This window comes from Bradyrhizobium sp. SRS-191 (genome assembly GCF_024586915.1).
Classification (GTDB): Bacteria; Pseudomonadota; Alphaproteobacteria; order Rhizobiales; family Xanthobacteraceae; genus Bradyrhizobium.
In genome coordinates, this window is the sequence record NZ_JANBVS010000018.1 from 1 (window position 1) to 57,671 (window position 57,671).

Annotated in this window: 45 protein-coding genes and 1 tRNA gene (1 of these 46 running past the window's edge); 24 read left to right on the top strand and 22 right to left on the bottom strand. The window is 65.9% G+C overall.

The window, feature by feature from the left end; translation table 11 throughout:
* Window positions 1-227: 227 nt before the first annotated feature.
* The gene (locus NLR35_RS26435) at window positions 228-785 is read right to left on the bottom strand and encodes a MarR family transcriptional regulator (RefSeq protein WP_257169469.1); all 558 of its coding nucleotides are present in this window, start codon (window positions 783-785) and stop codon (window positions 228-230) included.
* Between the two features lie 159 nt (window positions 786-944).
* Between NLR35_RS26435 and NLR35_RS26440 the strand changes: the two genes are divergently transcribed.
* From NLR35_RS26440 to fahA, 5 genes are all read left to right on the top strand, one after another.
* Window positions 945-2,576: an FAD-dependent oxidoreductase gene (locus NLR35_RS26440; protein ID WP_257169470.1), complete on the top strand. Its 1,632-nt coding sequence runs from the start codon at window positions 945-947 to the stop codon at window positions 2,574-2,576.
* A gap of 11 nt (window positions 2,577-2,587) precedes the next feature.
* Window positions 2,588-2,815 (top strand): DUF2783 domain-containing protein, encoded by a 228-nt coding sequence (locus NLR35_RS26445; RefSeq protein WP_035639586.1) that lies wholly within the window; start codon window positions 2,588-2,590, stop codon window positions 2,813-2,815.
* Window positions 2,816-2,838: 23 nt separating this feature from the next.
* Window positions 2,839-3,795 (top strand): MBL fold metallo-hydrolase, encoded by a 957-nt coding sequence (locus NLR35_RS26450; protein WP_257169471.1) that lies wholly within the window; start codon window positions 2,839-2,841, stop codon window positions 3,793-3,795.
* Window positions 3,795-5,141, top strand: coding sequence for a homogentisate 1,2-dioxygenase (hmgA, locus tag NLR35_RS26455; RefSeq protein WP_257169472.1), 1,347 nt, complete (start codon window positions 3,795-3,797; stop codon window positions 5,139-5,141). The genes NLR35_RS26450 and hmgA overlap by 1 nt, the downstream gene beginning before the upstream one ends.
* A gap of 121 nt (window positions 5,142-5,262) precedes the next feature.
* The gene (gene fahA, locus NLR35_RS26460) at window positions 5,263-6,531 is read left to right on the top strand and encodes a fumarylacetoacetase (protein WP_257169473.1); all 1,269 of its coding nucleotides are present in this window, start codon (window positions 5,263-5,265) and stop codon (window positions 6,529-6,531) included.
* Between the two features lie 30 nt (window positions 6,532-6,561).
* Here fahA and NLR35_RS26465 read toward each other — a convergent pair whose 3' ends face one another.
* Both NLR35_RS26465 and NLR35_RS26470 read right to left on the bottom strand, forming a co-directional pair.
* Window positions 6,562-6,873, bottom strand: coding sequence for a DUF1272 domain-containing protein (locus tag NLR35_RS26465; protein WP_257169474.1), 312 nt, complete (start codon window positions 6,871-6,873; stop codon window positions 6,562-6,564).
* A gap of 90 nt (window positions 6,874-6,963) precedes the next feature.
* A complete protein-coding gene (locus NLR35_RS26470; protein ID WP_257169475.1) occupies window positions 6,964-7,443 on the bottom strand; it encodes an Lrp/AsnC family transcriptional regulator in 480 nt (159 codons plus the stop codon).
* 118 nt (window positions 7,444-7,561) lie between these two features.
* Here NLR35_RS26470 and hppD point away from each other — a divergent pair, with 118 nt between their 5' ends.
* Window positions 7,562-8,680 carry a 4-hydroxyphenylpyruvate dioxygenase gene (gene hppD / locus NLR35_RS26475; protein WP_257169476.1) on the top strand — a complete coding sequence of 373 codons (1,119 nt, stop codon included), beginning with the start codon at window positions 7,562-7,564 and terminating at the stop codon, window positions 8,678-8,680.
* Between the two features lie 18 nt (window positions 8,681-8,698).
* Here hppD and NLR35_RS26480 read toward each other — a convergent pair whose 3' ends face one another.
* The 4 genes from NLR35_RS26480 to NLR35_RS26495 form a co-directional block, all read right to left on the bottom strand.
* Window positions 8,699-9,811, bottom strand: a complete 1,113-nt coding sequence (locus tag NLR35_RS26480; RefSeq protein ID WP_257169477.1) for a CaiB/BaiF CoA-transferase family protein — start codon at window positions 9,809-9,811, stop codon at window positions 8,699-8,701.
* 173 nt (window positions 9,812-9,984) lie between these two features.
* On the bottom strand, window positions 9,985-10,785 hold the full coding sequence (locus NLR35_RS26485) for a xanthine dehydrogenase family protein subunit M (RefSeq protein WP_257169478.1): 801 nt from the start codon (window positions 10,783-10,785) through the stop codon (window positions 9,985-9,987).
* A 19-nt stretch (window positions 10,786-10,804) separates the two neighbouring features.
* On the bottom strand, window positions 10,805-13,150 hold the full coding sequence (locus tag NLR35_RS26490) for a xanthine dehydrogenase family protein molybdopterin-binding subunit (RefSeq protein ID WP_257169479.1): 2,346 nt from the start codon (window positions 13,148-13,150) through the stop codon (window positions 10,805-10,807).
* A 105-nt stretch (window positions 13,151-13,255) separates the two neighbouring features.
* Entirely contained in the window at window positions 13,256-13,741 is a 486-nt protein-coding gene (locus NLR35_RS26495; protein WP_172132422.1) for a (2Fe-2S)-binding protein, read from the bottom strand.
* A gap of 357 nt (window positions 13,742-14,098) precedes the next feature.
* On the opposite strand from NLR35_RS26495, the gene NLR35_RS26500 reads away from it, so the two are divergent.
* From NLR35_RS26500 to NLR35_RS26515, 4 genes are all read left to right on the top strand, one after another.
* Complete coding sequence (locus tag NLR35_RS26500; RefSeq protein WP_257169480.1) at window positions 14,099-16,138, top strand: methyl-accepting chemotaxis protein; 2,040 nt, start codon at window positions 14,099-14,101, stop codon at window positions 16,136-16,138.
* Between the two features lie 413 nt (window positions 16,139-16,551).
* Window positions 16,552-18,066, top strand: coding sequence for an MFS transporter (locus tag NLR35_RS26505; protein ID WP_257169481.1), 1,515 nt, complete (start codon window positions 16,552-16,554; stop codon window positions 18,064-18,066).
* A gap of 3 nt (window positions 18,067-18,069) precedes the next feature.
* The gene (gene otsB / locus NLR35_RS26510; protein WP_374940864.1) at window positions 18,070-18,894 is read left to right on the top strand and encodes a trehalose-phosphatase; all 825 of its coding nucleotides are present in this window, start codon (window positions 18,070-18,072) and stop codon (window positions 18,892-18,894) included.
* 212 nt (window positions 18,895-19,106) lie between these two features.
* On the top strand, window positions 19,107-20,570 hold the full coding sequence (locus NLR35_RS26515) for a trehalose-6-phosphate synthase (RefSeq protein WP_257169483.1): 1,464 nt from the start codon (window positions 19,107-19,109) through the stop codon (window positions 20,568-20,570).
* 41 nt (window positions 20,571-20,611) lie between these two features.
* On the opposite strand, the gene NLR35_RS26520 is transcribed toward NLR35_RS26515, so the two are convergent.
* Entirely contained in the window at window positions 20,612-20,971 is a 360-nt protein-coding gene (locus tag NLR35_RS26520) for a hypothetical protein (protein WP_257169484.1), read from the bottom strand.
* A 225-nt stretch (window positions 20,972-21,196) separates the two neighbouring features.
* Here NLR35_RS26520 and NLR35_RS26525 point away from each other — a divergent pair.
* Window positions 21,197-21,286, top strand: a tRNA-Ser gene (locus tag NLR35_RS26525).
* A 177-nt stretch (window positions 21,287-21,463) separates the two neighbouring features.
* Here the strand turns inward: NLR35_RS26525 and NLR35_RS26530 are convergent.
* Both NLR35_RS26530 and NLR35_RS26535 read right to left on the bottom strand, forming a co-directional pair.
* Entirely contained in the window at window positions 21,464-22,402 is a 939-nt protein-coding gene (locus tag NLR35_RS26530; protein WP_257169485.1) for a serine protease, read from the bottom strand.
* A 158-nt stretch (window positions 22,403-22,560) separates the two neighbouring features.
* Complete coding sequence (locus tag NLR35_RS26535) at window positions 22,561-25,416, bottom strand: phospholipase D-like domain-containing protein (protein ID WP_257169486.1); 2,856 nt, start codon at window positions 25,414-25,416, stop codon at window positions 22,561-22,563.
* Between the two features lie 669 nt (window positions 25,417-26,085).
* Here NLR35_RS26535 and NLR35_RS26540 point away from each other — a divergent pair.
* Window positions 26,086-26,859, top strand: a complete 774-nt coding sequence (locus NLR35_RS26540) for an EAL domain-containing protein (protein ID WP_257169487.1) — start codon at window positions 26,086-26,088, stop codon at window positions 26,857-26,859.
* A 9-nt stretch (window positions 26,860-26,868) separates the two neighbouring features.
* Here NLR35_RS26540 and NLR35_RS26545 read toward each other — a convergent pair whose 3' ends face one another.
* Window positions 26,869-27,927 (bottom strand): SDR family oxidoreductase, encoded by a 1,059-nt coding sequence (locus NLR35_RS26545; protein ID WP_257169488.1) that lies wholly within the window; start codon window positions 27,925-27,927, stop codon window positions 26,869-26,871.
* A gap of 233 nt (window positions 27,928-28,160) precedes the next feature.
* Between NLR35_RS26545 and NLR35_RS26550 the strand changes: the two genes are divergently transcribed.
* On the top strand, window positions 28,161-29,375 hold the full coding sequence (locus NLR35_RS26550; protein WP_257169489.1) for an MFS transporter: 1,215 nt from the start codon (window positions 28,161-28,163) through the stop codon (window positions 29,373-29,375).
* 822 nt (window positions 29,376-30,197) lie between these two features.
* The gene (locus NLR35_RS26555; RefSeq protein WP_257169490.1) at window positions 30,198-31,895 is read left to right on the top strand and encodes a methyl-accepting chemotaxis protein; all 1,698 of its coding nucleotides are present in this window, start codon (window positions 30,198-30,200) and stop codon (window positions 31,893-31,895) included.
* Window positions 31,896-31,919: 24 nt separating this feature from the next.
* On the opposite strand, the gene NLR35_RS26560 is transcribed toward NLR35_RS26555, so the two are convergent.
* Together NLR35_RS26560 and NLR35_RS26565 are read right to left on the bottom strand one after the other, a co-directional pair.
* Window positions 31,920-32,381 (bottom strand): NUDIX domain-containing protein, encoded by a 462-nt coding sequence (locus NLR35_RS26560; protein ID WP_257169491.1) that lies wholly within the window; start codon window positions 32,379-32,381, stop codon window positions 31,920-31,922.
* A 4-nt stretch (window positions 32,382-32,385) separates the two neighbouring features.
* Window positions 32,386-33,633 (bottom strand): DUF763 domain-containing protein, encoded by a 1,248-nt coding sequence (locus NLR35_RS26565; RefSeq protein ID WP_257169492.1) that lies wholly within the window; start codon window positions 33,631-33,633, stop codon window positions 32,386-32,388.
* A 104-nt stretch (window positions 33,634-33,737) separates the two neighbouring features.
* Between NLR35_RS26565 and putA the strand changes: the two genes are divergently transcribed.
* Window positions 33,738-36,833 (top strand): bifunctional proline dehydrogenase/L-glutamate gamma-semialdehyde dehydrogenase PutA, encoded by a 3,096-nt coding sequence (putA, locus tag NLR35_RS26570; protein WP_257169493.1) that lies wholly within the window; start codon window positions 33,738-33,740, stop codon window positions 36,831-36,833.
* A 12-nt stretch (window positions 36,834-36,845) separates the two neighbouring features.
* Here the strand turns inward: putA and NLR35_RS26575 are convergent, their stop codons facing one another.
* The 3 genes from NLR35_RS26575 to NLR35_RS26585 all read right to left on the bottom strand — a co-directional run bounded on the left by NLR35_RS26575 (window position 36,846) and on the right by NLR35_RS26585 (window position 40,243).
* A complete protein-coding gene (locus NLR35_RS26575) occupies window positions 36,846-37,823 on the bottom strand; it encodes a homoserine O-succinyltransferase (protein ID WP_257169494.1) in 978 nt (325 codons plus the stop codon).
* Between the two features lie 12 nt (window positions 37,824-37,835).
* Window positions 37,836-39,134, bottom strand: a complete 1,299-nt coding sequence (locus tag NLR35_RS26580; protein ID WP_257169495.1) for an O-acetylhomoserine aminocarboxypropyltransferase/cysteine synthase family protein — start codon at window positions 39,132-39,134, stop codon at window positions 37,836-37,838.
* A gap of 149 nt (window positions 39,135-39,283) precedes the next feature.
* Window positions 39,284-40,243 (bottom strand): alpha/beta hydrolase, encoded by a 960-nt coding sequence (locus tag NLR35_RS26585; protein ID WP_257169496.1) that lies wholly within the window; start codon window positions 40,241-40,243, stop codon window positions 39,284-39,286.
* A 140-nt stretch (window positions 40,244-40,383) separates the two neighbouring features.
* Here NLR35_RS26585 and NLR35_RS26590 point away from each other — a divergent pair, with 140 nt between their 5' ends.
* On the top strand, window positions 40,384-41,271 hold the full coding sequence (locus NLR35_RS26590; RefSeq protein WP_257169497.1) for a branched-chain amino acid aminotransferase: 888 nt from the start codon (window positions 40,384-40,386) through the stop codon (window positions 41,269-41,271).
* Window position 41,272: 1 nt separating this feature from the next.
* Here NLR35_RS26590 and NLR35_RS26595 read toward each other — a convergent pair whose 3' ends face one another.
* The 3 genes from NLR35_RS26595 to NLR35_RS26605 are packed head-to-tail and all read right to left on the bottom strand — an operon-like array spanning window position 41,273 to window position 44,423.
* The gene (locus tag NLR35_RS26595; RefSeq protein ID WP_257169498.1) at window positions 41,273-42,157 is read right to left on the bottom strand and encodes an acyl-CoA acyltransferase; all 885 of its coding nucleotides are present in this window, start codon (window positions 42,155-42,157) and stop codon (window positions 41,273-41,275) included.
* A gap of 33 nt (window positions 42,158-42,190) precedes the next feature.
* Window positions 42,191-43,153 (bottom strand): amino acid--[acyl-carrier-protein] ligase, encoded by a 963-nt coding sequence (locus NLR35_RS26600; RefSeq protein WP_257169499.1) that lies wholly within the window; start codon window positions 43,151-43,153, stop codon window positions 42,191-42,193.
* Window positions 43,154-43,196: 43 nt separating this feature from the next.
* The gene (locus NLR35_RS26605; RefSeq protein ID WP_257169500.1) at window positions 43,197-44,423 is read right to left on the bottom strand and encodes an acyl-CoA dehydrogenase family protein; all 1,227 of its coding nucleotides are present in this window, start codon (window positions 44,421-44,423) and stop codon (window positions 43,197-43,199) included.
* Between the two features lie 331 nt (window positions 44,424-44,754).
* On the opposite strand from NLR35_RS26605, the gene NLR35_RS26610 reads away from it, so the two are divergent.
* From NLR35_RS26610 to mtnA, 3 genes are all read left to right on the top strand, one after another.
* A complete protein-coding gene (locus NLR35_RS26610) occupies window positions 44,755-45,027 on the top strand; it encodes a phosphopantetheine-binding protein (RefSeq protein WP_257169501.1) in 273 nt (90 codons plus the stop codon).
* Between the two features lie 90 nt (window positions 45,028-45,117).
* A complete protein-coding gene (locus NLR35_RS26615) occupies window positions 45,118-45,993 on the top strand; it encodes an S-methyl-5'-thioadenosine phosphorylase (RefSeq protein WP_257169502.1) in 876 nt (291 codons plus the stop codon).
* 14 nt (window positions 45,994-46,007) lie between these two features.
* Window positions 46,008-47,114, top strand: a complete 1,107-nt coding sequence (gene mtnA / locus NLR35_RS26620; RefSeq protein ID WP_257169503.1) for an S-methyl-5-thioribose-1-phosphate isomerase — start codon at window positions 46,008-46,010, stop codon at window positions 47,112-47,114.
* A gap of 74 nt (window positions 47,115-47,188) precedes the next feature.
* Here mtnA and NLR35_RS26625 read toward each other — a convergent pair whose 3' ends face one another.
* Window positions 47,189-47,827 (bottom strand): HAD-IA family hydrolase, encoded by a 639-nt coding sequence (locus tag NLR35_RS26625; RefSeq protein ID WP_257169504.1) that lies wholly within the window; start codon window positions 47,825-47,827, stop codon window positions 47,189-47,191.
* A gap of 113 nt (window positions 47,828-47,940) precedes the next feature.
* Here NLR35_RS26625 and NLR35_RS26630 point away from each other — a divergent pair, with 113 nt between their 5' ends.
* Window positions 47,941-48,708, top strand: a complete 768-nt coding sequence (locus NLR35_RS26630; protein WP_257169505.1) for a trypsin-like serine protease — start codon at window positions 47,941-47,943, stop codon at window positions 48,706-48,708.
* A gap of 107 nt (window positions 48,709-48,815) precedes the next feature.
* The gene (locus NLR35_RS26635) at window positions 48,816-50,318 is read left to right on the top strand and encodes an NAD(P)/FAD-dependent oxidoreductase (RefSeq protein WP_257169506.1); all 1,503 of its coding nucleotides are present in this window, start codon (window positions 48,816-48,818) and stop codon (window positions 50,316-50,318) included.
* 218 nt (window positions 50,319-50,536) lie between these two features.
* Here the strand turns inward: NLR35_RS26635 and NLR35_RS26640 are convergent, their stop codons facing one another.
* Both NLR35_RS26640 and NLR35_RS26645 read right to left on the bottom strand, forming a co-directional pair.
* Window positions 50,537-51,454 carry a response regulator transcription factor gene (locus tag NLR35_RS26640; protein ID WP_257169507.1) on the bottom strand — a complete coding sequence of 306 codons (918 nt, stop codon included), beginning with the start codon at window positions 51,452-51,454 and terminating at the stop codon, window positions 50,537-50,539.
* Window positions 51,444-54,818 carry an ATP-binding protein gene (locus NLR35_RS26645; protein WP_257169508.1) on the bottom strand — a complete coding sequence of 1,125 codons (3,375 nt, stop codon included), beginning with the start codon at window positions 54,816-54,818 and terminating at the stop codon, window positions 51,444-51,446. Before NLR35_RS26645 ends, NLR35_RS26640 begins: the two co-directional genes overlap by 11 nt.
* Before the next feature lie 183 nt (window positions 54,819-55,001).
* Here NLR35_RS26645 and urtA point away from each other — a divergent pair, with 183 nt between their 5' ends.
* The 3 genes from urtA to urtC form a co-directional block, all read left to right on the top strand.
* Window positions 55,002-56,264, top strand: coding sequence for an urea ABC transporter substrate-binding protein (gene urtA / locus NLR35_RS26650; protein ID WP_257169509.1), 1,263 nt, complete (start codon window positions 55,002-55,004; stop codon window positions 56,262-56,264).
* A gap of 235 nt (window positions 56,265-56,499) precedes the next feature.
* Window positions 56,500-57,426: an urea ABC transporter permease subunit UrtB gene (gene urtB / locus NLR35_RS26655; RefSeq protein ID WP_257169510.1), complete on the top strand. Its 927-nt coding sequence runs from the start codon at window positions 56,500-56,502 to the stop codon at window positions 57,424-57,426.
* A gap of 34 nt (window positions 57,427-57,460) precedes the next feature.
* A protein-coding gene (gene urtC / locus NLR35_RS26660; RefSeq protein ID WP_257169511.1) for an urea ABC transporter permease subunit UrtC crosses the window boundary here: on the top strand, window positions 57,461-57,671 show its 5' end (the start). The gene runs 926 nt beyond the window's last position; 211 of the gene's 1,137 nt are visible here — the first part of the coding sequence; the start codon lies at window positions 57,461-57,463; its stop codon lies beyond the right edge, outside the window.

Sequence of the window (57,671 nt, forward strand, 5' to 3'; positions counted from 1 at the left end):
AACCGCAGGCGGGGATGGGCCGGCGATGCCCTCTCCCGCAAGGGGAGAGGGCGCTGCATTTAGCAGCGCGCAGATCCTAGCATTCGGCCGTAGGGTGGGCAAAGGCGCCTGGGAGGTGTTCGTTGCGGCCCGCGCTGTCGCGCGCCGTGCCCACCGCCGTCGTTCGGCGAGGAACGGTGAGCACGCATCGCCTCCGGCGCCGCTTTGCCCATCCTACGCCTGCGCAACTAATACGCCTGCTTCGCGTCCGCCTCTTCGCTCGTCTGGATCAGATCCAAACTCGTCTCGATCTTGCCGATCAGGCGGTCGAACAGCTTGCGCTCCTCCGCCGACAGGCAGCCCATGATCTCGCGCTCGCGCTGCTGCAGCCGGGGGATCAGCTCCTCATACAGCGTCTTTCCCTTCCGCGTCAGCCGCAGCCGGAATTCGCGGCGGTCGTCGGCATTCTCGACGCGTTCGATCAGCCGCCGCTCCAGGAGCGACGTCACCGCGCGGCTGATGGTCGATTTGTGCGTGCGGGTGCACGCCGCGACATATTGCGCGCTGCAGGCCTCGCGGCGGAAGCCGAGCGTCGCGAGCACGCGCCATTCCGGAATGTCGAGGCGATAGCGCTCGCGATACTCGCTGGCGAGCGCGGCGCTGACCTCGGCAGCCAGACGGTTGAGCCTGAACGGCGCGAACTTGAACAAATCGAGCCGCTCGGCCTCCTGCGGCGCTGCGGCATTCTGACCGCCATTGGCCCCCTTCGCCGGACGCCGGGACTCCGCAGGTGAAGGGTTCGCCACGCTCGCGCTCCGATTTTTGAGTTGACGCCCACGAGGTCGTCCGGTGTAGAATAGTTGCAAGTGAGACTATCTGGCAAGATGGCCCGTTGGTCCCGCCCGAGGAAATGTCAAAGATCGAACGATCAACCCAAGCGACGCAACGAGCAGGGTAGACGCGCCATGGTGCAAGCCAATCCGGGGCAGGGCACGAGCCAAGCAAAAGTTCAGTTCGGCTATCATCGCCACCGCGATCAGGATCATGCCGCATCGGCCGAACATCCGGTCGTGGTCGTCGGCGCGGGTCCGGTCGGGCTGTCGTTCGCGATCGATCTCGCGCAGCGCGGCCATGCCGTCGTCGTGCTCGACGACGCCGACCGCATCGGCGAGGGCTCGCGCGCGATCTGCTTCTCCAAGCGTTCGCTGGATTATTGGGATCGCCTGGGCGTCGGCGACCGCATGGTCGAGAAGGGCGTGGTGTGGAACGTCGGCCGCATCTTCCACGGACCATCCGAGCTCTATCAGTTCAACCTGCTGCCGGAGCCGGGCCACAAGCGGCCGGCCTTCATCAACCTGCAGCAGTTCTATGCCGAGGCCTATCTGGTCGACCGCGTCAACGAGCTGCCGAGCATTTCGCTGCGCTGGCGCAACAAGGTGACGGCGCTGGAGCAGCGCAACGACCGCGCGGTGCTGACGATCGAGACGCCGGAGGGACCCTATCGCCTGTCGGCGCAGTATGTGATCGCCTGCGATGGCGCGCGCTCGTCGCTGCGCCAGATGGTCGGCGCCGGCTTCTCCGGAAAAGTGTTCGAGGATCAGTTCCTGATCGCCGACGTCAAGATGACCGCGGAGTTTCCGACCGAGCGCTGGTTCTGGTTCGATCCGCCGTTCCATGCGGGACGCTCGGCGCTGCTGCATCGCCAGCCCGACGACGTCTGGCGCATCGACCTGCAGCTGACGCCGGACTGCGATCCCCAGGTCGAGAAGAAGCCGGAGAACGTGCGGCCGCGCATCGCGCGCATGCTCGGCCACGACAAGTTCGAGTTCGAGTGGATCTCGCTGTACAAGTTCCAGTGCCGCCGCATGGAGCGCTTCATCCATGGCCGCGTGATCTTCGCCGGCGATTCCGCGCACCAGGTGTCGCCGTTCGGCGCGCGCGGCGCCAATTCGGGACTCGAGGACGCGGAGAACCTGGCGTGGAAGCTCGATCGCGTGCTGCGCGGCACCTCGCCGTCGGATCTGCTCGAAACCTATCACATCGAACGTAGCGCGGCGGCTGACGAGAACATCCGCGAATCGACGAGAGCCACCGACTTCATGGCGCCGGTCAGCGCCCAGGAGGCGCGGCTGCGCAAGGCGGTTCTGTCGCTTGCCAAGGAGACCGAGTTCGGCAAGCGCATGGTCAATGGCGGCCGGCTGTCGGTGCCCTCGGTGTATGAGACGCCGCTGTCGACGGTCGATGCCGAGGCGTGGGCGAGCGGACCGTGTCCGGGCACCTCGATGCTGGATGCGCCGCTCGCGACAGCCGAGGGACGGCACCTTCACCTCACCGATGCGTTCAACACCCAGGGCCGGCGCTTCACCCTGCTGTCGTTCGCCAATGGCGAGGCGATCGACGCGCCCGACGATATCGGCGTGATCAGGATCGGCGGCGACGGTTTTGCGGATGCAGAAGGCTTTGCCGGCAAACGCTATGGCGCGGAGCCGGGCACATCCTATCTGCTTCGTCCTGATGGTTACGTCGCCGCCCGCTTCCGGCATCCGACACGTCACGCAATTGCGGCCGCCATGGCGCGCGCGGCCGGGCTGAATTGAGGAAGCTGACGATGGCCCTCTCGACCGCATCCAACTTCGCCAAGCCCGATGACGCCTTTCGCGCCATCGTCGAGGCGCATCGCGGCCTCTCGGAGAAGGACAGCGCCGATCTCGACGCGGCGCTGGTCCTGATCCTCGCCAATCACATCGGCGACATCACCGTGTTGCGCGAGGCGATCACGCTCGCCAAGCGGCGCATGATCGATACGAGCCAGCAACAGCAACAACAGCAGCAATAGCTGCCGACACGGGGAATGAATTGATGGCGAAAGGTTTCGCATCCACCACTGATATGGCCGAGAAGAAGGTCACCTTCTCCGAGATCGGCCCCGATCTCTACGCCTTCACCGCGGAGGGCGATCCGAACTCGGCGGTGATCGTCGGCGACGACGGCTGCATCGTGTTCGATGCGCAGGCGACGCCGGCGATGGCGGGCAAGGTGATCGAGCGGGTCAAGACCGTGACCGACAAGCCGATCAAATATGTCGTGCTGTCGCATTATCACGCCGTGCGCGTGCTCGGCGCCTCGGCCTATCATGCGCAAGGCATCGTCGCCTCGCAGGAGACGCATCGGCTGATCGTCGAGCGCGGGCAGCAGGACTGGGATTCCGAGTATGGCCGCTTCCCGCGGCTGTTCCAGGACGCCGAGAGCATTCCCGGCCTGACCTGGCCGACGCTCACTTTCGAGGGCGAGATGACGATCCATCTCGGCAAGCGCGAGGTGCAGCTGATTCAGCTCGGCGCCGGCCACACCTCCGGCGACATCGTCGCCTGGGTGCCGGATGCCGAGGTGATGTTCTCCGGCGACCTCATCGAGTACCACTCGGCCTGCTATTGCGGCGATGCCTATTTGCGCGAATGGCCGTCGACCCTGAACGAGATCCGCGACTTCAATCCGAAGGCGATCGCGCCCGGCCGCGGCGACGCGCTGAAGGGCGAGGCGACGGTGCGCGAGGCGATCGCGATGACCCGCGATTTCGTCAGCTCGTTGTATGGCGCTGCCGAGATGTCGGTCGCCAAGGGGCGCAGCCTCAAGGAGTCGATGGCGGCGACGCGCGAGGTCATGGACCCCAAATTCTCAAGCTTCGCGATCTACGAGCACTGCCTGCCGTTCAACGTGTCGCGCGCCTATGACGAGGCCAGCGGCATCGACGATCCCGTGATCTGGACCGCCGAGCGCGACCGCGAGATGTGGGCCCGCCTGCAAGGAGAAGGATGATGAACGTCAACACATCGCCTGACCAGCTCAGCCGCGCGACCGGGCAGGTCACGCCCGGCTACATGTCCGGCTTCGGCAATTCGTTCGAGACCGAAGCGCTCCCCGGCGCACTGCCCATCGGCCGCAACTCGCCGCAGCGCTGCGCCTACGGCCTCTACGCCGAGCAGCTCTCCGGTTCACCGTTCACCGCGCCGCGTGGCTCCAACGAGCGCTCCTGGCTGTATCGCATCCGCCCCTCGGTGAAGCATTCCGGCCGCTTCACGAAGGTCGATGCCGGGCTGTGGCGCACGGCGCCGTGCCACGAGCAGGAGATCACGGTGCAGCAGCTGCGCTGGGATCCGACGCCGATGCCCTCGGGCGAGGTGACGTTCCTGCAGGGCGTGCAGACCATGACGACCGCCGGCGACGCTGCCACGCAGGCGGGCATGGCGACGCATGTCTATGTCATCACCAAGTCGATGGTCGACCAGCACTTCTACGATGCCGACGGCGAGCTGATGTTCGTGCTGCAGCAGGGCCGCCTGCTGTTCGTCACCGAGTTCGGCCGCATCGATGCGGAGCCCGGCGAGATCGTCGTGATTCCCCGCGGCGTCAAGTTCCGGGTCGAGATCCCTGCGGGGCCGGCGCGCGGCTATCTCTGCGAGAATTACGGCGGTGCGTTCACCTTGCCGGAGCGCGGCCCGATCGGCGCCAACTGCCTGGCCAACGCCCGCGACTTCCTGACGCCGGTGGCGTCCTACGAGGACAAGGACACGCCGACCGAGCTCTACGTGAAGTGGGGCGGCGCGCTGTTCAAGACCGAGCTCAAGCACTCGCCGATCGACGTCGTCGCCTGGCACGGCAACTACGCGCCCTACAAATACGACCTGCGCACCTTCTCGCCGGTCGGCGCCATCGGCTTCGATCATCCCGATCCGTCGATCTTCACGGTGCTGACATCGCCGTCGGAAACCGCCGGCACCGCCAACATCGACTTCGTGATCTTCCCCGAGCGCTGGATGGTGGCCGACAACACCTTCCGCCCGCCCTGGTATCACATGAACATCATGTCGGAGTTCATGGGCCTGATCTACGGGATCTATGACGCCAAGCCGCAAGGCTTCGTGCCCGGCGGCATGTCGCTGCACAACTGCATGCTGCCGCATGGCCCCGATCGCGAGGCGTTCGATCACGCCAGCAATGGTGAGCTGAAGCCGGTGAAGCTCACGGGCACCATGGCGTTCATGTTCGAGACCCGCTTCCCGCAGCGGATCACCAGGCACGCAGCGGAGTCCGGCACCTTGCAGCCTGACTATGCCGATTGCTGGAACGGACTGGAGAAGCGGTTCGATCCGAACAGGCCTTAGCGCGAACTATGTCAACGCCGTCATGGCCGGGCTTGACCCGGCCATCCACGTCTATCGTCCCGCCGGCTAGATGGATGCCCGGGTCAAGCCCGGGCATGACGACCCGGTTTGGAGAAGCATTTTGACCCACCCCAACGACCCCTCACTCCGCTCCTTCATTCCGGTCGATCCGGCCTCCGACTTCCCCATCCAGAACCTGCCTTACGGCGTGTTCTCCGCCGCCGACTCCCCGAAGCCCCGCGTCGGCGTCGCCATCGGCGACTACGTGCTCGACCTCGCCGTGCTCGAAGACGAAGGCCTGCTCGATCTCTCCCCAGCCTACGAGGTGTTCGCACAGCCCTCGCTGAACGCCTTCATGGCGCTCGGCCCTGCCGTGTGGTCGAAGACCCGCGCCGCGATCAGCGCGGTGTTGCGCGACGACAATCCGCGGCTGCGCGACGACAAGCCGCTGCGCAGCCGGGCGCTGCTGCCGCGGAAGAATGTCACGCTGCACCTGCCGTTCCACGTCGCCGGCTATACCGACTTCTACTCGTCGAAGGAGCATGCCACCAATGTCGGCGTGATGTTCCGCGGCAAGGACAATGCGCTGCAGCCGAACTGGCTGCACATGCCGATCGGCTACAACGGCCGCGCCTCGACGGTGGCCGTGTCGGGCACCAAAGTGCGCCGTCCCCGCGGTCAACTGAAGCCGCCCAGCGCCGACGTGCCGAGCTTCGGCCCGTGCAAGCGGCTCGACTTCGAGCTGGAGATGGGCGTCGTCATCGGCCAGTCCTCGCCGCTCGGCGAGATGCTGACGGAGACGCAGGCGGAAGCGATGATCTTCGGCTTCGTGCTGCTCAACGATTGGAGCGCGCGCGACATCCAGCAATGGGAATACGTCCCGCTCGGCCCGTTCCAGTCGAAGGCGTTCGTGACCTCGATCAGCCCGTGGGTCGTGACGCGAGACGCGCTGGAGCCGTTCCGCGTGGCCGGCCCGGTGCAGGATCCGACACCGCTGCCCTACCTGCAGCAGAAGGCCGCGCAGAACTACGACCTCGCGCTCGAGGTCTCGCTAAGCGCGGGCGCGGCCGCACAGACGATCTCGCAGACCAACTTCAAATACATGTACTGGTCGAGCGTGCAGCAGCTGATGCACCACGCCTCGAGCGGCTGCGCCATGAGCGTCGGCGATCTGCTGGGCAGCGGCACCATCTCCGGTCCCGAGACGCATCAGCGCGGCAGTCTGCTCGAGATCAGCTGGAACGGCACCGAGCCGGTGGAGCTTGCCGGCGGCGTGAAGCGCTCGTTCCTGGAGGATGGCGATTCGCTGGTGATCCGCGGCTGGTGCCAAGGCAACGGCTATCGCATCGGCTTCGGCGAGGTGGAGGGCACCATCGTTGCAGCCGGGTAGTCACCCGCCCCGGAATGACGAGGAGAGATCTCAGCGGTCCTGCGGTGCGATGCTTTTCACGCCCGCCACGAACCTCGAGACCTCCTCGGCCGCATATTTCAGATGCACGCGCTTATCCGAGGGCACTTGTTTCACTGTGCAGACCCCAGGCCGCCACTCCTGCGCCGGCCGGATCGGCCGCGGCGCGAAGCCGCCGCCGCAGTTCGGGCAGACGTTGAACAGCTTCGTCTCCACGCAGTCGGCGCAGAAGGTGCATTCGTACGAGCAGATCCGCGCATCCGATGCGGACGGCGGCAGGTCCTTGTCGCAATACTCGCAGTTCGGCCGAAGCTGCAGTGCCATGATCATCTCGCAGGTCTGGGAGCACGGTGATTGTTGCAGAAGCCTCGGCGAGGGGGAACGGCGCAATTCCCTCCTTTCGCGCCACGTCGGTCAGCCCGGCGACAGCGACGCCAGCGGCAGCTTGGCGCTCTCCTTGAGCCGGTCGAGCACGATCGAGGACCGCACATGGGCGACACTCTGATGCGGCATCAGCACGTTGTTGACGATGTCGGACAGGCTCTTGAGGTCGCGCAGCACCACCTTGAGCAGATAGTCGGAGTCGCCCGTCAGCGCATAGGCTTCCTGGATATCGTCGACGCGGTTGACCAGCGCGCGAAACCTCTGCGCGTTGTCGGGCGAATGCGTCGCCAAGGTGATCTGGATGAAGGCGATCAGCTCGAAGCCGAGCGCCTGGCTGGCGAGCTGGGCGCGGTAGCCGGCGATGACGCCGTCCTCCTCCAGCCGCATGCGGCGCCGCGAGCATTGCGAGGCGGAGAGGCCGGCGAGATCGGCCAGCTCCTGGTTGGTCAGCCGCCCGTCGTCCTGGAGGGCCGCCAAGATGCGGAGATCGAAGCTGTCGACAGAGATCATGCGTTATTCTCCAGGATTGTGCACGGATCGTGCATATCCCGGCGAAAATGACAATGGTTTGCATGCTCCATGCGCCCATTTGGGGAGATCATAGCCTCAATCAGCCAAGGAGCTTCCCATGGGTCCGTTTCCGCACGATGCGCCGCCTGCCACCATCTCCGCCGACAACCCGATGGGCACCGACGGCTTCGAGTTCGTCGAGTATGCGCATCCCGACGCCGGCGAGCTGCACGCGCTGTTCAAGCTGATGGGGTTTGCCGCGGTCGCCCGCCACAAGACCAAGGCGATCACGCTGTATCGCCAGGGCGACATCAACTATCTCGTCAACGAGGAGCCCGGCAGCCACGGCCACGACTTCGTCGCCGCGCACGGCCCCTGCGCGCCGTCGATGGCGTTCCGAGTCGTCGATGCCAGGAAGGCCTATGCCCGGGCGATCGCGCTCGGTGCCGAGCCGGCCGATCTGCCGCCGGAGCAGAAGACGCTCGACGTACCCGCGCTCAAGGGCATCGGTGGCAGCCTGTTGTATCTGGTCGATCGCTACGGCGCCAAGGGTTCGGCCTATGATCTCGAATTCGACTGGATCGGCGCCCGCGATCCGCGGCCCGCGGGCTCCGGCCTCTACTACATCGATCACCTGACCCACAACGTGCATCGCGGTCGCATGAACGTGTGGGCGGGGTTCTATGAGAAGCTGTTCAATTTCCGCCAGATCCGCTTCTTCGACATCGAGGGCCGCGCCTCCGGCCTGTTCTCGCGCGCGCTGACCAGCCCCGACGGCAAGATCCGGATTCCGATCAACGAAGACGCCGGCGATGCCGGCCAGATCGAGGAATATCTGAAGACCTATCGCGGCGAGGGCATTCAGCACATCGCCTGCGGCGCGCGCGACATCTACGCGACCGTCGAGGGCCTGCGCAGCGCCGGCCTGCCATTCATGCCGTCGCCGCCCGAGACCTATTTCGAGCGGATCGATTCCAGGCTGCCGCAGCACGGCGAGGATATCGCCCGGCTGAAGCGCAACGGCATCCTGATCGACGGCGAGGGCGTCGTCGACGGCGGCCAGACCAAGGTGCTGCTGCAGATCTTCTCGGCCAATGCCATCGGCCCGATCTTCTTCGAGTTCATCCAGCGCAAGGGCGACGACGGCTTCGGCGAAGGCAACTTCAAGGCGCTGTTCGAATCCATCGAGGAAGACCAGATCCGCCGCGGCGTGCTGAAGGTGGAGGCGGCGGAGTAGGGCGGTTTGATCGAAAGCCTACCGTCCTGCCTTCCACGCATTCACCAGCGCGCCGATCTCCGCGGCCTCCGGCTCCCTGATATTCGACGGCGTCCGCGAGAAACGCGGCGCTGGCGCCGGCTGCGTGATGCCGTGGCGCTCGACGAACACGCCGCGGGCGGCCATGTGGGCGTGCTTCGGCGCTTCCGACATGGTGAGCACCGGCGCGAAGCAGATGTCGGTGCCTTCCATGATCGTGCACCACTCTTCGCGGGTCTTGCTCTTGAACACCGCGACCAGCTTCTCCTTCAGCGCCGGCCAGGCGCGCGGGTCCATCTGGGCCTCGAAGGCCGGATCGGAGAGGTCGGCGTGCTGGCGCAGCAGCGCGTAGAACTGCGGCTCGATCGAGCCGATCGAGATGAAGTTGCCGCAGGCGCATTCGTAGACGCCGTAGAAATGCGCGCCGCCGTCGAGGAAGTTGCGCTCGCGTCCTTCGGTCCAGCGGCCCATCGCGGTGAGGTCGAAGAACATCGCCAGCAGTGAGGCGGCGCCGTCGCACATCGCCGTGTCCACCACCTGGCCCTTGCCGGACTTCGAGGCTTCCAACAACGCCGCGAGCACGCCGACCACGAGATACAGCGCGCCGCCGCCGAAATCGCCGACCAGGTTGAGCGGCGGCACCGGCCGCTCCTTCGGGCCGATCGCGGCGAGCGCGCCGGTGATCGAAATGTAGTTGATGTCGTGGCCCGCGGCCTGCGCCAGCGGTCCTTCCTGGCCCCAGCCGGTCATGCGGCCATAGACCAGCTTCGGATTGCGCGCCAGCACGACGTCGGGGCCGAGCCCGAGCCGTTCCATCACGCCGGGACGGAAGCCTTCGATCAGCGCGTCGGCGCCGGCGAGCAGGTCGAGCACTTCGGCAATGATAGCCTTGTCCTTGAGGTCGAGCTCGATCACCTTGCGGCCTCGGCCGGCTACGGACTTCATGGTCTTGCGCGCGCCGACACGATCCAGCGTCACCACTTCCGCGCCCATGTCGGCCAGCAGCATGCAGGCGAACGGCCCCGGCCCGATCCCGGCGAATTCGACGATGCGAAATCCTGCGAGCGGGCCGGTGGCGCGGGTCTGGCTATCGGGGGCGGTCTTGTCGAGCACGTCGTTGTGTCCTTGGCTTCGCGCGTCTTGTCGCTTGCGTTTCCTGATCCGCAATTGTCCCGCGTGCATCAGGCCAACGCAAGCGCGCCGTATGCCGCAAAGCAAAACGGCGCGCATCGCTGCGCGCCGTGGAATTTGTTGTGCCGTTTCGCGGAATGATCCGCGTCGCGAACTTAGCCTGCGGCCTGCACCGCGCGCTGCGCCATGACCTTCACAAGATTGGCGCGGTAATCGGCCGAGCCGTGGATGTCGCTCAGCAGGCCACTTGCCGACACGCTGACACCGTCGAGCGCCGAGGCCGACCAGTTCGCCTTCAGCGCCGCCTCGATCGCCGGGACCCGCATCACGCCGCTCTGCGAGGCGCCCGTCGCCGCGACGCGGACATCGCCCGCCTTGGTCTTGGTGACGAACACGCCGGTCAGCGCGAAGCGCGACGCCGGGTGGCGCATCTTGGCGTAACCCGCCTTCTCGGGCACCGGGAACGCCACCTCGGTGATGATCTCGCCATCCTCGAGCGCCGTGGTGAACAGGCCCTTGAAGAAATCATCCGCCGAGATCGACCGCTTGTTGGTCTTCACGGTCGCGCCGAGCGAAATCAGCGCCGCCGGGAAGTCCGCCGCCGGATCGTTGTTGGCGATCGAGCCGCCGATGGTGCCGCGCGAGCGCACGGCGGGATCGCCGAGCACCGAGGTGAGATGGGCGATCGCGGGGATCGCCTTCTTCACATCGGCATTGGTCATGATGTCGTAATAGGTCGTCGCCGCCTTGATGACGAGCGTGTCGCCCGAGAGCTGCACGCCGATCAGGTCCTTGATCTTGCCGATGTCGATGACATCGGACGGCGAGGCAAGGCGCTGCTTCATGACCGGGATCAGGGTGTGACCGCCAGCCAGGAACTTGGCCTCGCTGCCCTTGGAGAACAATGCTGCTGCCTCGTCGACCGAGGAGGCGCGATGATAGGTCGTCTCGTACATGGTTGCTCCTCCCGTTCGATCAGGCGTTGCCGTGGATCGCGTGCCAGACGCGGTCCGGGGTCGCCGGCATTTCCAGCTTGTTGTTGCCGATCGCATCGGTGATCGCATTGATCACGGCTGCAGATGCGCCGATCGCACCGGCCTCGCCGCAGCCCTTCACGCCGAGCGGATTGCCCGGGCAAAGCGTCGTGGTGTGGCTGAGCTTGAACGACGGCACGTCGTCGGCCCTGGGCATCGCGTAGTCCATGAACGACGCGGTGACCGGCTGGCCGTTGCCGTCATAGACGGCGTGCTCCAGCAGCGCCTGGCCGATGCCCTGGACGAGGCCGCCATGGACCTGGCCCTCGACGATCATCGGGTTGATCAGCCGGCCGAAATCGTCCGCCGCCACGAAGTTGACGAACGACGTCTTGCCGGTGGCCTGATCGACCTCGAGCTCGCAGATGTAGGTGCCGGCCGGGAAGGTGAAGTTGGTCGGATCGTAGAAGGCGCTCTCCTTCAATCCGGGCTCCATCCCGTCAGGCAGGTTGTGCGCGGTGTAGGCCGCCAGCGCGACCATCGGCAATGCGATGGACTTGTCGGTGCCGGTCACCTTGAACTCGCCGTTCTCGATGACGATGTCGCCCTCGGAAGCCTCGAGCGCGTGCGCCGCGATCTTCTTGGCCTTGGCCTCGACCTTCTCCATCGCCTTCAGGATCGCGGTGAGACCGACGGCCGCCGAGCGCGAGCCGTAAGTGCCCATCCCGAACTGCACCTTGTCGGTGTCGCCATGGACGATCGATACCTGGCTGATCGGCACGCCCAGGCGGTCGGCGATCAGCTGGCAGAAGGTGGTCTCGTGGCCCTGGCCGTGGCTGTGCGAGCCGGTGAGCACCTCGATGGTGCCGACCGGGTTGACGCGGATCTCCGCCGATTCCCACAGGCCGACGCCGGCCCCTAAGCTGCCGACCGCCTTCGACGGCGCAATGCCGCAGGCCTCGATGTAGCAGGACAGGCCGATGCCGCGCAGCTTGCCCTGCGCCTTGGCAGCTTCCTTGCGGGCCGGGAAGCCGGCATAGTCGATCGCCTTCATCGCCGCGTCGAGCGAGGCGTTGAAGTCGCCGGTGTCGTAGGCCATGATCACCGGGGTCTGGTGCGGGAACTGGGTGATGAAGTTCTTCCGCCGCAGCTCGGCCGGATCCATCTTGAACTGCCGCGCCGCGGTTTCGACCAGACGCTCCAGAAGATAGCTGGCTTCAGGACGGCCCGCGCCGCGATAGGCATCGACCGGCGTGGTGTTGGTGTAGACGCCCATCACCTCGGCATAGATCGCCGGGATGTTGTACTGGCCCGACAGCAGGGTCGCGTACAGATAGGTCGGCACCGACGACGAGAACAGCGACATGTAGGCGCCGAAATTGGCGTGGGTCTTGACCCGCAGGCCGAGCATCTTGTGGTCGGCGTCGAACGCCATCTCGGCCTTGGAGATGTGGTCGCGGCCGTGCGCGTCGGTCAGGAACGCCTCGGTGCGGTCGCCGGTCCACTTCACAGGACGGCCGACCTTCTTGGAGGCCCACAGCGCCACCATCTCTTCCGGATAGATGAAGATCTTGGAGCCGAAACCGCCGCCGACGTCGGGCGCGATCACGCGCAGCTTGTGCTCGGGCGCGATGTTGTAGAACGCCGACAGCACCAGGCGGGCGACGTGCGGGTTCTGCGAGGTCGTGTAGAGCGTGAAATGCTCCTCGGCGGCATCGTAATCGGCGATCGCCGCGCGCGGCTCCATCGCGTTCGGCGCCAGCCGGTTGTTGGTGAGCTCCAGGCTGACCACATGAGCGGCCTTGGAGAAGGCGGCACCGACCGCGGCCTCGTCGCCGATATGCCAGTCATAGACGACGTTGCCGGGGGCTTCCGGATGCAGCTGTGGCGCGCCGGGCTTCAGCGCGGAGGGCATGTCGGCGACCGCCGGCAGCTCCTCGTATTCGACGACGACGGCCTCGGCCGCGTCACGCGCCAGGTTCTTGCTGTCGGCGATCACGACCGCGACCGCCTGTCCGACAAAGCGCACGGTCTCCGGCGCCATCGCCGGCCATGCGCCCATCTTCATCGGTGAGCCGTCCTTGGAGGTGATGGCCCAGCCGCAGATCAGATTGCCGACCTTGTCGTCGACGATCTGCTTGCCGGTCAGCACCGCGACCACGCCCGGCATCGCCTCGGCGGCCGAGGAGTCGATGCTCTTGACCTTGGCGTGGGCGTGGGGGCTGCGGATGAAATGGGCATAGGTCATGCCCAGAAGCTTGATGTCGTCGACATACCGGCCCTTGCCGGTGATGAAACGCTTGTCCTCCTTGCGGACGACGCTTGCGCCAATGCCTTCCATACCCATGCGAATCTCTCCCCTACCGGAGTTTGTTGTCCCGCCGCGGGCCATCGCGCGCAGCGGTCGTGGTCTCGGTATTTTTCGAAAGACGTCGAAGTCCGACGGCAGCCTTTATTCGGCGGCCTGGGCGACCTTCATCCGGCCCGCGGCGTCGAGCACGGCCTTGACGATGTTGTGATAGCCGGTGCAGCGGCAGATGTTGCCTTCCAGCTCCTCACGTACCGTGGCCTCGTCGAGCTCGCCTCCGTGGCGGTGCACAATATCGATGGCCGACATGATCATGCCCGGGGTGCAATAGCCGCATTGCAGGCCATGATTATCGCGGAAGGCGGCCTGCATCGGGTGCAGCTCGTCGCCCCTGGCGATGCCTTCGATGGTGGTGACGTTGGCGCCGGCGGCCTGGCCGGCCAGCACGGTGCAGGACTTCACGGCCCGGCCGTCGATATGGACGACGCAGGCGCCGCATTGGCTGGTGTCACAGCCGACATGGGTGCCGGTGAGATTCAGATGATCCCGCAACAGGTGCACGAGCAGGGTGCGATCCTCGACCTCAGCCGAGACCGCCTTGCCGTTCACCGTCAATTTGACTGTCGACACGAGTAACCTCCCGATGAATTATTCTTATTCTGATTAGAAACAGCGCCCTCAAAACTTTGCAACTCGAATTTTCGTCTGAGATGTCATTGCGGCGTCGTGCGCGCGGCAGCGGCGATTCGGTCGCATCTGTCCTGCCGCTGACAGCGGCAACCCTCTGCCGGCAGCACCGGGCTGCGACCTCCGGCGCAGCTCCGCTGCGGCCTCGGGCGCAGCTCTCCTGCGACCTGCAGGCTGTATGCCAGTGCCCATCATTTACCGCGCCTTAGCCATTGTGACGTAGTTTTGATCACGCTTCGGTGCGTGCCGCCGGGCGGCTGTGCTGGGCTAATATTAAAGAACGTCGAGTCGGGGGTGGGAATGTCTGCGCAATTTGCGCTGCAGTCGCGGCGTGCCAATTTTCTGACCCTGCGCTTTCGTGGCAAGATCGTGCTCGGCTTTGCCGTCGTGCTGGCGATCTCGGCTGCCAGCATCGGCTTCTCCTATCTCGGCTTCGAGCGGGTCGCCGGGGCGGTGGCGACATATCGCAGCAGCGTTGCGGAAGCCGATGCCGCCCGCAACATCGACCGCGAGCTGATGTCATACCAGGCGCTCGCGCGCTATTTTGCGCTGACCGGAAAGCCGGAGGACGAGGCCGCCGCCACCGCAGCTCAGCAGTCGCTGCAGGCGGCCATCGACAAGTCGATGGCGGCGACCAGCGCGGCTGATCGCCGCGCGCAGCTCGGCAAATTGCAGGCGCAGTTTCAGACCTTCGCGAAGATCTTCTCCGACGTCCTCGCTTTGACCCGGGAGAATGCCAAGCTGGCGACCGACCAGATCGGAATCATCGGCAACAAGATCCGCTTCAAATTCGATGATCTGGCCGATACCGCCGCGCTGGCCGGTCTTCCGTCCGTACAGACCACGGCCAAGGACCTGACCGGCCAGTATCTGACCGCCTCGGCTCTGATCGGCACCTTCCTCGCCAAGCCGGATCCGAAGACGGCCGACGGCGCCATTGCCCGCACGCGCTTTCTCGAGACGTCGCTGGTCACGATCTACGCCAATGACGAGAAGATCACGCAGCGCGTCACCGAGCTCGGCGACCTCATCAAGCAGTACCGCGCCGCCTTCATCAAGTTCTCGGACAATTCCAAGGCGCTGGCGAAGCTGGTGCAGGACATGGGCAGTGCAGCCACGGAAATCCTCGCGCTCTCGAATGGCCTGAGGTCCGATCTGGCTGCCGACCAGCAGCGCATCGAGGCGTCCACCAATGCCACGATCGGCGAGATCGAGCGCCTGATCGCGATCCTGGCCGTCGGCGGCCTCGCGCTCGGTGCCGCGCTGGCGCTGATGCTGGGCAACGGCATCTCCAAGCCGATGATCTCGATGTGCAAGGCGATGCGCGAGCTCGCCTCGGGTCATTTCGACGTCCGCCTGCCGGGGCTTGGCCGCAGCGATGAGATCGGCGAGATGGCCGCGGCGGTGGAAGAGTTCAAGGTCCAGGCTGTGGCCAAGGCGGAACGCGATGCTGCAACGCAGGACGCCCAGAACAAGGCGGCCGGCGCGGCGCGCCGGACCGAGCTGATCCGGTTCGCCGACGAGTTCGAGCAGGCTGTGGGCTCGATCGTCTCCAATGTATCGAGCTCGGCCCAGCAGCTCGAACACGCCGCCTCGACGCTCACTCGGACCGCCGAGACCACGCAGTCGCTGGCGAGCCGCGTCAGCGGCACGTCCGACCAGGCCACCGGTCGCATCCAGTCGGTGGCGAGCGCGACCGACGAGCTGTCGGCCTCGGTCAACGAGATCGGCCGCCAGGTCCGCGAGTCCAGCCGCATCGCCGAATCGGCCGTGATGCAGGCCGAGGAAACCGACGGCCGCATCGGCAAGCTGTCGCGCGCCGCGCAGGAGATCGGCGACGTCGTCAAGCTGATCACGGCGATCGCGGAGCAGACCAACCTGCTGGCGCTGAACGCCACGATCGAGGCCGCCCGCGCCGGCGATGCCGGGCGTGGCTTCGCCGTGGTGGCCTCGGAGGTGAAGTCGCTGGCCGAGCAGACCGCCAAGGCGACCGACGACATCTCCAACCACATCTCCGGCATGCAGGCGGCGACCCAGGAGTCGGTTGCCGCGATCAAGCAGATCGGCGGCACCATCCGTCAGATCTCGACCATCGCCTCGTCGATCGCGACCGCGGTCGAGCAGCAGGGCGGGGCGACGCAGGAGATCGCCAGGAACGTGCAGAGCGTCTCCGCGGGCACGCAGGCCGCCGCGACCGACATCACCCAGGTCAATCGCGGCGCGACGCAGACCGGCGAGGCCTCCGAAGAAGTGCTGCGCTCGGCCCAGTCGCTGTCGTCGGAGAGCGCTAGGCTGCGCGAGGAGCTCAACCGGTTCATGGCGAATATTCGGGCGGCGTGAGGGCGAGCGCCCGCGGCGGCGTGCCCGCACGCGACATTGCCGGCCGATATTGGACGAGTGGCTGCGTCATTCTCCGCCGTCGTCCCCGCGAACGCGGGGACCCATACTCCGCGGCGGCTGTTTGACGGGTGGTAGCCATCGCGTGCCCCAATCGGGCATCACGCGCTATGGATCCCGGGTCGCACTCGCTGCGCTCGCTTGCCCGGGACGACATCTGAGAGTGTCGCGCTGTCCGGGCTCTCCCTAGCCGGACTGTGCCGCCGGAGCACTGAGCGCGCGGTTCCCATCTTCGTTCCGGGAACCCCCCGCCCACCGGGACGTTGGGTCGCAGCGGCAAACGTACGCTGCCGCATTTGCTCCACCCTCTCCGGTCAAGCTGTCGGTGCCGTCTCGCGCCGTCGCAGTGGGATTCCATGGCACCCCGGCAGGCATCGTTCCCGCATCTGCGCGTCATCACCTCAGAGCCGCCCGGCGAAGCCGGGCGCACGCCGCTGCCGGCCGACGACCGCATCATCGAGACCAACATTCCCGCGCGGCTCGACGACCTCCGCTGGAGCGCGTTCCACACCCGCGTGGTGCTGGCGCTCGGCATCACCTGGGTGCTCGACGGCCTCGAGGTGACGCTGGCCGGCGCGCTGTCAGGCGCGCTGAAGCAGAGCCCGAGCCTGCACTTCTCCAATCTCGACATCGGCCTCGCCAACAGCGCCTATCTCGCCGGCGCCGTGCTCGGCGCGCTCGGCTTCGGCTGGCTCACCGACCGCATCGGCCGCAGAAAACTGTTCTTCATCACGCTGGCGCTCTATCTCTCCGCGACCGCCGCCACCGCGCTGTCCTGGAATGTCGCGACCTACGCTCTGTTTCGCTTCCTCACCGGCGCCGGCATCGGCGGCGAATACACCGCGATCAACTCCACCATCCAGGAGCTGGTGCCCGCGCGCTATCGCGGCTGGACGGACCTGATGATCAACGGCAGCTTCTGGCTCGGCGCCGCGCTCGGGGCCGTGGGCGCCATCGTGCTGCTCGATCCCGCCTTCGCCGGCCCCGATGTCGGCTGGCGCCTTGCTTATGGCATCGGCGCCTGTCTCGGCCTGGTCGTGCTGATCATGCGGATGTGGATTCCGGAAAGCCCGCGCTGGCTGATGATTCATGGCCATCCCGAGCAGGCGCATGACATCGTCGTCGCGATCGAGCGCGAGGTCACCGGCCATGATCATGAGGAGCGCGCGAAGGCACTGCCCAAGATGAGGCTGCGCATGCGCGACCACACGCCGCTCGGCGAGGTCACGCGCACGCTGTTCTCGGTCTATCGCCAGCGCTCGCTGGTCGGCCTCACGCTGATGATCGCGCAGGCGTTCTTCTACAACGCGATCTTCTTCACCTTCGCGCTGGTGCTGACCGACTTCTACGGCATCAAGTCAGACCATGTCGGCTGGTACATCCTGCCCTTCGCGGCCGGCAACGTGCTCGGGCCGCTGCTGCTCGGCCGCCTGTTCGATACGCTCGGCCGCCGCGCGATGATCACCTTCACCTACGGTGTCTCCGGCGTGCTGCTGGCGCTGACCGGCTATCTGTTCTCGATCGGAGTCTTGAGCGCGCAGACACAGACGGCGGCCTGGATGGTCATCTTCTTCTTTGCTTCGCCCGCCGCCAGCGCCGCCTATCTCACCGTATCCGAGAATTTTCCGCTCGAGGTGCGTGCGCTCGCCATCGCATTGTTCTATGCGATCGGGACCGGCATCGGCGGCGTCGCCGGACCGGCGCTGTTCGGCGCGCTGCTCGACTCCGGCGCGCGCGGAGCGGTGTTCGCCGGTTATTTGTTTGGCGCGGCGCTGATGATCGTGGCGGCGCTGATCGCTTGGCGCTATGCGATTGCGGCGGAGCGCAAGTCGCTCGAGCAGGTCGCGCGCCCGCTGGCCGTGATGGAGTAGATGATGATGTCTGAGAATTCCGACCTGGTCGTCTCCGGCGTTTCCGAGCCGGCCGAGATCGTGCCGACGCCGTTCAGCCTCGTGCCGCATCTGCGCGACGTTGCGATCCTGCTCGACATCGACGGCACCTTGCTCGACCTGGCGCCGACGCCGCGCGAAGTATGGGTGCCGCCGGGCCTGATGGAGACGCTGAATACTCTACTGCAAAGAACCTCCGGCGCGCTGGCGCTGGTGTCCGGCCGCTCGCTGAACGATATCGATCTGATCTTTGCGCCCGAGGTCTACCCCGCCGTCGGCGGTCACGGCGCCGAGATGCGGCTCGCCGGCGGCAATGAGGCGGACTCGATCAAGGCGCCGCCGCTCGACAAGGAGTTGAAGCGCCGGCTTGCCGCGATCGCCAAGCTCAGTCCCGGCATTCTGCTGGAAGACAAGGGCTACTCGCTGGCGCTGCATTATCGCCTAGCGCCCCAGGCGGAGAAGGCGATCTACGAGGAGGTGTCGCGCATCCGCGCCGAGTTGCCCGGCGCGCCGATCGAGGTGCTGCCCGGCAAGAGTGTCTGCGAGATCAAGCATGCCGGCTTCACCAAGGCGAGCGGTGTGCGCGAACTGATGCGCCGCGCGCCGTTCGAAGGACGCAAGCCGTTCTTCATCGGCGACGACGTCACCGATGAAACGGTGTTCGCGATCATGCCGGACTATGCGGGCCTGTCGTTCTCGGTCGGCCGCCGGGCGCTCGGCGTCGACGGACATTTCGATGCGCCGGATGACGTGCGCGCGTTTCTCGCACGGCTCGCCGGAGATGGAACTAATAGGACTTCATCGCGGTGAGCGCTGCATGGGGCCGTAGGTCCATTTGTTAGTTCCATCTGCATGGCGCCTGCGATTGCCATGCGTTGTCATTGCTTAGAAATGTTCTGACCTGCTGCGCGCTGTGATTACACCGCGCGGTTGCCTGAATTTGGTTTCAATTGGTTGAAAGGGTGGCCCGGAACCATATTGATGAACGGTTGTTAACCGACATGACCAACAGGAGGGGAGCTGTGAACCTCGTCGTGGTTTCGAATCGGGTGGCCCGTGGCAAAGCCAATGAGCCAATGACCGGCGGACTTGCGGCAGCTCTGCTGCCCGTTGTGGAGAATTCAGGGGCAGTCTGGGTAGGTTCCTCCGGCCGTGTGCGCGATGGCGCACAGATGGAACCGATTGCGCAGGTCGAACAGCTGGGCGCCGGCGCGGTGGCGCTGCTGGACCTGCCGGCCGCGCATTATGCCGGCTACTACGAAGGCTTCGCCAATTCTGCGCTGTGGCCCGCGCTGCATTCGCGCAGCGACCTGATCAGCGTGTCGCATGACGACTATCGCTCCTACCGCGAGGTCAACGCATTCGTGGCGCGTGCGCTGCTGCGGTTCCAGAAGCCTGACACGCTGTTCTGGATTCAGGACTATCACTTCCTGTCGCTCGGCGAGGAGCTGCGCACGCTCGGCGTCCGGAGCCCGATCGGCTTCTTCCTGCATACGCCGTGGCCCGCGCGCAGCGTCATCGACAGCGTGCCGAATCACCGCGATCTCGTGACCGCGATGCTCGCCTACGATCTCATCGGCTTCCAGACCGAGGATGACCGCGACAATTTCATCGCGTGCCTGCGCACCGATCTCGGGCTGCAGGTTCGCGACGGTGTCGTCAGGTCGCTGCATGGCCGCACACGGCTCGCGGTGTTTCCGATCGGGATTGATGCCGACAAATTCGCGCAACAGGCGGCGAAGGCTGCTTCGCATCCCGACGTCTCGCGGCTGCGCCGCAGCCTGCACGGCGAGAAGCTCGCGATCGGCGTGGACCGGCTCGATTACTCCAAGGGCCTCGTCAACCGCATCAACGCCTTCGACCGGATGTGGACGATGCATCCGACGCTGCTGCGCGGCGCATCGCTGCTGCAGATCGCAACGCCATCGCGCGAGTCGATCGAGGCCTATGGCAACCTGCAGAGCGAGGTCGCCCGCCTCGTCAGCGAGGTCAATGGCCGCCATGGCGAGGTCGACTGGACGCCGATCCGCTATCTCAACAAGGGCTATGGCCAGGCCGTGCTGGCGGGTCTGTATCGCAGCGCGCAGGTCGGCGTCGTCACGCCGCTGCATGACGGCATGAACCTCGTCGCCAAGGAATATGTCGCGGCGCAGAGCCCGGCCGATCCCGGCGTACTGGTGCTGTCGAAGTTTGCCGGCGCCGCCAACGAGCTCGATGCCGCACTGCTGGTCAATCCGCACGACATCGACGGCATGGCGCGCACCATCGCGATGGCGCTGTCGATGCCGCTCAACGAGCGGCGCATGCGCTATGAGATCATGATGACCAAGCTGCGCCGGCATTCGATACAGCAGTGGTTTGCGGATTTCCTCGAAGGGCTGCAGGAGGGCGACACCCAGGACGCCGCCGAGATCGAACCCCTGCCTGCCGCGCCTGCGGGCTTCCTCGGCAGCCGTTTGATGTCGTCGACCGCCCGCTATCACTGAGCTGCACGGATCGCGGCGGCCGGCCGGCAGTCGCGATCGGCTCAGTGACAGTAGGAGACGCCGTCGAGAACGGCGCAGCGCAGCTTGTTCGGCGAGCTCGGATTGTCCATCGGGACCATGCCGTTGCCCTGGCCGACGAACACGCCGGGGCCGACCACGACCGACGCCTTGTTGCCGATGATCACCGACGGATGCGGCTTCAGGCTGGACTTGGTGCCATCAGGCCACAGGATCGCATCACCCTGCCAGATCCCCTTGCGGCCGTCGTCGCAGGTCACGTCGACGCCTTGCTTGGTGCACTGATCGGCCCGGGCCGCGCCGGCCGCGACGATGCTGAGCACGACGGTCAGGAGCAGAGCGAAGCGGGCACGGGCAGGCAACGAACGAGCAGGCAACGACATGGCAGGGTCCTCAAGAGACGGTCGGTCGGGGCATCACGGCGCAAATCAGTGGTCGTGGCGTGACGGGGTCCGGTTCACCGGGGCCGTGACGGCCTTGCGGACGGCGCTGACCCGGCCCCGGCGGGGCCGGATTGGTGATTTTTATCAGCCATTTGGGGGAAATTTGGCCCGGATGCCTCCGCCCCGCTTGCAAAACGCCCCCGACCCCGCCAAGAGAGGGCCGCCGGAGAGATGGCCGAGTGGCTTAAGGCGCACGCTTGGAAAGCGTGTGTGCGGGAAACCGTACCGTGGGTTCGAATCCCACTCTCTCCGCCAGCTCTGGGTCCTGTTCGCGGTCGTCTGACAGAGTCCGAAGCCGCGCCCGAAGGGCTCATCTGGACATTTTTCGGCCACACTGCGTCAGAGAGCGCCCAAGCTGGTCCGAATCGTCGACACAACATCCTCGGCCCCTGCCACGTCGTCCTGACGCGGGCCGTGCGACGCGATCCGGGCCTATTTGGTCCACGCAAGAATCTGGTCGTAGACTTCGGCCGTGATGCGGACGCCGCGATTGATGAAGTTGCCGGTGGTGTGAATTGCGACGACGTAGCGCTGATTGGCGGTGGAATCGAGCAGGAAGACGGGGCTGCCGCTGTCGCCTCCGGTCGTGTCGATCATGTATTCGAGGAAGCGGTCATCGCGAGGTGCGGTGTCCGGGATGTGCACGCGACCGGCGTTGAACCACAGCGTGCCATAGGGCTTGGTCGCTTCGTGCGGATAGCCCGCGTTGTTGACGATCGCCATGTCGAAAAGCTTCTCTTCGTCCTTGTCGTAGCTGCGCAGACCGAAATAGCCGATCCGCTCGCCGAACGGCGCCCGGTTGACCTCGTGATCGACGTAGATGACGCCGTAGTCGTAGGGCGCCGCGTCTTCGTCCTGCTTCTCGGACTCCCATTTCGCGTGCCATTCGAACTTGTCGGCGACGACATAGCCGTACGGCGCGAGCGTTCCGTTGCGACCGGGGATGACGCGGACCTGCCGTGCGCGCCGCGCCGGCTGGGTCGGTGTCGGCCGCGCATAGAGGCAATGGCCGGCCGTGATCACGGCTCGCTCTCCGGCGAACCATCCCGTGCCGAAGCCGACCTGGCCGGAGGTGTAGGTGATCTCGAGGTGGCAGATGCAGCGCCAGGGCGTCAGCGATGTGTCGGGGATGATCACCCGGTCGTCGACGCCGATCACGTCCTCGGGCTTGCCGGTCGCTCCGTAGGCCGGCAGCGGCGGCGCGGTCCCGACGAGCGCTTGCGGGGCGATGGAGAAGAAGCCGCCGTCCGCGACCGACGCCAGCAGGGTCGGGCCTGACACGCGGGCCGTGTCAAAGCCGGCCGTCATCGGCCGCAACGCGTTGAAGCCCGGCACGCGTTCGATCGAGCTGCCGCCGTTCGTCTCCGTCATCCGGCCGTCGCGCCGCCGTCGCGTCGCGGCAGAAATGACGGCCATGGTGGACGTGACTGGAGGCGACGTGGCTGGAGAAGACGTGACTCCGGCGGGCGTGTCCGCTGTGGCGGCGTCCTTGGGCGGCGTCTTCGTGCTGCGGCTCTTCCTGGCCATCGTCAGCTGCCTTCCCACGCGCCCCATGAGACAGTGCGCAGGCCGAGCGGCACGGCTGCCTCCTCGTCGCTATGCCGGGTTCGCACCGGCTGACCCGGGCCGTGATCCGGTGCCACGCGGTCGGTTGCGACGTTGTTCCAGTCGAATTCGAAGATCTCGGCGAAATATTTGGCGGCTTCCTCGTCCTCGATCAGGAGGCTTGCATCGCGATTGAACTTCGTCCCGGATCCCGTCCAGTTTTGCGACCCGAGCAGCACCTTCTTGCGGTCGACGACGATACCCTTGGTGTGGCATGTGCTGAAGAAGCGCAGCTTGTCCTTGTCGAAGCCGAATTCCACCGCGTTGCGGAAGATGTCACGCTCCTTGCCGAACCCGCTGCGGAAGATGATGCGCACGTCGCGGATGGCCTGCTGCCGGTCCAGCAGGGTTTCGAGCAGCCTCTGATAGTGCGGCGGCATCTCGTCCTTCACGTCGAAGGACTGGTTGATGAACAGCACGCTGTCTCGCGCGCTCTTGATAAGCGGAACGACGACCTCCGGATAGTTGTCGGGCGTCAGCACGGGTTGAACGGTGATCTTCCTCTCGATCACCTTCGGCGCGAACGGCTTGTACGCCCTGACCGCGCGAGGCGCTTCGAGGAAGTAATCTTCCGGAACGACGAGCTCGGGGGCGAGCGCCGCGGCGGCTTCTTGTCCTTCCAAGGCCCGGCAATCGGCGAAGTCCTGCTTGAGATGATTCTGGAACGTCGTCGCCAGCCGCTCGCACTGGACCACGGCGTGCCAATCGCGGTCATAGCTCTTGACGTCCGACCATGTGAGATCGTCGAGAGGATGATCGGCGTCGTCGAACGGCGCTTGATTCGAAGAGGCCCAGTTGCCGCTCGAAAGCCAGAAGCTGCTAGCGGTCTCGTCCTTCCCGAACACCGCCACCTTGATGTGGTAGGACGTCGCGAACAGCCGGCCCGGACCGGACACCGATGCAGGGGTCCAATCGAAATGAGTCTTGGCATCCCGCTTCAGCGTCTTCATGACCTTTTCTTCGGGCCAGTCGTCCTTCTTGTTGCCCGTGCCGATATCGTCCGACTTGCGATCGAGGGTCAAGATCGTGTCGCGGCCGCTCGTCGTCACCGCGTCGCGGACTGCGCTGATGATGTGTGGCGCGGTGAAGTTGTACATCCCGATCGTCATGCGGTCGCCGTCGCCGTTCGCCAGGAATTTCGACAGCTCGCGCCAGCCGGCCTCGGGACTGACATGCAGGACGAGCTTCATGTCGGCGGTGACGGGATCGAGGTTGAATCGCTCATCGTTGAGATCGCGCGCGTAGGCCTGCATCGTCGCGGGCGCCTCGAGGCCCTGACCACGAGCGTCCTCCCCGGCGAGCTTGCCCGCGAGGGTGGGAAGGTCGACCAGTTCGAGCGAGACCGGCACACCGCCCAGCGCTTGCGGCAGCCCGTAATCCGCGGCATTGCGCGACGCCTCGGGGCGGACCTGCACCACGACGCCCTTCTTGTCCGTGAGTTTGCCGCTGGAGTCGAACAAATAGGTGCCGCGCACCCGCACGATGGCCGGGTGCTTGCCCACGAGCTCGCCGACCTGCTTGGCCGCAGCCTCGAGCGACAGCGGCGCGGCATCTGCCTTCGCTTGCGGTGCCGCGTCGCCGGAGGGGCGGCCGCCGATCCGCACTGTAATCTCGAGCGGCAACGTGACTGTCACGCCGCCGCTGCTCTCAACAATCGATGCCTTCATCGGCGAGGCTCCATCAAGATCCGGGCTGGGTCGGTTCGGCAGCGGCGCCTGCGCGTCGCTCGCATGTTCGGAAGGACGGTCCGTTCTCGCGACGATGCGCCAGGGGCGCTCGCGAATGAGCGTTCTCAGAGTCGCGACGGGCACCGCGTGATTGGAGCGGAATGGCGTGCCTTGAAAGTGCAGGCCGACGACATCGCCGGTGGCAAGGTCGATGATGGCCGAGCCCGAGCTGCCCGGCATCGCCGAGCAGTCATGGGTGAGACCTCGCGAATCCCGCCCCATGATCTTGCCAGGCGAACAGCGCTTGGTATCGAAGACATTGCCGAAGATGCGCATCAACGTTTCGACGTCATAGTTGCCGCGGTCTGTGCCCGGATAGCCGATCGTTGCGACCGGAAGCCCGTCTTTCGGATCGCCCGCTGCCAGGGCGAGCGGTCCCGCCAGCAGCCGATCCGCGTCGACGCTGGCTTGGCCCGTCTTCGCCACGCGCAGGAAGGCGACATCGAGCTGGTTCGGCGTCCCGATGTAGATCACCTCCCGAACGTCGAAGCGGCGCGGCGGCGCAGCGCTGCGCTCCCTGCGGAAATCGAGGATCGGCGCCTCGGGCTTGTCGGGCAGGAACGGGAGCTTTCGAAAGTCGATCCCGGAGGCGCTGGCCTCGGCAAACAACACCGCCACATGCGCATTGGTCACGATGATATCGCTGCCGAGCTCGCTGTCGACGAGCCAGCCGGTGCCCGCCCAAGGATAGACTTCGTCGCCGGGCAGATCGATGCGTCCGATGGCGCGAATGGTCTTGTTGATGCGCGCCGCGTTGGCCTCGACGAGCTTCTTCATCTCGGAGGTTTCGGGATCGAGGCCATTCGAGATCAGATCGGGCTGAACGAGATCGTTGCTGATCGGGAAGACCGGCCGGTGCAGGCTGATGATCGCCTCGAGCATCGCGCTCTCGGATCGTCCCGCCCCACCCGGCACCGGTTCGACACCCGGCACGGATTCGACGCCAGCGTGCGCCGGCGCAGCGCTGGCCGCCGATTTGACGGCCTCCAGATCGTGTCCGTCGCGGCTCAGGACGCCGTCGACAAAGTCACGCAGGTCGTTGAGGTCGGGCATGCATGTCATCCTCTGTCAAAAAGGATTTCGGGGCAGGCGCGAGACGATCTGGGAGGCGCGGTCGAGTTCTGCGATGCGGGATGAACAGGCGTCATCCGTCAAAAATCAAAAGGCGTATAAGTAAACGATCGACGGGCTTCTTATCTGCAAAGTATCTGGTCGTTGATCGCGGTTGTCAACACGAGTGGTATGTCAAAAAACCTTCAACCATCGGTGCGTCAGCCGTCGGGCCGCGGTTCTCGCGCGATCATGATCGCCATCGCAGATGGCCTTGGGCTTGCCTCGGATCCCCTCCGGATCCCTTTCGATGCGCCCTGGGGCGCATGTGTGCCGGGGTCATGAGCCTGTCATCTTCGCCGCCGGCGCCCGGCCTATGTGTCCGCCGGCGATACCACCTCGTGACGCGGTTACAATTCAATCCGCCGCGGCGCTGCGTCCAGACGCCCGGCGTTTGAGCATTCGCATGAACGACAAGCTACACGCGAGCCGACAGGGACGGCATCGGTCGTGATGCCATCGCCAATGCGCGGAGCGGCTTCGGAATCCCGGTCGCCTCGGCCGTTCGCAACCATGACCTGGCCGTACAGCCGGTTCCGGCCTCGGGATATCACTCGGCTGATTTGTTAACGTCTCCACCGTAGTTTTCCCGCTTGAACCGGGGAGAACGACATGGCGGGCCCATGCGCGGGATGCGCTGACGGAATCGAGCTGCCGTTTGCGTTCAAGATGGCGTTTCAGCCGATCGTCGATGTCAACGCGAACAGGATCTGGGGCTACGAGGCGCTGGTGCGCGGGCCCAATGGCGAGGGCGCGCACAGCGTCTTGTCGCAGCTCACCGAGGCGCAGCTTTATCGTTTCGACCAGTCGGCCCGCGTGCTGGCGATCGAGACCGCGGGACGCCTGTTCACCGACCACTCCGCGCGCCTGTCGATCAACTTCATGCCCAACGCGGTCTATGAGCCGCGCGCCTGCATCCAGAAATCGCTGGCGGCGGCGAAGCGCGCCGGCTTTCCGTCAGAGAACCTGATGTTCGAGTTCACCGAGAACGAGCGCATGGCGAGCCCCGACCATGTCGAGCGCATCGTCAAGAGCTACAAGGAGCTCGGCTTCTGGACTGCGCTCGACGATTTCGGCGCCGGCTATGCCGGTCTCAATCTGCTGGCGCGGTTGCAGCCGAACCTGATCAAGATCGACATGGAGCTGCTGCGCGACATCGATCGCGATCATGCCAAGCAGGTCATCGTGTCCGGCGTCGCCGCGATGGCGCGCCAGCTCGATATCGCCGTGCTAGCCGAGGGCGTCGAGAGCGCGGCCGAGTTCGCCGTGCTGCGCTCGGCCGGCATCAACCTGTTCCAGGGCTATTACTTCGCCAAGCCCGCGCTGATGGCGCTGCCCGAGGTGCCATGGCTGGCGGAGCCGGCGCGGGATCTGGCGGTCGGCTGATCGCCGTCCTCAGATATCCTTCGCGCTGTCGCCGGCCGTCACCTCATACTCCGCGCCGGTGACCATCGCCGCCGCATCGGAGGCGAGGAACACCGCGGCCGGTGAGATGTCGTCGGGCTGCAGCCAGCCGACCTTGAGCGCGACCGTCGGCGCGCGGGCGTCCCAGGCCTGCTGCGGCGTCGGGTTCGCCGGCGCCTCGCGGCCGGTCTCGCGGATCGCCTCGCTCAGCCGCGCCTCGTAGCGCGTCAGCGCGGTGTCGACGAGGCCGGGGATGACAGCATTGACGGTGATGTTGTGCTGGCCGAGCTCGAGGGCTGCGGATTTCATCAATCCGAGAATGCCCCATTTCGACGCCGAGTAGCTCGATGCGTCCCTGGTGCCGTGCTTGCCCTGCATCGACGACAGCACGATGATGCGGCCGCTCTTGCGCGCCACCATCTTCGGCGCGAAGGCGCGGATGGTGTTGGCGGTGCCGTTGAGGTTGTTGTCGATCACGTCGCGCCAGTCGGCGTCGTCCATCTCCAGCAGCGGCTTCCAGCGCTGGATCGCGGCATCGGCGACCACGATGTCGATCTTGCCATAGGTCTGCTCGACGTGATCGGCGGCGGCGCGCAGGGCGGCGATGTCCCTGATATCGGCCCGGATGCTCTCGCCGCGCCTTCCATAGGCCATGATCTGGCGCACCGTCTCGGCGAGATCCTCCGGCGTCGCGGGCGCCGCATTCGATGCCGTCGAGACCGGTCCCGCGATGTCGAGGGCGACGACGTCGGCGCCGTTCGCCGCCATCTCCACCGCGATCGACCGCCCGATGCCGCGCGCCGCACCGGTGACGACCGCGACCTTTCCAGCCAGGGACGAGCCGCGTCCGGGCCGGATCGGTCCGGCGCTCTTCTCCGGCGGCGGCTCCGGCACCGGCTGGCCGTGCAACTCGCGCGGGCCGGGGTCGGAGCGGCTGTCCCGATTGCCACCAGGGCCGGTCTGCGCGGTCGCCTGGTTGAGCATGGCAAAGGCCGTGGCGGCCGCGGTGCCCTTCAGGAGTCCGCGGCGAAAGATGTTGTAGGCAGGCATCGCGCCGCTCTCGTTGTGACGGTTGCTGTCAACCGCCGACCCGGAGCGCCGTTCCAGGCGAGCCTTGGCTCCCATTTCGCCGCGCGGCCCGTGAGGCGCCGTCCAGCACCCCATCCCCGGCAGGGGGCAATTCCGAAACAGCGGGGCTGGGGCAGTCCGAATGCATTAAAAGCGACGTCGCGCCCCGCCTCGCGCCCGACGCCGCCCTCCCAGCAATGCCCCTCATCCGCCGCATGCCCCCCGTCATCGCCGATCCTTCCATCCTGCGCGTCCTGGTCGTGCTCGCCGTCACCCAGCTGATCGCCTGGGGCACGCTCAGCCTGCCGGCGGTGATCGGCCGGGCGATGGCGGCGGATCTGGAGATGGATCTGACGGCGATCTTCGCCAGCACGACGGTGCTGTACATGTCGATGGGGCTGTGCTCGCCGCTGCTGGCCCGGCCGTTCGTCAAGCAGGGCGGCCGCCGCGTCATGATCGTCGGCACGGTGCTGGCGGCGCCCGGCTATGTGCTGCTGTCGGTCGCGCAGGGGCCGCTGACGTATTATGCCGCTTGGCTGCTGCTCGGCATCGCCGGGAGCGCGACGCTCTCGACCGCCTCTTACATCGTCCTCAACGAGATCGCCGGACGGCGCGCAGGCAGGGCCATCGGCGCGCTGATGCTGGTCACGGGCCTGTCCAGCAGCATCTTCTGGCCGGTGACGTCGGCGCTGTCGGCGCACATCGGCTGGCGCAGCACCTGCCTCGTCTATGCCGGCCTGCTGCTCCTGGTGTCGCTGCCGCTGATCGTGTTCCTTCTGCCGCGCCGGGTTCATGATCATCTGCCGGCTGACGCGGGCGCGGCCGCGGGCGCGCCTGCGGCCACGCCGGCGCGCAGCACCTTCTATCTGCTCGTCGGCGCCTCCGGCCTCAACGCCTTCGTCGCCTTCGGCATGGGCGCCGTGCTGATCGAGCTCTTGAAGGCCGAGGGCCTCTCGCCCGCGGAGGCGATCGCCTTCGGCTCGATGCTGGGCGTGATCCAGATCAGCGCCCGCGCGATCGACTTCCTCGGCGGCGGCCGCTGGGACGGCATCACCACCGCGATCGTCGCCGGCCTGGCGCTGCCGGCCGCGATGCTGCTGCTGATGCTCAGCCATGGCTCGCACGTCGCGATCGCGATGTTCATGCTGGTCTACGGCCTCGGCACCGGTGCGTTGGCCGTTGCGCGCGCGACCATGCCGCTGGTGTTTTACGACAAGGCCGCGTTCGCCAAGGCCGCGGCGCAGATCGGCCTGCCGATGAACCTGCTGTCGGCGGTGTCGGCACCGATCCTGGTGGAACTGCTGACCCGCTACGGCAGCAATGCGCCGCTGGCGCTCAGCCTCGTCTGCTCCTGTGCCGCGGTGGCGATGCTGCTGCTGTTGCGTCAGCGCCGGCCGGAGCAGGTCTCGGCCCCCTCGGAAGCAGCCTGAGTCGCCCGACGGGCAAAGCGCGGCCCCGATGGGCAAGCGCGGAAGCGTGCGATCGGCCTGCGCCGGACGACTAAGTTTGGCAGCGGAGTCAGAGGCATCGGAACAGTCGCCGCGGCCCGCGCAAATTTGTTCTTTCGCTTTATCGGAAATTGTGGTTCACTGTCTCAGTCCCGCCTCATCGACGAGGGGCGCTGCGCATCGTCAGGAGCGTTGAGGTGGGATGCGATGGACGTGCTGGCGCCGACTGACGAGTGGCGCAGGACGGACGGCGAAGTCGCGTGGTCCTGATACCCCGATGCTGGTATCCCCCGCGGCAGTGCGCCTTGAGCGCGCTGTCGCGGCACGGTGGCCAACAAGCCCGGTGCACCGAGGAGAGCGCGTATAAGCCGTAACACCGTTGCGCAGGGAAGGCCGGGTCGCGCTGGCTGAACCTGTGGTTCCTGCCCCGTGCATTCCTTTTCGCACGGGGGCCGCAGGAATCAGCCGAGGCCTGGTCTTCCCTGCGCCCTCGATCAGGTGAGGGCTTCGTTGCACAAAGCTTGGGCGCTCTGCGCGTCGCAAGGCCGAAGACGCGCGTGGGAGCCTGACGTGGGAGCTTGGCCCTGCGAACTCGTCCTGCAGGCAGGTCACAGAAGCATCACATGTTAGTTTCGGACGCGGATGAGTGCAGCGTTGTGGTTGTGCCGGCTTGTTGGCTCTCGCGATTGGATTGTGTCTGCTGCGAAAGACTAATTAGTTCGCCGGCGCGTGGGGTGCACGGATAGCAAACCATTAATGTGAGCTTGGTATCGTGCATACAGTCCTGGCAACGAGAATCAGAAAATGCGACACCTGACTGTCTATCAGCGTCTGGCGGCGATCATCGCCGTGATGTCGATCGCACTGTTCGCCGTCTCCGCCATGCAGATCCTGATGCTGCGTGGAACCGTCATCGAGGAGCGGCAGGCCATGGTCCGCAACCTCGTCGACTCAGCCGTCAAGGTTCTCAGCTATTACGACGCTGCCGCTGCTGCCGGAAAAGTCCCGGCGGATCAGGCGCGTCAGCAGGCCTTCGCCGCGATCGGCGCGATGCGCTGGGGGCCCTATAACGACTATCTCGGCGTCTATGGCACCGGACCGTCGGACGCGGGCGTGACCTATGTCCATGCCAACCCGAAATACATCAACGTCAATCGCTGGGACTACCAGGATTCGACCAAGAAATATCTGATCCAGGACATCGTGCGCGCCGCGCGCGCCGGCGGCGGCTTCGTCGAGTATCAGGTGCCGCGGGCCGGCGGAAAGGAAGAGCTGCCCAAGATGTCCTATGTCGGCGCCTATGGCAGCGGCGACAAGATGCTGGCGATCCAGGCCGGCGCCTATGTCGACGACATCGATGCCGTCGTCCATCAGCGCGCGCTGTGGGCCGGCCTCGGCGCCCTCGCCGGGCTGCTGGTCGCCGCCGTCACAGCCTTCTGGCTCGGACGCAGCGTCGTCGTTCCGCTCGACCAGACCTGCGCCGTCATGGACGAGCTGACCAAGGGCAATCTCGGCTTCGAGGTGCCGTTCACCGATCGCCGCAACGAGATCGGACGCATGGCGCGCAGCCTGCAGATCTTCAAGGACCATCTGGCCGAAAGCGAGCGCATCAGGGCCGAGCAGGAGGAGGCCAAGCAGCAGTCGGCCGAGGAGCGGCGTGCGGTGCTGGCGCGGATCGCCGACGAGTTCGAACGCTCGATCGGCGGCGTGATCCAGACCACGGCGAGCGCGGCCGGCGAGTTGCAGACCTCGGCACAGTCGATGTCGAGCATCGTCTCCGGTACGTCAGATCAGAGCGCGAAGGTGGCCGCAGCCGCCGAGCAGACCGCCAAGAACGTGCAGACGGTGTCGGCCTCGGCCGAGCAGCTGTCGTCGTCGATCCAGGAGATCGCCAAGCAGGTGACGCAGTCGTCCTCGATCGCGCAGAACGCGGTGGAGCAGGCGACCCGGACCGAATCCATGGTCACGCGTCTCGTCCATGCCTCGCAGAAGATCGGCGAGGTGATGGCGCTGATCCAGACGATCGCCGGCCAGACCAACCTGCTGGCGCTCAACGCCACCATCGAATCCGCCCGAGCGGGCGAGGCCGGCAAGGGCTTCGCGGTCGTCGCCAACGAGGTCAAGGCGCTGTCGGCGCAGACCGCCAAGGCGACCGAGGAGATCACCAGCCAGATCGAGGCGATCCGCGACGCGACGACGTCCACCGTGACCGCGATCCGCGACATCGGCACCACGATCGGCCAGATGAACGAGATCACCGAGACCATCGCCGCGGCCGTCGAGGAGCAGGGCGTCGCCACCAAGGAGATCGCGCGCAGCGTCCAGCAGGCGGCGCAGGGCACCCAGGGCGTGATGCAGCACATCGTCGGCGTGCGCGAGGCGTCGGGACAGGTCGGCGCGGCGGCGGCGCAGGTGCTGAGCGCGGCGGCGCAACTCGGCAGCCAGTCGGATCAATTGAAGAACCAGACCGGCCGCTTCCTCGGCAACGTCCGCGCGGCATGATCGCGGGCGGCGGATGGTGATCGCTCACCCTCCGCCGATCTCGACGAGACGATCGAGTAGCGCGGCCTGCGCCGGATTGATGCGGGTCCTCGCCTCAGCCAGATCGAACCAGGCAGCGCGATCCACCTCCGGAAAGTGCTGGAGACGGCCGCTGCGTGGCGGCCATTCGAGCTCGAAGGTGTTGCTGACGATGGCGTCGGCATGGAGATCGGTCTCGGCGGCAAACGCCTCGACCATCTTGCCGCCGCGCTGCCTGATCTCGCCGAGCGGAATGAGCGGCGCGGTCAGCTCCGTGCCGAGCTCCTCGGCGAATTCGCGTCGCGCCACCGCCTCGGCGGATTCATCGGCGCCGAACTCGCCCTTCGGGATCGACCAGGCGCCCGCGTCCTTGTTGCGCCAGAACGGTCCGCCCGGATGCACCAGCAGCACCTCGAGCGCGCCGCCACGACGGCGAAAGGCGAGCACGCCCGCGCTGCGCGCCGGCATGGTCTCACGCCTCGCCGGTGCGCTGGATGAGATCGCGCTCCCAGCCGAACACCGAGCGGCCGTCGAGCTCGGGCGAAGCCGCGCGTTCGGTGGCGATGAATGCGTCGAGCGAAGGGCCGGTCGCGCTGCGCTCCAGCCGCCGCGCCTGGTCGTCGAGCCGCTTCAGCGCCGCCAGCGTCTCGTCGCGGCCGAGCTTGGCATGGCCGACCGCAGATTTGAGCACGCGGATGGTCTCGTCATAGACCTTGATGGGCACGGGGTAGGGATGCCGATCCTTGCCGCCATGCGCCAGCGAGAACCGCGCCGGATCGGTGAACCGATAGGGCGCGCCATGCACGACCTCGGCGACCATGGCGAGCGATCGCACCGTGCGCGCGCCGACGCCGGGTGTCAGCAGCAGTTCGGGGAAATCGACCGGCCCGCGCTCCGCGGCGGCGGCCAAGGTGCCGTGCAGCCGCCGTGCGAACACGTCCTTCGGCCTGACGTCGTGATGATCCGGCATGATGAGATGCGGCAGCATCGCTTGCGCCTGTGCCGGCGCCGGCGCGCTCAGCCGCTCGAACTCGGTGACGAGGCGGTCGGGGCCGAGCTCGGTGAGCAGCTCGAGCTGCGCATGGCGCGATGGCGCGGCGCGCTTGTCGGTGAGGTTGACGATCTCGCCCTGCGCCGGACCGTCGATCGCGCTATGCGGCGCATCGACGAAGTCGGCGATTCCTGGCGAATGCCAGTGATAGCGCCGGGCCTGCCGCGCCTCGCCATTCATGCCCTGCTGCACGACGGTCCACTTGCCGTCGGCGGTGACGAAGAAGCCATGCAGATAAAGGTCGAAGCCGTCCTGCACGGCGGCGCTGTCGACCTTGGCGACCAGCTTGCTGGTGCGCACCAGGCCTTCGCCGTCGAGACCGAGCCGGTCGCTGAGCAGGCGCAGCTCGTCGGGCGTCTTGCGCGAATGCTCGCCGCGGCCGCCGCAGACGTAGATGCCGAGCTCTGGCGACAGCGGCTTCAGCCCGCGCTTGAGCGCGCCGATCACGCTGGTGGTGATCCCCGAGGAGTGCCAGTCCATCCCCATCACGGCCCCGAACGACTGGAACCAGAACGGATGCGACAACCGCGCCAGGAATTCGTCGCGGCCGTAATGATGCACGATCGCTTGCGTGATGATGGCGCCGAGCGAGGCCATACGCGTGCCGAGCCAGGCCGGGACGCGCCCGGAATGGAGCGGAAGATCGGCGCTGCCGGTGCGTCGGGCCATGGAATCCTTGCGCTGGGGAACTGCCGCGCCAATGTATCAGACCATGTGCGGCGATGGATCACAAAGTTGGACCCTGCGCGCACGCTCTCGGAGCACGACGCCTGATGGCCAACGCGCAGCCCGCCGAAACGGTCTTCTCACCTGCCTATGCCGAGGACGACGTCGCGATCGCCGACCGCCTGCTGCGCGCCCAGGACGGCGCCGATCTTCCGGCAGTGAAGGCTTTGGCGCGGCGGCTGATCGAGGGCCTCCGCGCCAAGGCGTCGCGCTTCGGCGGCATCGACGACTTCCTGCAGGAATATTCGCTGTCCACCAACGAGGGCCTCGCTCTGATGGTGCTGGCCGAGGCGCTGCTGCGGGTGCCCGGCGACGACACCGCGGACCGTCTGATCGAGGACAAGCTCGGCCGCAGCGACTTCCTGCATCACGAGGTCAAGTCGCACACGCCTTTGGTCACCGCCTCGGCCTGGGCGCTCGGCCTCGCCGCCCGCGTGATTGCGCCGGGCGAGACGCCGGAGAGCGTGGTGGCGGGCCTCGCCCGCCGCCTCGGTCTGCCGACGGTGCGCACCGCCGCGCGACAGGCGATGAAGCTGCTCGGCAGCCATTTCGTGCTCGGCGAGACCATCGCCCAGGCCCTCGACCGCGCCAATTCCGGCACCGGCCGCCTGTTCCGCTATTCCTTCGACATGCTCGGCGAAGGCGCCCGCACCGCCCCCGACGCCGAACGCTACCGGCAGTCCTACGCGGCGGCGATCGATGCGATCGGACGGGCCGCGGGCAATGCCGCGTTGCCGGAGCGGCCGGGTATCTCGGTCAAGCTGTCGGCGTTGCATCCGCGCTATGAGGAGATCAGCCGCGAGCGCGTGCTCCGCGAGCTGGTGCCGGTGGTCATCGATCTCGCGAGGCAGGCCAAGTCGTACGACTTGAACTTTACTGTCGATGCCGAGGAGGCCGACCGGCTCGATCTCTCGATGGCGGTGATCGCGAAGACCGTGGCCGATCCGGCGCTCGCCGGCTGGGACGGTTTCGGTCTGGCGATCCAGGCCTATCAGAAGCGGGCGGAGAAGGTCATCTCCTTCATCGCCGACCTCGCCGCAACGCACGACCGCCGCTTCATGGTCCGGCTGGTCAAGGGGGCCTATTGGGACACCGAGATCAAGCGCGCGCAGGAGCGCGGGCTCGACGACTATCCGGTGTTCACGCGCAAGGCGATGACCGATCTGAACTATCTCGCCTGTGCGCGGCAATTGCTGGCGCATCGCGGCCTCATCTTCCCGCAATTCGCGACCCACAACGCGTTGACCGTCGCGCACATCGTTCAAGATGCCGGCGGCAGCGGTGGCTACGAGTTCCAGCGCCTGCATGGCATGGGCGATCCGCTCTATGCGAGCTTGCGCGAGCTGCATCCCGACATCGCCTGCCGCACCTATGCGCCGGTCGGGCAGCATCGCGATCTCCTGGCCTACCTCGTCCGCCGCCTGCTCGAGAACGGGGCCAACTCCTCATTCGTCTCTGTGGCGGCCGATCCGAACGTTCCGATCGATCAGCTCGTGACCGGCGAGGCCGAGATCATCGGCAGGCCGGACGCCGCGCGCCATCCGCATATCCTGCGGCCGCGGGATCTCTACGGTCCGGCGCGTCGTAACTCGCAGGGCATCGAGCTCGGACATCATGCCTCGCTGACCTCCTTGCGTGCCGATATCGCGCGGGCCGGCGCCGCACCGGCTGCGGCTGCGCCGATCATCGACGGCGTCGCCCAGGACGGTCCGTCACGTCAGCTCACAAGTCCGTTCGATCCCCGCGTGAGTGCCGGCACGGTGGTCGAAGCCGATGCGGCGGACGTCGAACGGGCGGTTACGGCGGCCGTCGGCGGCTTGACGTCCTGGCGCATGATCACCGCTGCCGAGCGGGCCAAGGCGTTGCGTCGCGCGGCTGACATGATCGAGCAGCGCCGGGCGCGCCTCATCCATCTGCTCGCGGTCGAAGCCGGCAAGACCCTCGACGATGCCATTGCCGAGATCCGGGAGGCGGTGGACTTCTGCCGCTACTATGCCGCCGAAGGCGAGAAACTGTTCGGCGCCGAGCTCGGCCTGCCCGGACCGACCGGCGAGTCGAATGCATTGCGGCTGCGCCCACGCGGCGTCTTCGTCGCGATCTCGCCCTGGAATTTTCCGCTCGCCATATTCATCGGGCAGATCGCCGCGGCGCTGATGGCCGGCAATGCGGTCGTCGCCAAGCCGGCCGAGCAGACGCCGCTGATCGCAGCCGAAACGGTGCGGCTGCTGCACGAGGCTGGTATTTCCTCATCGGCTTTGCAGCTCGTGACAGGCGACGGTGCCGTTGGTGCTGGTCTCGTCAACCACCCGGCGATCGCCGGCGTCGTCTTCACCGGCTCCTATGACACCGCGCGCGCGATCAACATCGCGCTCGCCAACCGCAAGGGGCCGATTCTCCCGCTGATCGCCGAGACCGGCGGCATCAATGCGTTGCTCGTCGACTCCACCGCTTTGGCCGAGCAGGTCACGGACGACGTCGTCACCTCGGCGTTCCGTTCGGCCGGCCAGCGCTGCTCGGCGCTGCGGCTGTTGTGCGTGCAGGATGACGTCGCCGACGACATCATCGCGATGATCGTGGGCGCGGCGCGTGAGCTGCGCATCGGCGACCCCCGCGATGTGTCGACCCACATTGGCCCGGTGATCGACGCGGAGGCCAAGGCGCGGCTGGACCAGCACATCGCGCGCATGAAGGTCGGCGCTCGCGTGCACTACGCGGGATCTTCGCCGGACACCGGCTGCTTCGTGGCGCCGCATGTTTTCGAACTGCAGCGGCCCGAGCAGTTGGAGCAGGAGGTGTTCGGCCCTGTCCTCCACGTGGTGCGTTATCGCGGCGACGATCTCGATCGCGTGCTGCAGGCGATCGCCGCCTCCGGATATGGCCTGACCTTCGGCCTGCATTCGCGCATCAGCCAGCTCGCCGACCGTGTCGGTCAGCTGCCGATCGGCAACATCTACGTCAACCGCAACATGATCGGCGCCGTCGTCGGCGTGCAGCCGTTCGGCGGCTGCGGGCTGTCGGGCACGGGGCCGAAGGCCGGCGGGCCGCATTACCTCGCACGCTTCGCGACCGAGCAGACGATGACGATCAACACCGCAGCCGCCGGCGGCAATGCCGCGCTGGCATCGCTGGGAGAGAAAGGATGACGCGCGATGGCGCTAGCCGTCGGCGAGATAGCCGATCCAGTTCCTGAACAGGAGCTTGGCCGCGTGACCGGCCGCGAGATCGGGGCGAAGGGTCAGCCCCGGCAGCTCGGCGGCCGAGGTCGGATCGCGTCGGGCCTTGGCGCGCAGCTCGAACGCGTTCAGCACCGCCTCGGTCTCGGCGCTGAAATAGGATTTCGGCAGTCGCGGATAGTCGTCGCGCTGGCCGGCGAGATACCGCGCGATGTCCCGCATATATTCACGCTGCAGCGACAGCGCGTCATATTCGGGATGGCCCTGGAAGAACACGAAGCGGCTCGGCATCGCGCGCGCAAAGATGTCGACGCCGACCTCGGCCGACCGGGTCAGAATGTCGTAGCCGCGCTCCGCCAGCAGCGGCTCGTTGACGGCGTTGAGGCGCGAGTGCGGCACCTGCAGCGGGGCGTCGATGCCGCGGGTCAGCCAGTCGTCCCGGACCTTCACGCAGTCGAAGACGCCGGAGCACTTGCTGGCGAGCCGCTGCCGCTCGACATTGTCGAGATGCAGCACCGCCGCATGCGCGGCGAGACAGGACCAGATTGCCGTCTTCGTGTTGGTCCTGGCCCAGTCGATGATGGCGGTGAGGTCCGGCCAGTAAGGCTCGTCGCGCAGCCGCGCCGCGATCGGCTCGGCGCCGGTGACGATCAGTCCGTCGATGCCGAGGCCGTCGAGCCGGTCGATGTCGGTATAGGTCTGGGCGACGTGGCTGCTGGCCACAGGCGAACGTGCGATCGACGGCAGCGAGAAGCAGTGCAGACGGATGCGGACGTGCCACGGCGCCGATTGCTGCAGCAGCCGCGCGATCTGGACGTCGGTTGCCTTCAGCGCGCTGTCCGGCATGTTGTTGACGAGCCCGATCGTGAGCTCGATCGGGTCGCGCACGCGACGCTCGCCGCCGGCGGGCGCCAGGGCAGGGCTCGTGATCCTGCGATCTCCCTCGAACAGCAGGGTCATCGGCTGGCGGCTCTATTCCGCCGCGTCCAGCTGACGAGGACACGCCTGCGCCAGCGCCTGGTCGAGATCCTCGATGATATCGTTGATGTGCTCGATGCCGATCGACAGCCGGATCGCCTCCGGCAGAACGCCGGCCTTGCGCTGGTCGTCGGGCGGCATCTGCCGATGCGTCGTCGAGGCCGGATGACAGGCCAGCGATTTGGCATCGCCGATGTTGACCAGCCGCGTGATCAACTTGAGTGCGTCGTAGAACGCCTTGCCGGCCTCCATGCCGCCCTTAATGCCGAACGTGAACAGCGAGGAGGCGCGGCCGTCGAGATATTTCTGGACCAGCGGATAGTAGGGGCTATCCGGGAAGCCCGCGTAGTTGACCCAGGCGACGCGCGGGTCGTTGCGCAGGAAGTCCGCGACCTTGCGCGCGTTCTCGACGTGGCGCTCCATGCGCAGCGCGACCGTCTCGATGCCCTGCAGCAGGAGGAAGGCGTTGAAGGGCGACAACACCGCGCCCATCGTGCGTTGATAGACGCTGCGCGCGCGCTGGATGTAGGCGCTGCGGCCGAAATGGTCGGTGTAGACCATGCCGTGATAGGACGTGTCCGGCTGGCTGAAGGCCGGGAAGCGATCGGTGTGATCCTTCCAGGGGAAGTTGCCGCTGTCGACCAGCATGCCGCCCAGCGTCGTGCCATGGCCGCCGAGGAACTTGGTCAAGGAATGCACGGCAATGTCGGCGCCGTAGTCGAACGGTCGCAGCAGGATCGGCGTCGCGACCGTGTTGTCGACGATCAGCGGCACGCCGTTGCGATGCGCCACCTTGGCCAGCGCTTCGATGTCGCAGACATTCCCGGCGGGGTTGCCGATCGTCTCCGCGAATACGGCCTTGGTGTTTTCGTCGATCAGGCGTTCGATCGCGTCGGGCTGGTCGCTCTCGGCGAAGCGTCCGGTGATGCCCTGGCGCGGCAGGATGTGGCCGAGCAGCGTATGCGTGGTGCCATAGAGCTGCGGCACCGAGACGATGTTGCCGCCGCCATCGGCGAGATTGACGAAGGCGAAATGCAGCGCGGCCTGGCCGGTGCCGACGGCGAGCGCACCGACGCCGCCTTCGAGCTCGGCGACGCGCTTCTCGAGCACGTCCGTCGTCGGGTTGGAGATGCGGCTGTAGCGATAGCCCTCGACTTCGAGGTTGAACAGCGCGGCGCCGTGATCGGCGCTGTCGAACGCGTAGGCCGCGGTCTGATAGATCGGAACCGCGACGGCCTTGGTCGTGCCTTCAGGCTCATAGCCGGCGTGGATTGCAATCGTCTCATTGCGCATCGGCGATCTCCATCCCGCTTCGCTCAAAGAAGCGATCTGCACGTCATCCGCGAGTCCCGATGTTGTAGGAGCGCAGGCGTAAAGCGGTCCATAATTCGCGATAACAACGACGAAATAACCCTAACGAGATATGGCGGATAAGCCTCGAATTATTGCGCGGCCGGGGCATGCGGGAGAGACCGGATCTGGCGCCCGATCAGCTCGAGAGCCGATTTGGCCTGCGGAAGCAGCGTACCGAGGGCGTGGAAATTGTGCACCATGCCGTCGTGACAGACATGCGCGACTGTCACGCCGGCATCTGCGAGCCGTGCCGCATAGGCATTGCCCTCGTCACGCATTGGATCGAACTCCGCGGTATGGATGATGGCGGGCGGCAGGCCGGAAAGGTCAGCGAGGCACAAGGGCGAGATTCGCGGATCGTGGAGGTCAGTTGGTTCCGGAAGGCAGTCGGCGAGGTCGGCCTGCCACGTGGCGGCGTCGACCAGATATCCGGTTCCGAACAGCTCGCGCGACGGCCAGCTCCGCGAGAAGTCCAGCACGGGACAGATCAGGCACTGCGCCGCGATCCCGAAGCCCGTGGTGCCGCCGGGATGCTGGCACACGGCCGCAGCGAGCGTCGCGCCGGCGGAATCCCCTCCCACCACGATCCGGTTGCGGTCGATGCCGAGCGCGCTCGCGTGATCGATGGCGAAGCGGACAGCTGCCAGTGCGTCTTCGAATGCTGCCGGAAATTTGTGTTCTGGCGCCAGACGGTAGTCGATCGACACCAGACGGCATTTGCCGGCAGCAGCAAGCGCAGCCGCGACCCGGTCATGCGTGTCGATGCTTCCCGCCACGAGGCCGCCACCGTGAAAGTAAACGAAGCCGGCACCGGGAGCACCGGTGTCAACCGCCTCGTCGGTCGGCGTGTACAGGCGATAGCGGAGCGGACCCGCCGGCCCGCGAAAGTGGCCGTCCTGGATCGTCACCGCGCCGACATCGTTGCGCGCGAACTGCATCAGTTTCGCGAGCGACTGCCGGCGTTGCTCCACACTCGGGCGCTCCCGATCTGCCGAGCCGGCAGTGGCCAACATCGACAGCAGGCGCCGGGCACGAGGGTCGAGCGGCATCAGGGTTCCAGATTAACCAAGGTGGCGGTCAGTGTGCCAGCCAAGCGTGAATCGATCATGAGTGGCCGCGCGGCAAGCAGATCCTTAAAATATCCACGCCAGAACGGCAGGATCGATCTCTGTCGAACGGGAGCGCCGCCATGACCCACATCGTCAAGCCTGTCAGCTACTCGCAGACCTGGACGTTCTTCGACGGCGAATGGCACGAGGGCAATGCGCCGATCATGGGCGTACGAACCCATGCGACCTGGCTGGCATCGACCGTATTCGATGGCGCGCGCGCTTTCGAAGGCGTGGCGCCGGATCTCGAGCGCCACTGCGCGCGGGTCAATCAGTCTGCCGTCAATTTCCGGCTCAAGCCGGTGGTCGATGTGGCGACCTGGATGGGGCTGGCGCGTGAAGGTATCGCGCGGTTCGGCGCCGGCGCGGAGCTCTACATCCGCCCGATGTATTGGGCGCAGCATGGCGCCGGCGGCGGCGTGCTGTTCGATCCGGAGACCACCAACTGGTGCCTGTGCATCTACGAGGCGCCGATGCCGCAGCCGACCGGCAATGCGATCACCCTGTCGCCGTTCCGGCGGCCGACGGCGGAATGCGCGCCGGTCGACGCCAAGGCGGCGTGCCTCTATCCGAACAATTCGCGCGCGCTGACCGAGGCGGCCTCGCGCGGCTTCAACAATTGCCTGATGCTCGATCTGCTCGGCAACGTCGCCGAGTTCGGCAATGCCAACGTGTTCATGGCCAAGGACGGCGTCGTCTTCACGCCGGTGCCGAACGGGACATTCCTCAACGGCATCACCCGCCAGCGCGTCATCGATCTGCTGCGCGGCGACGGCGTCAGCGTGGTGGAGACCACCTTGCGCTACGATGATTTCCTGGCGGCAGACGAGATCTTCTCGTCCGGCAATTTCGCCAAGGTCGCTCCGGTCATCCGCATCGATGGTCGGACGTTGCCGATTGGCCCGGTGTTCAGCCGGGCGCGAAGGCTGTATTGGGACTACGCGCATGAGACCAGGGCGGCCGCCTGACCTAGGCGCCATACAGCGGCAGCTCGGTGTCGCTGAGATCGCCGAGCTGCGGCGGCTGCGCGCCCTTGATGTACTTCCGGCCGCGCCGTTCGGTGTAGACGCCGATGAGACCGTCGATCGATCCATTGGCGTCAGTCATCACGGAGATGCAGCCGTGGCGTAACAGCAGAAGCCGGCCGATGGCGCCGGCGCAGCCGACGTAGTCGGAGATGTCGCGGCAGTAGATCAGCTGCATCGCAGGCAATGCGAAGCGCCCCTGGCGGATGCGGACCTTCTGCAGAACCAACGGAATAGGACCTGTCTTCGATCGCACCACAACGCTGAGACAGCCATAGCGCGCGTGGCGGATGAGCAATTCGGCTTCGTCAGGCGGAATGCCGGCCACGGTCTCGGCGCTCGCCTCGATCCGGTCGATCGGCGAGCCGAGGCCGGCGATCGAAAGCATCGGCATCGAGAAGAACAGGCCGCGGCAATAGGCGCGAAAGCCTTGCGCCTCGATGATCGGCCAAGTCGGCCTGGCCGCGCTGATATTGACGTAAGTGACCTCGGGCCGCCGCTGCGCGATGCGCGTTAGCATCGTCGCATAATTGCGGAAGGCGGGCTCGACGTACCAGCTCGACAGGTTGCACCAGATCCGCGGCCCGGCGGGCGTGCCGCGATCGCTATAGATCACGAGCAGAACGCCGACAGCGATGCCGTCGTGGTCCAGCAGGTAACCGTAACGCGGATAACCGGCAGGTACGGCCCGGCTCGCTTGCCGCCGCAACCCGCTCGACCAATACTCGCGCGAGCGCCGCGGGAAGCCGCGCGCCAAGAGACCGGCCACCGCATCGAGATCGGCCTCTCCGATCTCGCGGCACCGGATCACTGGCTTGAGCGCGGTCATGAGCTGCTTTGCCGATCTCCGACGAGCGCCGTGCTAGCCGACGAGGTCGGCCTGTCGCTCCAGGCGCAGCATCTCGCGGACGCGCGCAGGCCAGCGCGCGAGATCGACGCCGTGGGTGTGGAACAGCGCGACAGCGAGCCGGTCCATGCCGAAGGCGACGCAGCCGGTGTGGGCCGGCGCGCCATCGGCGTCCGAGATGCCCCAGGTCGTGCCGAAATGCTCGCGGTGATAGTTGAAGCTCATGCAGGCCGTGGGCTGCTCCTCTGAGCGCAGCGGCACCAGCAGCTCGAACTTCAGCGACTGCTGCTTCTGGCTGACGGCCTTCATCTGGCCGACTCGCCCAAAGAACGGGTCGCTGGCGTGATCGACGCGGAACGACAAGCCGAGATCGGTGGCGATCGCCTGCGCCTTCGCCATCCAGCGGTCCCGGAAGGCGGAGACGTCATCGGGCGTTCCAATGCAGACATATTCGCGCATCCGGAACGACTGCAGCCGGTCGAGATGCCGCGACGGCTCACGGCGGAAGCAATCGGCGGCGACGTCGAAGCGGAGGCCACCGACCGGCAGCGCGCCGCGGCTGGCGGCAATGGGATAGACCGGATAACAGGCCGCTGGCGACAGCACGAGATCGGCGGGCGACAGCGACGTTGTCCAGTCGCCGCCTCGGTCGAAGCGGGCCACGGCCTCATGGATGTCGCGCTCGGTGCCATGCAGGCCGCAGACGCAGCCAAGCAGGTTGGGAAAGCTCTTGAGATAGCCCGACTTCTCGAGCTGCGCGCGGCTCATGACCGGCGGGAAGCGCATCACCTCGGTGCCGGGCTCGCGGTGACGCGTGATCAGCGCGGCGAGCTGCTCGACCACGCCTTCATACAGCGCGGTGCGCGCATAGACGCCGTCCGCTCCCATGCGGTGGAACAGGGCGTCGGTGAGATGATCCAGGGCGTCGACCGGCTGAGGGGCAATCTCGGGCGACTGCGGGAGAACGGGAATGGTCATGTCTCAAATCCCTAAATGGAAACAAGGCGTACGAGCGATGAGATCATTCGTAGAGCGAGTTCGGCACGGCGCTCATCAGATTGGCGGTCGCGATGTTGGTCAGGATGCGATCATTGTTGATCATGATCGGCGCCGACAGCACGTCGCGCAGATGCCGGCCGATCGAGAACTCGCCATCGTTGCGATAGCCCGACAAGCCGCAGGCGCGCATCGCATGCATGACGGTCTCGACCGCAAGCTCGGACGCCTGAACCTTGAGAAGGGTAATAGTGGACTGGAAATCGAGCGAGCTCAGCGCCCGCTCGTCATATTCGTGGGCCGCGAACGCATCCATGGTGGTGACGATCATCGCGCGCAGCCGCGCCAGCGCCATCTTCGCCGCGGTGTAATGCGCGGCAGCCGGCGGCATCTGTCCGCCGGCACCGCGGGCGGCCTTGCGGAGAAACTTCTGCGACCGCTGAACCGCTGCGGCGGCGATGCCCGCCCAGGCGGACGACCAGCAGAGATGCGCGAACGGGGTCATCGTCTGGGCGTGAATGCGGTCATAGGCCTCGGGGAACATCCGGTCCGACGGACAGTCCACCTTGAGCTCGAATCCGGTCGAACAGGTGCCGCGCATGCCGAGCGTCTCCCAGCCCTGCGTCCGCGCGATCGTGTAGTCGTCCCGGGTGAGCGCCAGCAAGACCTGGTCGGAAGCGGCAGCGCCGTCGGCGCGGCGCGCGATCGTGACGAGGCCGTCGGCCTCAGCGCCGTAGGAAATGACGGTGGCGTCGCGCAGCAGGGTGATGCGGTCACCCTCGTGGCCGACGGCTGCGGCGCTGGCGCGGATGTTGCCGCCATTCTGTCCTTCGGTGGTGGACGAGGCCATCAACAGCTGCTCGGATGCGATGCGGCGCATCAGCGATTCCATGTAGGCGTTGCCGCGGCCGTGACGCACGAGGCAGGCGACCTTGGTCTGATGCATGGCAAAGATCATGGCGCTGGAGGCGCAGGCGCGTCCTAGCGCGTAGCAGACGTCGGCGACGTCGTGGACCGATGCGCCGAAGCCGCCGAACTCGACCGGAATTTGCATGCCGAGCAGCCTGTGCTCGCGGGCGGCGTCGATTGCGGCCTTCGGAAAGCGTCCGTCACGATCGACCTCTTCGGCCTCTGCGGCGGCCTGAGCAGCAACGGCATTGCTACGCTGGACAAACAGGGAGCTGCGATCGAGCAGCAGGCTCTCACCATCCTCGGAGACGGGAGTACGAAGTGCGGTTCCCTGGAGTGTCATGACCGATCTGTGCTCCGGATTTTGCCTTGTTGAGAGCTCGGCCGCGCTTGTCAGCACGTACATCGATACCCTGCACTACAACGCAGGGTATGGATTTGATTCAAATGCGTCGACGAAATTCAGGGTAAACGCCGTGGAATCCCGGGGCAGGGGTTAATTCCTGGTTGTTCTGTTCGGGAGGATTCTCTCCATCGCGTTAGCGTTAAGGCGAATTCACCATTGCAACGAGCACGTCGCGTAACCTTTTCGGCAGCGGAATGCGTTAGGTCTCGTCGGTCGATCGACCGATGCGTCGGTGGATCATCTGCCGCTGTGAGCAAGAGAGTTTCGTATGTCGAGTTTCGAAGCCGATATCAGCAAGCGGGTTGTCGCGCTGGTCCGTGACATTCTCGCGCAGAATTCCATCTCCGCCGAGGTGGCGAGCGACGCGAAGCTCGTCGATGTCGGCCTGACCTCGATGGACATGGTCAACCTGATGCTGGCGATCGAGGCGGAGTTCGATTTCACGATTCCGCAGGAGCTCATCACGCCGGAGAACTTCCGGTCGGTGGCGACGCTCGAGCGTCTCGTGGCCGGTCAGTTGGCGGCTGCAAAGGCGGCCTGATCCCGTCCTGGATTTCGCCCGCGGCGGCCGGCACGGTTTCCAACGCGGTTCAAAACTGGCATTCTCATCTCGGCTGGAGATGGGGACGTCATGACGAAGGCTGTGCTTGGCATTATCGGCGGATCGGGCATCTATGATCTGCCGGGCTTGGAAGACGCGCGCGAGGAGGTGATCGCAAGCCCCTGGGGCGAGCCGTCCGCGCCGTTGCGCCGCGGAACCATTGCGGGCCTGCCGATCGTGTTCCTGCCGCGGCACGACAAGGGACACCGGCTGTCGCCGTCCGACATCAACTATCGCGCCAATATCGACGTGCTGAAGCGCGCCGGCGTCACCGACCTGGTGTCGCTGTCGGCCTGCGGCTCCTTCAAGGAGGAACTGCCGCCCGGCACATTCGTGCTGGTCGATCAGTTCGTCGACCGCACCTACAAGCGCGAGAGCTCGTTCTTCGGCAAGGGCTGCGTCGCCCATGTGTCGATGGCGCATCCGGTGTCGCCACGGCTGCGCATTCATCTGGCCGCAGCTGCAGAGGCGGAGGGCATCGCGGTTGCGCGCGGCGGCACCTATGTCTGCATGGAAGGGCCGCAATTCTCGACCTATGCCGAGAGCATGACCTACAAGGCGGCCGGCTATTCGGTCATCGGAATGACCAACATGCCGGAGGCGAAGCTCGCCCGCGAGGCCGAGATCTGCTACGCGACGGTCGCCATGGTGACCGACTTCGATTGCTGGCATCCTGACCATGACGCGGTGACGGTACAGGACATCATCCGCGTGCTCACCACCAATGCCGACAAGGCCAAGTCGCTGGTCGCGCGGCTCGCCCGCGAGTTCCCGCGTGAGCATGAGCCGTGTCCGATCGGTTCGGACCGTGCGCTCGACACCGCCCTGATCACCGCGCCCGATGCACGCGATCCCGAACTCCTCGAAAAGCTCGATGCGGTTGCGGGCCGCATTCTGCGTAGCTGAGCAGGAGACCGACGATGAAGGTGGACGGCAAGCATTATCGCAGCATCTGGCTCGATGCCGACGGCTGGTCGGTCTGTGCGATCGATCAGCGGCGGCTGCCGCACGAATTCGTGGTGGCGAAGATCACCACCTGCGAGGAGGCGGCGGACGCGATCCGCCATATGCTGGTTCGCGGCGCACCGCTGATCGGCGCCACGGCCGCGTTCGGCATGGCGCTGGCGATGCGCGACGACCGCTCGGATCCCGGCATCGACCGCGCTTACGAAATGCTGATCGCGACGCGGCCGACCGCGATCAATCTGAAATGGGCTCTCGATACCATGTCGACGATGCTGCGCCGGCTGGCGCCTTCGGAGCGACGCGATGCGGCCTATGCGCGCGCGGTCGACATCGCCGGCGAGGATGTCAACATCAATCAGGGCATCGCGGGCCATGGTCTCGCGCTGATCGAGGCGGCAGCGGCGCGCAAGAGGCCTGGTGAAGTCGTCAACGTGTTGACCCATTGCAACGCCGGCTGGCTGGCGACCGTCGATTGGGGCACGGCGACCGCGCCGATCTATCTCGCGCATGATCGCGGCATTCCGATCCATGTCTGGGTCGATGAGACGCGGCCGCGCAACCAGGGCGCCTCGCTCACGGCCTGGGAGCTCGGCCATCATGGCGTCGCGCACACCGTGATCCCCGACAACACCGGCGGCCACCTGATGCAGCACGGTATGGTCGACCTTGCCATTGTCGGCACCGATCGCGTGGCGGCCAATGGCGACGTCTGCAACAAGATCGGCACCTACCTGAAGGCGCTCGCGGCCCACGACAATGGCGTGCCGTTCTATGTCGCGCTGCCGTCGCCGACGATCGACTTCGCCGTCGCCGGAGGACGGCAGATTCCGATCGAGCAGCGCAGCGCGCAGGAGGTGACGGAGATGACCGGGCGCACTGCCGACGGCCGCATCGAGACCGTGCGCATCGTGCCGCCGGGATCTCCGGTGGCGAATTACGGGTTCGACGTGACGCCGGCGCGGCTGGTGAGCGGGCTGATCACCGAGCGTGGCGTGCTGCAGGCCGATGGCGCGGCGCTGGCAGCGGCGTTTCCAGAGCGGGCGAAGGCGACGAACTATTAGAACATCCGCGTCATTGCTATTGGAGCAAAGCAGTTCAGGCTTTGGCGGGATGCTGAACCGCGTTGCGCGCGCGGCTAGGTGAGCTTCAAGCCTGTCGCAGCCTCCAACTCCGTGATCGCCTGAGACGCACTGACAACCTTGATCGTGGTCATCCCCATCTCGCGCGCCGGCTTCAGGTTCACGCCGAGATCGTCGAGATAGACGCAGTCCGCCGGGCTGACATCGAGCGCCTCGGTCATCATCTGGTAGATTCGCGGGTCAGGCTTGCGCAGTCCGATCTTGGCGGATTCGATCACGTGATCGAACAGCGCCATCACCTCGGCAACATAGAACGAGCGGCCGCCCTGGCTGCCGATCGCATTGGCCGGCAGATTGTTGGTGATGCAGCCGGTCTTGCACTCGGACTTGATGCGGCGGAGCGCCTCCACCATGTCGGGCCGGAGATCGCCCGTCAGCAGCGGCAGGACCTCGCGGCCATTCACCGCGGCGCCGCCAAGCGCCAGGGATTCCTCGGCGAACAGCCGATCGAACGTGTCGAGGTCGATCTCGGCGCGCTCGAACTTGGCCCAGGCGTTTTCGAGATGATTGGCCGCGTTGGTGTTCCGAATGATGTCGGCGGGATAGCCGCGCTCTCTCTCGAACCGCGCGAACGCCTCGAACGGCGATGTCGTCATCACGCCGCCGAAATCAAAGATCACCGCCTCGACCATCACGCGTCCTGTCCTTCGTTCGCTTCCCCGTGTGTTCGCTAACACGAGACGCCTCACTTTGCGATTCTCTTGACGTTCTCTTGGCGATATCGGCGGCGGCCGCTATTGATGCGGCGATGAAGCTGTTCGTCTCGATCTCGATCGCCGCATTGCTGGCCGTTTCGCCGGCCCTTGCGATCGTCGGCAACGCGCCCGCGTTGAACGACGGTATCGGGCGATCCGTGGTCACGATCGTCGGCTCGCGCGGCAATTTCTGCAGCGGCGCGTTGATCGCTGCAAAGCTTGTCCTGACCGCCGGCCACTGCGTGCAGCCGGGCGTCGATTACCGCATCGTGGAATACGATCGCGACCGCAAGCCGGTGCTCAAGACGGTCCGGCGCGTGGCGGTGCATCCGAGCTTCAGCATGCAGTCCATCCTGGTTCATCGCGCCACTGCCGATGTGGCGCTCTTGGAGCTGGAGGCGCCGGCGAAGGAACGTGCGCCCGCCACGCTCGGCGTCCCACAGTCGCCGCTGGCCGCCGGCAATCCCTTCACAGCCGCAGGCATCGGCGTCGCGATCCCCGGCGATGGCAAGAGCGGCGGTGTGGTGCGCGCAGCGTCGCTTGTCGCGACCGGCAAGCCCGGAACGTTGCAGATCCGCCTCGTTGATCCCGCGACGCAGGGCGCGCGGGCCGGGCTCGGCGGTTGCACCGGTGATTCCGGCGGGCCTGCTTTCGAGAGGCAGGCGCAAGGCGAGGTGCTGATTGGCGTCATCTCATGGTCGACGGGGCCCAATCTCGGTGACGGCTGCGGCGGCATGACCGGCGTTACGCCGCTCACGCTGTATCGCGACTGGGTCGTGCAGACCGCGCGACAATGGGGCATGCCGCTCGGCGGAAATTGAGATTGCTCAGGGGTGGGTTGTGGCCCGCGCTCGCGGGTTGACCATCGTCGTGATCGGGTTCAGCCTGTCACGCGAGGAAACAACAAGACCAACGCCCAAGGACTCCCATGAACGTCATCGCGCCCATCCGGGAGGCCGCGTCCTCTCACGCGACCGAACATTTCGACGTACTCATCGTCGGCGCCGGCATCTCAGGCATCGGCAGCGCCTATCAGCTCGCCAGGCAGATGCCCGACACGCGCTTCGTGATCCTGGAAAGCCAGGACAGCTTTGGCGGTACGTGGCGGACGCATCGTTATCCCGGCATCCGCTCCGACAGCGACCTGCACACCTTCGGCTACAGCTTCAAGCCGTGGGTCGGTCCGCCGATCGCGACGGCGGATGAGATCCTGAAATACATGGGCGACGTGATCGAGGAGAACGATCTCGGCCGCCACATCCGCTATGGCCATCGCATCGTCTCAGCAAGCTGGTCGAGTGCGACCAATCTCTGGACGGTTCACGCGGTCAAGGGCGAGGCCCAGGAGCCCGTCACGATCACGGCGAATTTCCTCTGGATGTGCCAGGGCTACTACCGCCACTCCAAGGGCTACACGCCCGAGTGGCCCGATATGGCGAAGTTCAAGGGCCGTATCGTGCATCCGCAAGTGTGGCCCGACGATATCGATCTCACCGGCAAACAGGTCGTCGTCATCGGCTCCGGTGCGACCGCGGCGACGATCCTGCCGTCGATCGCCGGAAAATGCGCTCACGTCACCATGCTGCAGCGTTCGCCGACCTACTTCCGCATCGGCCGCAACGCCATCGAGCTGGCTGAGGAGCTGCGCCGGCTGCAGGTCAAGGAAGAATGGATCCACGAGATCGTCAGGCGCAAAATTCTGTTCGAGCAGGATTGGTTCACCAAGCGCTGCCTGACCGAGCCCGAGCAGGTGAAGAAGGAGCTGATCGGGCAGATCAGCGCCATTGTCGGCGCCGACTATGCAGCCAGGCACTTCACGCCGAGCTACCGGCCATGGCGCCAGCGCATCGCCTTCGTGCCCGACGCCGACCTGTTCGAGGGCATCAAGAGCGGCAAGGCCTCGGTCGTGACCGACGAGATCGAGCGCTTCACGGAAGGCGGCATCAAGCTGAAATCCGGCGATGAGCTCAAGGCCGATATCATCGTCACCGCGACCGGCTTCGATCTCTGCGTGCTCGGTGACATCGCCTTCACGATCGACGGCAAGCCACTCGATTTTGGCGACACCGTCACCTATCGCGGCATGATGTTCACGGGCGTTCCCAACCTCGCCTGGGTGTTCGGCTATTTCCGCGCCAGCTGGACGTTGCGCACGGATCTCGTGGCGGAGTTCGTGTGCCGGCTGCTCGCGCACATGAAGGCGAAGGGCGTGCAGAAGGTGACGCCGGCGCTACGCCCCGAGGACCACAACATGCCGCTGCTGCCCTGGATCGATCAGGAGAACTTCAACCCCGGCTACATGATGCGCAACATGCACCTGCTGCCCAAGCGCGGCGACAAGCCGGAATGGCAGCACAGCCAGGATTACTGGAGCGAGAAGGACCAGATCCCCGCGATCGATCTGGATGATCCGGCATTTGTGTATGGGTGAGCTTTGATCGTTGGGCCACGCTAGTGCTCCAACACGATATCATCCCCACGCACGCGGGGATCCATAACCACCGGCGGATGTGTTGGGCACGACGTCAGCTGACATCCTGCCCCAAGCGAGATCACGCGGTATGGGTCCCGGGTCGGCGCCCCATGACGCTGCGCGTCATGGGGCTTGCCCAGGACGACAGCCTTGGTTGGGACACCCGTCAGCTCGCCTCAGCTTTCCCGTCGAGCCAGCCCCGTCGCGACCGCAGCGGCCGCCGTGCGGTTCTCAACGCCCAGCTTGGCGTAGATCTGCTCCAGGTGCTTGTCGACGGTGCGCGGGCTCAGGCCGAGGATCTGTGCGATGTCGCGGTTGGTCTTGCCCTTGGAGAGCCAGGATAGCACCTCGCCTTCGCGCGTGGTGAGGCCGAACTCGCTTGAGAACTGCTTCGGCAGTTCGCCTGAGGTCTCCTTGGCCAGCCGCAGCAGCACCTCATTCGGTCCCGCGCCTCCGACGTAATACAGGCGCAGCTCGGGATGGTCCGGAATCGAAGCTGCGGATTTGGCCGCGGCCTTGCCGTTCTGCACCTGATCCAACCATTGGCGCAGAGCGTCCGGCAGCACGAGTTCCTCGGGGGTGCCGAAGCTGTCGGACAGCAGCTTCTGCGCTTGCGGCGTCGCCCACATCAGCCGGCCCTCGCGGTTGACCGCGAGCAGGAAGCGGCCGGAGACGTCGAGCGCGGCGCGTGCGCTCTGCGTCATCCGCGCGTTGGCGAGATGCACGCGGATGCGCGCCAGCATTTCCGAGACGGCGATGGGCTTGGTGACGTAGTCGACGCCGCCGGCTTCCAGACCTTTCACGATGTGCTCAGTGTCGGCGAGGCCCGTCATGAAGATGACGGGCACGTTGGAAAGGCCGGCCTCCCGCTTCAGCTTGCGGCAGGTCTCGAAGCCGTCCATGCCGGGCATGACGGCGTCGAGCAGGATGATATCCGGTGTGATCTGGTCGACGATGCGCATCGCGGCCGCGCCGTCGAGCGCGACCATGACGGTCATTCCCGCGCCGTCGAGTGCGTCCGTGAGCAGCCGCAGCGTCTCCGGCGAATCGTCGACCACCAGTGCCACATCGCGCTTTTTGCTCTCAGTGTTCATAGGCGTGCAAGGTCTTCAGAGTTGCCATGTACTGATCGAGATCGAAGCGATCGATCAGCATACGCATCTGGGCTACGAATTCGGCATGCTCGGGATGCGCGTTGCCGATTTCGTCGAGCTTCAGCTGGATCGCCCTGATGTAGCCGATTTGCCCGAGGCCCATCAGCTCCTCGACATATTTCAGCGGCGGGCGCGAGCCGCTATCGGGGCGCCAGCGTGGCGGAGCCACCGCATGCGCGGTCTGATAGCTCCATTCGAGCTTGAGCAATTGACGGATGGCCTCCAGCAGCCGGGGAATGTCGATCGGCTTCATCAGATAGCTGTCGTGGAACGGCTGCGCCAGCGGGCGCCCATGCGCTTCGAGCGCGCTCGCCGAGGTCATCAGGATGCGCGCATGGTGATGGCCACTGCTGCGCAGCGTCTCGGCCACCGTCCAGCCGTCCATGCCGGGCATCGAGATGTCCAGGATGAACAGGTCCGGCTGGCAATGCTGGGCCAGCGCGAGACAGGCTGCGCCGTCCGGCGCGCTGAGCAGAATGAAGCCGAGGGGTGTCAGCACCTCCCGGAGGAGATCGCGATGCACGGGATCATCGTCGGTGACGAGGATGGTCTTGCGCGGGCCGAGATAGCCCGCGACCGGCGCCTTCACCGGCGCATGCCGCGTCGGGTTGGTCACCTCCGACAGCAGGATCTTCACCTTGAAGGTGCTGCCGGTGCCGACCTTGCTCTCGACCTTGATGTCGCCGCCCATGACGCCGGCCAGCAGCCGGCTGATCGTGAGCCCAAGTCCCGTGCCGGTCTGCGGCTGCGCGACGCCGAGCGCGCCGCGTTCGAACGGCGCGAAGATGCGCTCGAGGTCGTCGGGCTGGATGCCCGGACCGGTGTCGATCACCTCGAACTCGGCGACCGGGCTGCGATAATGCACGACGAACTGGACGCTGCCGTCCTGCGTGAACTTGATGGCATTCGACAGCAGGTTGATCAGGATCTGCCGCAGCCGCTTCTCGTCGGCATAGACGACCAGCGGCAGCACCGCGGGCCGCTTGAACACGAAGTCGACGCCCTTGGCCGCGGCCTGCAGCCGGAACATGCCGACGAGCTGATCGAGGAACTCGCTCAGCCGAACCTCGTCGCGCGACAGATACAGCCGTCCCGCCTCGATCTTGGAGATGTCGAGAATGCCGTCGATCAGCCCCGACAGGTGGTCGGCGCTGCGGCGAACCACCCGTACTTGATCCTTCGGCTTCGGCGCGAGACTCGTGTCCTGCTCGAGCAGCTGCGCATATCCCGAGATCGCATTGAGCGGCGAGCGCAGCTCATGGCTGAGGCCGACGACATAACGGCTCTTGGCGAGGTTCGCCGACTCCGCCACCTCCTTGGCGCGCTGCAGTTCTGCGTCGGTGCGTTTGTGCGCCTCGATCTCCTGGATGAGGAGCTGGGTCTGCCGCCGCGTCTCGGCTTCGGCGGCGCGGCGGCTCTGCTGCGCCAGCACGAACAGCCAGGTGACGACACCGATGATGATGGACAGGGCAAAGAAGACCTTCCAGAGCACGTCGGAAATGATGCCCTTGAAGCCCGGCAATGCGGCTGATGTCTCCAGATAGATCATGCCAAGCGTCAGCGCGACGAGACCTGCTGACGTCAGGAATACGCCGACGTAATGTCCGAGCTGCGAGTTGATCTTCGACAGGACCGATTGCGGCAACATGCCGCTCAGCGCGGCCGACACCTGGGCCTGCGCTCGCGCGTGCGGCTTGCAGAGGTCATGGCAGCGGGCATCGAGCGAGCAGCACAGCGAGCAGATCGGACCGGAATAGGCGGGGCAGGAGGCGGTGTCCTCCGGCTCGAAATGATGCTCACAGATGCAGCATTTGATCTGCTCGATGTTCTGCCAGCTCCGCTTCGGCTTGCGGGCGAGATAATATTTGCCGTCGGTGAGATAGGCGATGGCCGGCGCGGTCACGAGGGCCACGGCCAGCGCGACGAAGGTCGACAGCGCCTTTCCAGTGGGGCCGAACAGACCGTAGAAGGCGCTGATCGAGACGATGGTGGCGATGGTCATCGAGCCGACACCGACCGGATTGATGTCGTAGAGATGGGCGCGCTTGAACTCCATCTGCGGCGGGCGCAGCCCCAGCGGCTTGTTGATCACGAGGTCCGCGACCAGCGCCCCGACCCAGGAAATCGCGATGTTCGAATACAGCGCCAATGTCTGCTCGAGCGCCTTGTAGACGCCGATCTCCATCAAGAGCAGCGCGACGGCGACGTTGAACACCAGCCAGACGACGCGGCCGGGATGGCTGTGGGTCAGGCGGGAGAAAAAGTTCGACCAGGCGATCGAGCCGGCATAGGCGTTGGTGACGTTGATCTTGATCTGGGACAGGATCACGAAGGTGCCGGTCAATGCCAGCGCCAGGTCCGGCCGCGCCAGCACGTAGCGGAACGCCTCGAGATACATGTGCGCCGGCTCGGCCGCGTGGTCGGCCGAGACACCGTGGCTCAGGGCAAAGAACGCGAGGAATGATCCCGCCATCAGCTTGAGCGCGCCGAGCACGATCCAGCCGGGCCCCGCCGACAACAGCGCGATCCACCAGGAGAGCTTCGACGTCCGGCGATCGCGCGGAAGGAAGCGCAGGAAGTCGACCTGCTCGCCGATCTGCGCGACCAGCGAGAACACGACGGCCGCGGCCGTGCCGAACAGCGCGAGATCGAGACCGCCGCTGAGATCGCCGTGCTCGCCGGGAAACTGGCGCCAGTCCGCGAAGGAATGCGGACTCGCGTAGGCGATGGCGGCAAACGGGAGAATGTGCAGCACGACCCAGAGCGGCTGCGTCCAGAGCTGGAAGCGGCTGATCAGGGTGATGCCGTAGGTCACGAGCGGGATGATGACGACGGCGCTGATCAGATAGCCGATCGGGCGCGGGATGCCGAAGCACATCTCCAGGGCGGAGGCCAGGATGACGGCCTCGATCGCGAAAAAGATGAAGGTGAAGGAGGCGTAGATCAGGGAGGTGATCGTCGAGCCGATGTAGCCGAAGCCGGCGCCGCGGGTCAGCAGGTCGATGTCGATGCCGCATTTGGCCGCATAATAGGCGATCGGCAGGCCGCAGCAGAAGATGATGATGCTCGCGATCAGGATCGCGGCGGTGGCGTTGGTGACGCCATAGTTCAGCGTGATGGTGCCGCCGATCGCCTCCAGCGCCAGGAACGAGATCGCGCCCAGCGCGGTGTTGGCGACGCGGGCGGCTGACCAGCGCCGGGCGCTCTTGGCGGTGAAACGAAGCGCGTAGTCCTCCAACGTCTGGTTGGCGACCCACTGGTTGTATTGGCGCCTGACGCGGTCGATCCGCTGCCGCCCTGCCACTCTCGAAACTCCCCCACGCGAAGCGCCTGCGCGCTTCGTCCTGCCCCTCGCGAGATCTGCGTAGAGCCTACGTCGCGCTTTTGCGGTGCAGTATACGCAATCTTGCGTATCCGTGCAGTGCACGAAGCGCGCCATCCTTGGTCCGAGCCAAAGCGTGTCCTCGAACCAATGAATGGGGTGCTCATGTCAGACGAAACCAAAAAAGGCTTGAAGTCGCCACTTCGGCGCCAATTGATGATGGGAATGGCCGCCATCCCGGCACTCGCCATGCTGCCGCGCCCGTCGTTCGGTGCGGGTCCCGCAACCTCTGCTGTCAACACCACCGGCCTTGCAGTCACCGATAGCGAAGTGACCGTCGGTATCCTGCACTCCGTCACCGGCACGATGGCCATCTCGGAGACCGGTTCGGTGCAGGCCGAGAAGCTCGCGATCGAGCAGATCAACGCCTCGGGCGGCGTGCTCGGCCGTAAGATCAAGTTCATCCAGGAAGACGGCGCCTCGGATTGGCCGACCTTCGCCGAAAAGGCCAAGAAGCTGCTGGTCAACGACAAGTGCGCCGCCGTCATGGGCTGCTGGACCTCGGCCTCGCGCAAGGCGGTGCTGCCGGTGTTCGAACAGTACAACGGCATGCTGTACTATCCGACCTTCTACGAAGGTCTGGAGCAGTCGAAGAACGTCATCTACACCGGCCAGGAGGCCACCCAGCAGATCATCGCCGGCCTCGACTGGGTCAACAAGACCAAGGGCGCGAAGACCTTCTACCTGCTCGGCTCCGACTACATCTGGCCGCGCACCTCGAACAAGATCGCCCGCAAGCACATCGAGGGCCATCTGCAGGGCGCCAAGGTCGTCGGCGAGGAGTACTTCCCGCTCGGCCACACCCAGTTCAACTCGGTCATCAACAAGATCAAGCTGACCAAGCCGGACGTGATCTACGCGATCATCGTCGGCGGCTCCAACGTCGCGTTCTACAAGCAGCTGAAGGCTGCCGGCATCGACATGTCGAAGCAGACGCTACTGACCATCTCCGTGACCGAGGACGAAATCGACGGTATCGGCGGTGAGAACATTGCGGGCGCCTATGCCTGCATGAAGTATTTCCAGTCGCTCGATAACGCCAACAACAAGGCCTTCGTCGCCGACTTCAAGAAGATGTGGGGCGAGAAGACCGTGATCGGCGACGTCACCCAGGCGGCCTATCTCGGCCCGTGGCTGTGGAAGTTGACCGTGGAGAAGGCCGGCAGCTTCGACATCGACAAGGTCGCGGCCGCCTCGCCCGGCATCGAGTTCAAGGGCGCGCCGGAGGGCTATGTCCGGATCCACGAGAACCACCATCTCTGGTCGAAGACCCGCGTCGGCCGCGCCAAGGCGGATGGTCAATACGAGCTGATCTACGAAACCGCCGACCTCGTCGAGCCAGATCCGTTCCCGAAGGGCTATCAGTAAGCGCTGCTGCGGCAGCGCGTCGATCATCACTTCGGTGATGATGGCGAGGCTGTAACGCCAGTGAAGGTGCGCTCCCTCCCCCCATGCGGGGGAGGGTCGGGGAGGGGGGTCCCCAGCAAAGACTGCCGTTGTGGACCCCCACCCCCGACCCCTCCCCGCAAGGGGGAGGGGAGACGAGCCAATCCTCGGAGAGATCAATTTCCAACAGCGGGCACTTCGCCCGAGAGGACGGATCATGTTCGGTGACTATTCCATCGGCGACCTCGGGGCCATCTTCGCGATGCAGGGCTTCGCGGGCCTCATCCTGTTTTCGGTCTACGTGCTGATGGCGCTGGGGCTTGCCATCATCTTCGGCCAGATGGGCGTCATCAACATGGCGCATGGCGAGTTCATGATCCTCGGGGCCTACGTCACCTGGATGACCTCGAACGCGTTCCAGCATTTCCTGCCGGCGCTGTTTCCCGGCTACTTCTTCGTCGCGATGGCGCTGGCTTTCATCGCCTCCGGCTCACTAGGCATGCTGGTCGAGTGGGCAATGATCAGCCGGCTCTACAAGCGTCCCCTCGATACGCTGCTCGCCACCTGGGGCCTCAGCCTGATCCTGCAGCAGGCCTACCGCTCGGTGTTCGGTGCGCGCGAGGTCGGCGTCGAGCTGCCGGACTGGATGATGGGCTCCTGGCAGGCGACCGACGCGATCCAGATTCCGATCAACGGCATGTTCGTGATGTGCCTGACCATCCTGATCACCATCGTCGTCGCCTACGTGCTGTTCCTGTCGCGCTGGGGCAAGCAGGTGCGCGCCGTGGTGCAGAACCGCGTGATGGCCGGCGCCGTCGGCATCAACACCGAGAAGGTCGACCGCTACACTTTCGGCCTCGGCTGCGGCATCGCCGGCGTCGCCGGCTCCGCCTTCACGATGATCGGCTCGACCGGTCCGACCGCCGGCCAGCTCTACATCGTCGACACCTTCCTGGTCGTCGTGTTCGGCGGCGCCGCCAGCCTTATCGGCACCATCGCGTCGGCCTTCACCATTTCCCAGGCGCAGTCGACCATGGAGTTCTTCATGTCGGGCTCGATGGCCAAGGTGCTCACGCTGCTGGCGATCGTTGCCATCCTGATGTTGCGGCCGCAGGGGCTGTTCGCCCTCAAGGTCCGCAAATGAGCCAGCTCCAGCAGTCCAACAAGAAAGCACGGCCATGATCAACTCGCGCTTCTTCAACCGATCGGAGCTCATCGGCTTCGTCTCCCTGCTGCTGCTGCTCGTCGTCATCCTGCCACTGGCACTCGACATCTTCCGTCTCAATCTGGTCGCGAAGTATCTGACGTACTCCTTCGTCGCCATCGGCCTGGTGCTGTGCTGGGGCTATGGCGGCATTCTCAGCCTGGGGCAGGGGGTGTTCTTCGGCC

What these genes read in the sequence shown, in the direction of transcription:
- NLR35_RS26545 (WP_257169488.1), bottom strand. Translation starts at nt 27,927, where the DNA reads ATGCCTGCCTACAACATCTTTCGCCGCGGACTCCTGAAGGGCACCGCG.
- NLR35_RS26470 (WP_257169475.1), bottom strand. Translation starts at nt 7,443, where the DNA reads ATGATCTCTGTCGACAGCTTCGATCTCCGCATCTTGGCGGCCCTCCAG.
- hppD (WP_257169476.1), top strand. Translation starts at nt 7,562, where the DNA reads ATGGGTCCGTTTCCGCACGATGCGCCGCCTGCCACCATCTCCGCCGAC.
- NLR35_RS26640 (WP_257169507.1), bottom strand. Translation starts at nt 51,454, where the DNA reads ATGAACACTGAGAGCAAAAAGCGCGATGTGGCACTGGTGGTCGACGAT.
- NLR35_RS26575 (WP_257169494.1), bottom strand. Translation starts at nt 37,823, where the DNA reads ATGACCCTGCTGTTCGAGGGAGATCGCAGGATCACGAGCCCTGCCCTG.
- NLR35_RS26555 (WP_257169490.1), top strand. Translation starts at nt 30,198, where the DNA reads ATGCGACACCTGACTGTCTATCAGCGTCTGGCGGCGATCATCGCCGTG.
- NLR35_RS26565 (WP_257169492.1), bottom strand. Translation starts at nt 33,633, where the DNA reads ATGGCCCGACGCACCGGCAGCGCCGATCTTCCGCTCCATTCCGGGCGC.
- NLR35_RS26635 (WP_257169506.1), top strand. Translation starts at nt 48,816, where the DNA reads ATGAACGTCATCGCGCCCATCCGGGAGGCCGCGTCCTCTCACGCGACC.
- NLR35_RS26605 (WP_257169500.1), bottom strand. Translation starts at nt 44,423, where the DNA reads ATGACACTCCAGGGAACCGCACTTCGTACTCCCGTCTCCGAGGATGGT.
- urtB (WP_257169510.1), top strand. Translation starts at nt 56,500, where the DNA reads ATGTTCGGTGACTATTCCATCGGCGACCTCGGGGCCATCTTCGCGATG.
- NLR35_RS26485 (WP_257169478.1), bottom strand. Translation starts at nt 10,785, where the DNA reads ATGTACGAGACGACCTATCATCGCGCCTCCTCGGTCGACGAGGCAGCA.
- putA (WP_257169493.1), top strand. Translation starts at nt 33,738, where the DNA reads ATGGCCAACGCGCAGCCCGCCGAAACGGTCTTCTCACCTGCCTATGCC.
- NLR35_RS26520 (WP_257169484.1), bottom strand. Translation starts at nt 20,971, where the DNA reads ATGTCGTTGCCTGCTCGTTCGTTGCCTGCCCGTGCCCGCTTCGCTCTG.
- NLR35_RS26450 (WP_257169471.1), top strand. Translation starts at nt 2,839, where the DNA reads ATGGCGAAAGGTTTCGCATCCACCACTGATATGGCCGAGAAGAAGGTC.
- urtA (WP_257169509.1), top strand. Translation starts at nt 55,002, where the DNA reads ATGTCAGACGAAACCAAAAAAGGCTTGAAGTCGCCACTTCGGCGCCAA.
- NLR35_RS26585 (WP_257169496.1), bottom strand. Translation starts at nt 40,243, where the DNA reads ATGCCGCTCGACCCTCGTGCCCGGCGCCTGCTGTCGATGTTGGCCACT.
- NLR35_RS26615 (WP_257169502.1), top strand. Translation starts at nt 45,118, where the DNA reads ATGACGAAGGCTGTGCTTGGCATTATCGGCGGATCGGGCATCTATGAT.
- NLR35_RS26580 (WP_257169495.1), bottom strand. Translation starts at nt 39,134, where the DNA reads ATGCGCAATGAGACGATTGCAATCCACGCCGGCTATGAGCCTGAAGGC.
- NLR35_RS26590 (WP_257169497.1), top strand. Translation starts at nt 40,384, where the DNA reads ATGACCCACATCGTCAAGCCTGTCAGCTACTCGCAGACCTGGACGTTC.
- NLR35_RS26490 (WP_257169479.1), bottom strand. Translation starts at nt 13,150, where the DNA reads ATGGGTATGGAAGGCATTGGCGCAAGCGTCGTCCGCAAGGAGGACAAG.
- mtnA (WP_257169503.1), top strand. Translation starts at nt 46,008, where the DNA reads ATGAAGGTGGACGGCAAGCATTATCGCAGCATCTGGCTCGATGCCGAC.
- NLR35_RS26440 (WP_257169470.1), top strand. Translation starts at nt 945, where the DNA reads ATGGTGCAAGCCAATCCGGGGCAGGGCACGAGCCAAGCAAAAGTTCAG.
- NLR35_RS26550 (WP_257169489.1), top strand. Translation starts at nt 28,161, where the DNA reads ATGCCCCCCGTCATCGCCGATCCTTCCATCCTGCGCGTCCTGGTCGTG.
- otsB (WP_374940864.1), top strand. Translation starts at nt 18,070, where the DNA reads ATGATGTCTGAGAATTCCGACCTGGTCGTCTCCGGCGTTTCCGAGCCG.
- NLR35_RS26595 (WP_257169498.1), bottom strand. Translation starts at nt 42,157, where the DNA reads ATGACCGCGCTCAAGCCAGTGATCCGGTGCCGCGAGATCGGAGAGGCC.
- NLR35_RS26630 (WP_257169505.1), top strand. Translation starts at nt 47,941, where the DNA reads ATGAAGCTGTTCGTCTCGATCTCGATCGCCGCATTGCTGGCCGTTTCG.
- NLR35_RS26540 (WP_257169487.1), top strand. Translation starts at nt 26,086, where the DNA reads ATGGCGGGCCCATGCGCGGGATGCGCTGACGGAATCGAGCTGCCGTTT.
- NLR35_RS26465 (WP_257169474.1), bottom strand. Translation starts at nt 6,873, where the DNA reads ATGGCACTGCAGCTTCGGCCGAACTGCGAGTATTGCGACAAGGACCTG.
- NLR35_RS26445 (WP_035639586.1), top strand. Translation starts at nt 2,588, where the DNA reads ATGGCCCTCTCGACCGCATCCAACTTCGCCAAGCCCGATGACGCCTTT.
- NLR35_RS26500 (WP_257169480.1), top strand. Translation starts at nt 14,099, where the DNA reads ATGTCTGCGCAATTTGCGCTGCAGTCGCGGCGTGCCAATTTTCTGACC.
- NLR35_RS26600 (WP_257169499.1), bottom strand. Translation starts at nt 43,153, where the DNA reads ATGACCATTCCCGTTCTCCCGCAGTCGCCCGAGATTGCCCCTCAGCCG.
- NLR35_RS26560 (WP_257169491.1), bottom strand. Translation starts at nt 32,381, where the DNA reads ATGCCGGCGCGCAGCGCGGGCGTGCTCGCCTTTCGCCGTCGTGGCGGC.
- hmgA (WP_257169472.1), top strand. Translation starts at nt 3,795, where the DNA reads ATGAACGTCAACACATCGCCTGACCAGCTCAGCCGCGCGACCGGGCAG.
- NLR35_RS26610 (WP_257169501.1), top strand. Translation starts at nt 44,755, where the DNA reads ATGTCGAGTTTCGAAGCCGATATCAGCAAGCGGGTTGTCGCGCTGGTC.
- NLR35_RS26530 (WP_257169485.1), bottom strand. Translation starts at nt 22,402, where the DNA reads ATGACGGAGACGAACGGCGGCAGCTCGATCGAACGCGTGCCGGGCTTC.
- NLR35_RS26505 (WP_257169481.1), top strand. Translation starts at nt 16,552, where the DNA reads ATGGCACCCCGGCAGGCATCGTTCCCGCATCTGCGCGTCATCACCTCA.
- NLR35_RS26535 (WP_257169486.1), bottom strand. Translation starts at nt 25,416, where the DNA reads ATGCCCGACCTCAACGACCTGCGTGACTTTGTCGACGGCGTCCTGAGC.